The sequence below is a fragment of the Myxococcus eversor genome (assembly GCF_010894455.1).
Classification (GTDB): Bacteria; Myxococcota; Myxococcia; order Myxococcales; family Myxococcaceae; genus Myxococcus; species Myxococcus eversor.
In genome coordinates this window covers 342984-400654 of sequence record NZ_JAAIXY010000003.1, presented here as the reverse complement: position 1 = coordinate 400654, position 57671 = coordinate 342984, and the positions used below count along the sequence as shown (strand labels likewise).

The following is a 57671-nucleotide window of genomic DNA, read 5'->3' as shown; positions in this document are numbered from 1 at the left end:
GCCATCGGAAACCTGGGGGAATGGGGAATCAACCAGCACAGCAGCCCAGGTAACTATGACCTCGCCGTGGGGGTCGGAGCCGTCAACGCGCGGAACGAAGTGGCTTCATTCAGCGATTGGGGAACGGTGTCTCGGCACAATGGGCTACAAAAGCCTGATTTGTGCGCTCCGGGTGAAGGCGTCTGGTCGAGCCTTCCTGGTGGGAGATTCGGCCCCCTGGATGGAAGCTCCATGGCCTGCCCTCTCGTGGCAGGCATCGCGGCCCTGCTCCTGGAGCGAAACCCGGCGCTCAAGCTCAACGCCCAGGCTTTGACGGAGGCGCTGTTCTCGCATGTCGGTGCGCTGCCCAGCGACCGGGCAGGGCGTGGCGGCCTTCGGCTCGTACCGGAGAGCCTCTTGCGACGCAGCGGCGGAAGCACCATAGAATAGAGCTGCCATGGTCCATCCCGAGCTTGTTCATCAATTGGAGAGGGTTCGTGACCCGCAGACCCAGCGCTCGTACGTGCTGCGGTTCAAGGGGGGCGATGCCCTTCCTCGTGTCGATGGACTGACGAGCAAACGAGAGCGCCTGGCTGCCATGGAGACGTACTTCCAGGCACTCAAGGCGCCGCTCCTCGTCCAGTTGGGCAGGGAAGCCGGCGTGTCGGTGGAAGACCTCAAGTCGTCGTCAGAGGCCATCGTCACCGCTTCGGTCGCCAAGTGGCGCGAGCTGGTCCAACAAGGTGGCGTGCTCGAGCGTCAGTCCGTTGTCGAGGTGCTGCCCGACATCCAGGTTCAGGGCCTGGGCTGAGTCCGGGTCGGAGTCTCTCGCTCCGGAGTCCCCCGGGCCCGAGCCTCTGGCCGTCGTGTCGAAGCCGCAGTGTCCGCGTACCCCGTCAGCTCCACGTAACCGCGCCCCTTCACGGGCTGGCCCGCCCGCACGCCGTCCAGGTCCACGCTGCCCTCCCAGTAGCGCACGCTCACCGGCAGCTCCTGGTCCGCCAGCTTCGGCGTCACCGTCAGCTCCAACCCGAGCTTCTCCACGCGCAGCTTCCACTTCGACGGATACACCCCGCCACGCGGACTCTTCCACGTGTCCAGCACCGCCAGCCCCACGTCCTCCCGGCCCAGGTGCACGGATGCGCTGTCCACCGCGCCCACCGGAGGCACCCACGTCCCCGAGCTGAACGGGTCCACCGTCCCGTCCTCGCGACGCAGTTGGTAATACATCAGCTCGCTTCCATCCGAGAGCTGGAGCGAGAACCAATCCCAGCCCACCTGGTCCGCGCCCAACGCACTGGTGCTCCACTCGCGGTCCATCCAGCTCTCACCCGTCACCGCGTACGTCTGTCCTTCCAGTCGCACCGTGCCGCGCGAGGGCATGCGTGTCATTGAGTAGTAATACGACGCATTGCCCGGCTCGGCGCTCTTCTGGCTCAAGCCCCGGTCGCCCTCGAGCACCGGCGGCTTGCCCGGCTCCAACAACAACTCCAGCGTGACTTCATCCGTCTGCGCGCGCAGCCGCACCGGCCACGTCGCCTCACCCACGCTCGCCGCCTCCCAGTCCTCCAGCCACACCTTGAACGGCTTCGCGCTCGCCCCCGCGAGCCCCAAGGCCGCGCGGCTGTAGCGCTCCTCGACGTGGAAGCGCCCCGCCGCCACGTCCGTCACCGTGAAGTGCCCCAGGTACACCTGCCGCGTGCCCCACGCGGAGTCCCGCGTCGGTGCCTCGGGTGCCAGCGCGTTGCGGAACAGCGTGAACTGATATCCGAACGCGCGCCCGTCCGCGGTCTCGAGGTTCCCCGTCCAGTACCACCACTCCGTGCGGAACTCCGGATGCGGGCCGTGGTCCTCGGGGAAGTGGAATGTCCGGGGCTCGAAGGCGCGCGCATAACCCTCCGTGCCGCCATCGCCCCCACCGAGCGCCTTCGCCACCGTCAGCGCTCCGCTCCTCGCGAGCACGGGAGGCTCCGTCTCCCGCGTGACGACGTACGCCGCCACCGCGAGTGCCGCCAGCACCACCGCCGTTCCGATGACGAGCCCTCGGCCGTTGCTCATGGCGTCACTCCTCCCTCAGCGCGAACGCGGGATTGGCACGGGTCATCTTCCACGCCGGGTACAGCCCCGCCAGCGCCGAGGCCACCAACGCCAGCAGCATCGCCTGCCCCAGCGTCTCCGGCATCACCTCGAGCCGCACCGTCCAGCCGAAGGACCGCTGGTTGATGACATGCACCAGGATGTACGCCAGCCCCACGCCCAGCGGCATCGAGAACAACCCCGCCAGCAAACCCAGGAGCCCCGTCTGCAGCGACACCAACCCCCAGAGCTGTCGAGGCGTCAGCCCCATGGCCCGCAGCACCGCGAACTCCCGCGCCCGCTCCAACTGCAATGACATCAACGCGCTGAGCACCCCTACGAAGGCCACGCCGATGGCCAGCAGCCGGAGCACCTGGGTAATCGTGAAGGTGCGGTCGAACACCTCCATCGACGCTTGTCGCAGTGAGCGATTGGCCCGCACCAGCAATGCCTGCTCATCCCCCGCGCGCTCTCGCACCGCGGTCACCAGCGAGTCCACGTCCTGCCCCGGCGACGCGTACAGCGCCACGCCGCTCACGCCCCTGTCCTCGTACCAATGCTCGTACGTGGCGCGAGGCATCAGCATCGTCCCCACGTCGGAGCCGTAATCGAAGTACACGCCGGCCACGCGGAAGGCCTGAAGTCCCCGGTCCGTGGCCAGTCGCACCGTGTCGCCCACGCCCACTCCTCGGTGGAACGCGAAGGGCTCCGAGACGATGAGCGCCTGCGTCGACGCATCCAGTTCGCGCCACACGGCGGCCTCCTCACCCTGCTTGAACTGGTAGGGCCGCGCCGGAGAGCGACTGAAGTCGACGGCGAGCAGGTCCGTGGGCACGCCGTCCACCCGGGCCCGCGTCACGCGCAGGGTGCTGCTGCCGGAGACGCCCGGAAGGGTGCGCAGTCGCTCCACCAGGTCCGGCGCCAGCGTGGAGTCTCCTCGTCGCGCCACCAGCGAGGGTGGGGAGATGAACACATCCGCCAGGAGCGAGGACTCCAGCCACGACAACACCGTGCCTCGGAAGCTGGACACCATCAGGCCCACGCCCACCGTCGTCGCCACCGCGACCATCAGCGCCGCCAGCGCCACCGCCGTGCGACTGAGGCTCGTCCTCACCCCGCGCGCCGCCATGCGTCCCAGCAGCCCGAAGGCGAATCCCAGGGGCACCGCCGCGAAGAGGGACAGCCGCTCCGTCACCCACGGCACCAGCAGCGCGGCGCCAATCAGCACCGAGAAGAGCCCCAGGTACGCCGGCACCAGCGCCTGCGTGGGCCACCCCAACAGCCCCACTCCTCCCGCCAGCACCAGCACCCCGAGCAGCGCCAGCTTCGGCGCGCGTGTGCGCGACACGTCCTCCAGCGCCGAGCGGCGCAGCGTCGTCGCCGGCGCGGAGCGGGCTGCCTCCCACGCGGGCACCAGGGCCGCCAGCACCGTGGCCCCCAGGCCCAACGCCAGTCCCTTGGCCAGCGTGAAGGGCTCCAGCACCAGCCCGCGCACGCTCACCACGAAGTAGAGGTCATTGATGGTCTGGGTGATGAGCCCCACCAGCCCGCGCCCCAGGAGGATGCCGAGCAGCAGCCCCGCCACCGTGCCGACGATGCCGAGCACCAGCGCCTCGCCGAGCACCAGCGCGAACAGCTCGCCCCGGGTGATGCCCACCGCGCGCAGCCGCCCGAGCAGTCCGCGCCGCTGCACCACGGAGAACGTCATCGTGTTGTAGATGAGGAACATCCCCACCACGAGCGCCAGCAGCGACAGCGCGGTGAGGTTGGTGCGGAACGCCTTCGTCATCTGCTCCACCGTGCTGGCCCGTGCCGACGCGCGCACCACCTCCGTCCCCGTGGGCAGGCTCGCGCGCAGTCGCTCCACCTGCGCGTCTCCGTCCGTCAGTCGCAGGTCCACGCGCGTCAGCCGCCCCACGCGCCCGAGCACCTCCTGCGCCGTGGACACGTCCGTCAACACCAGCGCCTCCAGCGCCCGCGCGGTGTCCTCATTCGCGGGGGCCAGCAGCGCCGCCACCCGCAGCGACGTCTCGCGGCCCTCCACGCGCACCGGCAGGAGTCCACCGGCTTCCACACCCAGCGCCCGCGCGGCCCGCGCGCTCAAGAGCACCGTGCCCGGCTGGGTGAGCAGCGCGCCCACGTCGCCCACCGCCTCGTCCCCCGCGTAGTCGCGGAAGGGTGCCTCCGCGAAGGGGTCCACCCCCAGCACCGTCAGCGTGCGCCGGTCGCCCACCGCCGCTTGCACGTAGCCCTCCACCACTGGCGCGGACACGGGCGCATCCGGACGCAGCCGCAAGTCGCGGTACACATCCTCCGCCAGTCCCGAGGTACCGCCCACGAGCTGATGCGTGGCCCTCCCTGTCACCGCATCCGTGGAGCGCTCGAAGGCGCGCAGCGCGCTCCCGCTCGCCAAATCAATCGACACCACCACCGCGACGCCCAGGGCGATGCCCAGCAGGGACAGCGCCGTCAGCCACGGGTGGCGACCCAGGTGGCGCAGGCTGGAGCGCACCAGGAGGTTCGTCACCGGGGCTCCCTTCGCGGCGCTTCGCGTTCAACGAGGCGCCCGCCCGTCATCTCCAACACCCGGTCCGCGCGAGCGACGAGGCCCGGCTCGTGCGTGACGACGAACGCGCACGCGTTGCCTTGCCGCGTGAGGCCCTCCAGCAAGTCCAATACTTGCCGACCCGTGGCCTCATCCAGGTTGCCCGTGGGCTCGTCCGCCAGGAGCAGCGGCGGTGAGTGCGCGAGCGCCCGGGCCACCGCCACGCGCTGCTGCTCGCCACCGGAGAGCCGGTCCGGAAAGCTGTTCGCGCGAGTGGCAAGGCCCACCCGCTCCAGCAGCGCCCGGGCCTTCGCGCTCGCCTCCGCCGCGTCGTGCCCGTTGAGTTCCACGGGCAGCCGCACGTTCTCCTCCACCGTCAACGTGGGCAGCAGGTTGAAGGCCTGGAAGATGAAACCCACGTGCTCGCGGCGCAGCAGCGTGCGCTCCCGCTCGCTCATGGTGCCCAGGCTCCGTCCATCGACGAGCACCTCGCCGCGCGTGGGCAGGTCGATGCCGCTGATGAGGTTGAGCAGCGTGGACTTGCCCGAGCCGCTGCGGCCCAGGAGCACCACGAACTCGCCCCGGCGCAGCGTCAGCCGCACGCCGGAGAGCACCTCGCGCGCGGTGTCGCCCTCGGCATAGGACTTGGTGACGTCACGCAGCTCGACGAGAGGAGGAGTGTCGGACTCAGTCATGTGCGAGCCCTTGATATACGGGGACGGCGCTTTTCGCCGCGTCCCGAGCCCCCGTCACGCGCCCGCCGGTTGTGGCTCCCATTCCCCGAAGTCACGCCACTGCGTGAGGAAGCCCCCTACCTCGCTCGCCAGCAGGGGGCCGTCGGTGTCCCGGGGGATGACGTGGAAGCCGCGTCGCAGCGACACGACGCGCACGCTCGGAGACCCGGTGAGCCGGCGCGCCAGCCACCGTCCTCCCTCCGGGTCCACGACGTGGTCCTGCTCGGCCACCGCCACCAGCACCGGACAGCGCACCCCCGAGACTCGGCGCGCCGCCTCGTCCTGCAAGGTGACCAAATCCCTCAGGCGCGCCACCGGGAAGCCCGCGAGCACCGGCGCCTCGGCCAGGGCCACCGGGTCCGAGATGTCCGTGCCCGTCTTCTCCACCCACGGGCGCGCCCACTCCAACAGCGGCGTGCGCGACAGCTGTCGGATGAGCATCATCCGAGGCCCCCGGAAGCGCACCGCCGGGGCCACGAGCGCCAGCGCCCGCACCGCCTCCGGATGGTCCGCCGCCAGCCCCAGCGCCAGCAGCGCCCCCATGGACAGCCCCGCGACGAAGATGCTCCGGTGGCCTCGCAGTGAGTCCAGGGCGTCCCGGGCCGCCGCCCGCCAGTCGCGCCAGGTGACTCCCAGGAGCGCCTGGGGCGTGGTGCCGTGGCCCGGCAGCAGCGGCGCCACCACATGCATCCCCCGCGCCGCCAGCGCTTCTCCCAGCGGGCGCACATCCCAGGGACTGCCGGTGAAGCCGTGCAGCAGCAGGCACGCGTCGGGGCCCCGTCCCAGCTCGAAGGGCTCCGTCTTCCCAGCGTCCATGGCGAGCAGGGCATCCATCATGAAGACAGGCTGGCCACGCGGAGGCGCAGGCGCTATGCCCCATGCCTCATGGCGGACACTCCGAAGCCCCCGGACATGCAGTTGCAGATTCAAATCGACGAGGACGTCGCCAATGGTCAGTACGCGAACATGGCCCTCGTGAACCATACGGACACGGAATTCACGTTGGATTTCATCTACGTCCAACCGCAGCAGCTCCGGGCCAAGGTGCGCTCGCGCATCATCACCAGCCCCAAGCACATGAAGCGGCTGATGCTGGCCATGCAGGACAACCTCAACCGCTATGAGGCCAAGTACGGCGCCATCGTCCTGCGCGAGGACGACGGCGGCATGCACTGACGTGGGGCCCTGAGGCCCGGCGGCGTGCTCACTCCTCGGTGGGCTCGCTCGGGTCCTTCCTTCCGGTGGCCAGGTACGCCTCCGCGCGGGCCTCCAGGTGGGCGGCGAGCCTGGGCTCCACGCGCGACAGCACCTCCCATTCGATATCCGAGGCGCGGCGCACGACGGGCTTCGTCGGTGACAGGGGCTCCCCCTGGACGGAGGCCGCCGCCGCTCCATCCCCCAGCTTCGCGTCCCGGGTGCCAGCGCCGAGGGAGGGATGCTCGGGAGCGCGCCCGTTGGTGGTGTAGGCCATCCGGTAGGCGCGCAGCACGGCGCGGCCGTCCGACAGCGGATGCACCTGCACGAAGATGCGGGACCAGCTGGCGCCCATGTCCGTGTTGCCCCGGATGCGCCAGGTGGTGTGGATGTAGAGCGGGTCCGCGGTGGGGAGCAGCTCGTACTTCTGCTCAGCGAGCAGGCGTCGCGTCGTCGCCAGCAGGGCGTCCGACGGCAGCGCGTAGATGGCATTGCCGCTGGTGGTCTCCACCAACTGCTGGCGGGTTTCGGGCGTGACGGCGCAGCCGCAGGCTCCCCACAGGAGCCCGACCGTCACCCACGTCGAAAGGCGTGAGCGCATGGCGATGTTCTCGGAATTCCCCGGGGAAGACGGGGGGAGCGCGAGCTTGGGGCCTGGCGCGCGGGGGACACGCCTGGAAACGCACCGTGTGTGCCGCTCATATCGCCGGGCGCGCTGAACGGGTTGGAATCCATCCGGCGGCGGCGCAGACTCGGGACATCGTGCTCCGAATCCTCGTCTCGTTGTTCGTGTTGCTGTGCGCTCGTACCGCCTCTGCCCAGTGCCTGGGTGACGGCGTGCAGTTGTTTCCCACGCCCGGTGCCATCGTCCCCATCAACAGCCGGTTCCTGCTGGAAGGCGTGGGCACGGCCCGGGAGCCCGTCATCGCGCTGGTGGGCAAGAAGCTGCGGCTGGTGGCGAGCGACCACGAGGTGGAGGTGAAGGCGCAGCGCGGCTGGGAGAGCAGCCTGGGACGGGCCACCATCGTCCTCAAGGTGGTGGGCAAGCTGGAGCCGGACACGCGCTACACGCTGCGGCTCGACGAGGTGTTGCCCAACGTCACCTTGCTCAACGGCCGGGGTGGGGTGGTGCTGCCCGAGTGGAACACCGGCAAGGGCGCCGACACCCAGCCGCCGCGCTGGCAGAAGCGCCCCGCCGTGTCGGAGGGCTTCCTGCGCCGCACGGCCCAGGGCACCGCGCGCTTCGTGCGCCTCAACCTGTCGCTGAAGGAGGAGAGCCCCGCGTACCTGGTGGTGAAGCTGGAGCCGCGTCGCCCGGGCCCCAGCGTCCAGCAGTACGTGGTGCCGGTGAGCAACAACACGGCCTTCATCGGCCACGAGGCGTGCAGCGGGACGTTCGCCATGGAGGACGGCCGCAGCTACCGGGCGCGCATCGAGGCGTTCGATGCGGCCGGCCACAACGCGCCCCCCGTTCCGCCTGTGGACTTCGAGGCGCCGGCCGACTACTCCGCGCCGTAGCGCCAATCGCCAGGAGCAGGCATGACGAAGGTGGACGTGGAGAGTCTGAAGGAGCGGATGGCCTCCTTCACCCAGTCGCTGCAGGACGACATCTGCGGCGCGCTGGAGCGACTGGACGGCACGGGGCGCTTTCGCGAGGACGCCTGGACGCGGCCCGGCGGGGGCGGCGGACGCAGCCGCGTGCTGGAGGACGGCGCCGTGCTGGAGAAGGCGGGCGTCAACACGTCGGTGGTCTTCGGTGAATTGGAGGACCAGTTCGCCAAGAAGCTCCAGGGCGAGGGGCGCTCCTTCTGGGCCGGCGGCATCTCCCTCGTCCTGCACCCGCGCAACCCGCACGTGCCCACCGTGCACGCCAACTACCGCTTCATCCACCAGGGCGGCAAGGCGTGGTTCGGCGGTGGCGCGGACCTGACGCCGTACTACCTCTATGAAGAGGACGCGGCGCACTTCCACCGCGTGCACAAGGCCGCGTGCGACACGCACGATTCGACGTACTACCCGCGCTTCAAGGCCGCGTGTGACCAGTACTTCTTCGTGCGCCACCGCGAGGAGACGCGCGGCGTGGGCGGCGTCTTCTTCGAGAACATGGGCGGGGATTTGGAGCGCGAGCTGGACTTCGTGCGCGACTGCGGCCGGGCCTTCCTGGACGCCTACCTGCCCATCGCCGAGCGCCGCAAGGACACGCCCTTCACCGAGGCCCAGCGCTTCTGGCAGGAGGTGCGGCGCGGGCGCTACGTGGAGTTCAACCTCGTCTATGACCGGGGCACCGTCTTCGGCCTGGAGACGCGCGGGCGCACCGAGTCCATCCTCATGTCCCTGCCGCCCCAGACGCGCTGGCGCTATGACCACCACCCCGAGCCCGGAACCTGGGAGGCGCGGCTGGTGGACGTGCTGCGGCAGCCTCGCGACTGGGCCGCCTGGAAGCCGGAGGGCTGAGGACCATGTCCGACGACGCGTCACCGTCCCCGCCGCCTTCGAGCAGCAGCCCTCTCAAGAAGTGGCCCTTCCTCGCCTTGGTGCTGGGCGTCATCGCCGCGGTGCTGGGCGTGCTCTCCCTCCGGCACGCCCGGCGGTCGAGCGAGCGCCCCACCGACACCGAGGCGCGCCTCAACGTGCTGGCGCTCTGTGACGCGGTGCAGGCCTACCGCGACGAGCATGGCGCCTATCAAGTCGCGGGCCCCACGCCCCGGGACGTGCCGCGAGGCGGCGAGGCGGTGCCCTTCCCGGAGAACGACGTCTTCCACCGCCTGGGCTTCGAGCCGGGGGAGAAGGTCCGGTTCCAGTACGAGGTGGTGGTGCAGGAGAGCCCCGTGGGAGAGCCCGAGGTGTCGTGCCTGGCGCGCGGCGACTTCGACGGGGACGGGCTGAACTCCGTCTACCGCGTGCGGCTGGATGCCAACGGGATGACAACCGCCGTCGAGGTGGAGCGCGAAGGCGAGTGACGGGCCGCAACCCACTCCTCGCTCAGGGCGAGAATCTGGGAAATGGGCCACGTCGGCGACATGAGGGGGCCTCGCGATGGCTCCCGGGCGGGCAGGGGCGGGGAGCCTCGGGGCGAGCCTGGCCCTCGCGCATCGTCCAGTGCGGGCCCCAGCCCCCGGACGCCGCCCGCGGGACTGCCCCTCATCGGTGACGGGATGGAGCCGGACGGCCCGGAGCCCACCCGCATCTGGCGCACCCCCGTCTCCGACACACCGCGTGAGAGCAGCGCCACTCCGCGGGGCACGTCGTCACTGGCGGACACTTCGTCCAGTTCCCGAAACAGCCCTCAGGACACTCCCGCGTTAGGCTCCCGGAGTCCTTCGGCGGAGCCGGAGCCCACCGGGGACGTGCTGGAGACGCCCCTTTCCACGCTGGATGACGAGGCCGCGCCCATGTCCTCTTCCTCGCGCATCACTTCCGGCTTCGGCCGGCTGGCCCGGCTCCTCCTCAAATCCCCCTCGGGAGTGCCGCGCTCCCTCCCTCAGGTCCCCGAGGGCGGCGGGCTGGCGGGCCGTGGGAAGGGCGACGCCTTCCGGACCGAGGGCACCATCCCCGGTGGCCATCCCACCTTGGGTGGCCAGGAACGGGCGCCGGTGCGCAGGGTGGCGGAGCTGATTCCTCCCGGGCTCGAGAAGGTGGCGGGCCAGGAGGAGCTGGGCCTGCGCTTCGGCTCGGACGCGGCGCTGCTGGCCCAGCACCTCAAGCCCTCGCAGCTGTCGAGCAGCGAGCGCGCCACCCGGCTGTGGGCCTTCTTCGCCGCCTACGCTGAGACCGCCGTCGCCCAGCCGTCCCAGAAGGAGGGGCAGGAGGCCTTCCGTGACTCGCTCAAGGCCCAGGGCTTCGCGGAGCTGCGCGACGCGCGCACCGGCCAGGACGGCGTGACGCAGGGCCTGTGGGTGCTGAATGCCGGGACGCCCGAGGAGGCCCGCGAGCGGGTGGCCACCGTCCGGCTGGAGCCGCCCCCGGAGGTCCGCCACTCAGAGGCCGCCGTCCGCAAGGAGGGGCTGGCCGAGGGAGGGCTCGCCATGCAGGCCCGGGGACCAGACACGCTCCGGGGCGGCCCCGCGCCGCTGGAGTTCCGGGCGTCCGAGTCCGAGGAGTCCGAAGACCCGCCCCAGGATTCCGACGGCCGGCGCCGTGCCTCGGGCAAGCGGCTGGGGCCGATGATGCTCTGGAACGTGCTGCACCGGTTCCGCTCGGAGCCCGAGGACGGGGCGGTGGCGCAGGGGCAGTGGGACAGGGTGGCCTTCGGGGCCATGTTGGCCCTGGTGGGCATCGCCCTCGTCGTGCTGGCGCTCGTGAGCCTCTAGGCAGAAGGGCCGGGGAGACGACCTCGCGGCGGAAAGTCCTCGGCGTTGGCCGGCTTGTGGTACGTTGCCGCACCCATTGGCAACCGACGACCTTACACTCGTCAAGCGCGTCCGGAGCGGCGACCAGCGCGCCTTCAAACTCCTCGTCGAGCGTTACCAGCGCAAGGTGTACGCGGTCGCGCTCGGCATGCTCAAGGACAAGGAGGAATCGATGGACGTCTCCCAGGAGGCGTTCGTCAAGGTCTACAAGTACCTGGACCACTTCAAGGGTGACTCGTCCTTCTACACCTGGCTCTACCGCATCACCGTGAACATCTGCATCGACGTGCTGCGCAAGCGCGGAGGCGGAGGCGAGGTGGTGGAGTTCGACGAGAACCAGGCCATGGACCTGTCCGAGGCGCGCATCGGCGCGCTGGGCAGTCGCCTGGGCACCAACCCCCAGAAGAGCGCGCTGCGACGCGAGCTGGCGGAGAAGATCCAGGAAGCGCTCGCCACGGTGCCCGAGAAGCACCGCGCCATCCTCCTCCTCCGGGAGATTGAGGGCATGTCCTACGAGGACCTGGCCCGGACGCTCGATATCCCCAAGGGCACGGTGATGAGCCGCCTCTTCCATGCCCGGGCGAAGGTCCAGAAAATCCTGAGTGAATACCTGGAGTTGGACGAAGCGAAGAGCGGAGTGGGCAGCGAATGAAGGGCCCTCGAATATCTGAGGGACCCCCGCGTCACAGCGTTCGCAGCTTCCACCACCGAGCAGGGTGAAGGTTATGGCCGGAAATCCCGCATGTGAGCGTTTCGTCCCCATGCTCTCCCCGTATGTCGACGGGGAGCTGACCCCCGCGGAGCGGGTGAACGTGGAGCGTCATCTCGGCGCGTGCCGCGACTGCACGGGGCGCGCGGCGGACCTGCGGGCCGAATCGGGCCTGCTCCGGGTCGGCCTGGACATGGCGGTGGATGACGTCGACTTCAAGGACTTCGCCCAGAAGGTCATGGCGCGAGTGACGCCGGAGAAGCCGCCCCTCCTGGAGCGGCTGAAGCTGGCGCTGTCTGAAATGTTCCTCTACCAGCGCACGGCGATGGTCTCCTCGCTGGCGACGGCGGCGGTGCTCGTGCTGGTGGGGCTGCCGCTGCTCCTCAGCGACAGGGCCCCGGTGGGTTACGGCGCGGAGCGGATGACGGTGAAGTCCATCCAGCCCTACCAGGACGCCCGCGTGGCGCCGGTGGTGATGGAAACCGATAACGGTGGCACCATCATCTGGCTGGTGGATGAAGAGACGCAGGACGGCTCCCCGTCGGAAGAGGACGAGGAGCTGGAAGAGGACATTGGCGGCGGGCTCCGCGGCAAGGGCAAGGGGCCCAAGCCCCTGGGCAAGCCGAAGACCGACGTGGAGCGCCCCTCGGGAGGTCCCCTGTGAGAAGAAACGTGTCGTCCGGCCGGCTGCTGCTGGCCGTGCTGGGTCTGGGCTTGCTGATGCCGGTGGTGGGCCGGGCCCAGGAGGAGCAGAAGGTCAGCGTCCAGGTGGAGGTGGTGCTCGCCTCCAAGAAGGGCTCGGAGGTGGAGCCCCCGGAACTGGCGAAGATGAAGGAGCAGTTCGAGAAGCAGAACTTCAACTTCACGTCCTTCAAGCGCCTGTCCAACGACAAGCTGGAGGTGGGCGCGAAGACGGCGACCGAGGTGAAGCTGCCCAACGGCAGCAACGCGTCGCTGCTCCTGCTGGGCATGAAGGACGGCACCGCCACGGTGCGCGTGGCCATTCCGCGCCAGCCCACGTTGGACGTGGAGCTGGGCCGTCAGGGCGCCGTCTACCAGAAGGCGGGCAAGTACGTGGGCGGAGAGCTCATCCTGGTGCTCTCCCCGCCCTCGAAGTAGCCCGCCTGGGGCGGGCTTGCCGGGCCTGATGGCTCAGGCGGCCCGGTCCACTTCCAGCGCCACATCGCTGAAGTCGGCCTCGTCCACCTCGAAGGGCTCCTCGACCTCCACCTTCGCGGCGGGGGCGAGCGTGGCGCGTCGCGGCTCCGTCTGGTCGGCGCGCTCGTGCTCCAGGTGGATGCGCAGCCCGTCGAACATGGTGTCGAAGGCCGCGTAGATGCGGTCCACCATGGCCAGTGCGTCATCGCGCACCGCCGGCGCCAGCACCATGGCCTCCAGCTCCTCGGCCAGCTGCTGCTCGAACATGGCGTGCTGCTGTTCGGCCTGCATGTGGTGGTCGGAGAAGTACTTCAGCTTGTCGTCCGCGCCCTGCGCCGCGCTGATGACGGCGGTGCGGCTGAAGAACACGTGACTGGTGGACTCCAGCGCCCACAACAGGACGATGCGCAGCCGGTCATCCACCGAGCGGTACACCTCGCTGATGATGGAGTACGCCGCGTCGCGCGTCTTCGCGTGGGCCTTGCCGTAGAGCGTGCCGATGCTCAGCGAGCCCCCGGTGAGCTGGGCGATGTCGTCCTCGAACCACTGGTCATGCCCGCCTTCCTCCGCATGGTGATGCGTGGCGAGCTCCTTCAGGTGAGCGTCCTGGATGAAGTGCGCGTTGAGGCGCAGCACGTCCTGGAACGTCATCACCCAGAAGGTGAGGCGAGGCGCGAACGCCATCACCTGTTCTATCGGTCGGTCCTGCTTCAGGTCCGCGAAGAAGGGGTGTGCGGCGAACCGCTCCTCGCACACCGCGATGTGTTGGAGCACGGCCTTCATGGATGTCCCTCCCGGATGCATGTCTCCGCGCGGCCCAGGCGGAGTGTCTTTAGACGACGCCCAGGTCCGAGTGGGGGAGCCACGCGGGCCTGGAGGCCTGCGATGTGCGCTACCAACTGATGTTGTACGTACAGGCCCCATCTCCCCGACGGCGGCAACTCTTGGGGTCATGTTCAATACGCACCCAAAGCGAATCCTTGGGACGGAACCTGTCCGTGATTGCCTCCAGGAGCCCGTAGTCCAGGTCGCACGGATAGGGATTGTCGCAGCGCATCCTCGCGTTGCGCTTGTCCACCGGCTCGTAGTGGTAACCCCCGATATTGCCCTTGCCCCGGTGATTCATCTTGTACGCCAGGTCCACCGCGCGCAGCCCTTTCTCCAGGGTGTCGATGTCCGGGGGAAAGTGCGCGCTGTCTGGAATCTTCCGGCCAATCGTTCGCACCGTGCTGGGGCCAATCTTCTCGAACACCAGGCTGAAGGATTTCAACAGCGATGGCATCGGGTACCACGTCTTCGCCTCCAGGGGCGTGATGCCGTTCTCAGCGAGGATTCGCAGCGCCCGGGCCTGGGCCAGCTCCATTCCGTTGACGATGGCGAGGATGGACTGTCCGACGATTTCGACGCCCTGGAAGGCGGCGAAGGTGGGCGGGGCGGGATGGACTGAGGGAGGGGTCTTCAATTCCATACGTGGATGACCTCGCGATGCGGTGCCATGCATTGAAGCCGTTTTCTCAAGTCTTTTCAAATTGACTGATATGTTTAAACTTTTCCGCTGGCGTGAATACGTTTTACATTGGGGGTAGGGCTGACCCATGTCTTGATGTCTCGTGTGAGGTTTCAAACACTCGCGTGGGAGGATTGGGGCGCGGGTGTGCGGATGCGGGTGGGCGTGACAGGTCGTGCGGAGATCGCAGTCCGGACTGAAAAAATGGCAGTCCTGCACAAAGCGCGGAGCCGGTGCGGGCGGCTGATTCCAGTGAAGTCGCGGGGTTGAGCTTCGGCACGTGGGTTGCTTTTGGGCTGGGGGCAGGCGGGCGGCGGCGGCGGTGGCGGGTCGGTGTGGTGGCGCGGTGCATCCCTCATCCTTGGAGAAGAACCATGGCGAAGACTCAGCGGAGTGGTGGGCAGGTCATCCGTCGTAAGGCGCGGCAGGTGAAGGCGACGACGGCTCGGGCGGTGTCGGGCGCTGGGAAGCACGCGCGCCAGGTGCAGGTGACGCTGGGCGACCTCATCGCGGCGGCGTTCGACACCGTGGGCGGCGAGGTGAAGAAGGTGAAGCAGGTGATGTCCTCCACGGACATGACGCTCGCCACCGGCAAGCACATCGTCTTCGTGGGCTGAAGAAGAGCGCGCGGACGGCGCCACGGCGAGTGGCGCTCAGGGTGGGGGCGGCGAGGGGAGCGGACTGCGTGAAACGCATCATCATTCCCGGACGCAACTGCTGGACGGTGGAGGACTCGAGCGACGGTGGCGTGCTGGTGGACGGGCGCGACTACTATCGGGAGCTGTACCGGGCGGCGAAGAAGGCCCGTCGCTACATCGCGATGACGGGTTGGCAGTTCGACAGCGACGTGTCCTTGCTGCGGGGCGAGGACCTGGAAGAAGCGCGCGGCGGCGAAGTACGGCTGCTGCCCATGCTGGATGCGCTGTGCCGGGCCAACCCGGAGCTGCACGTCTACATCCTGGCGTGGGACTTCAGCATGTTGCTCGCCATGGAGCGCGAGTGGATGCAGCACCTGCTGTTCAACTGGACGACGAACGAGCGCGTGAAGTTCCGCTTCGACGCCTCCAGTCCCCTGTATGGGGCGCATCACCAGAAGCTCGTCGTGGTGGACGGCGTGCAGGCCTTCACGGGCGGCATGGATGTCTGTGATTGTCGGTGGGATGACCGCGAGCACCGGCTGGGCTCGACGCTCAGGTGTGACAGCGGCAGAGACCCCCACGGTCCCTACCACGACGTGCAGGCCGTGCTGACGGGCCCGGTGGTGGAGAGACTGACGGAGCTGTTCGAGGCGCGCTGGGCGCACTCGGGCGGGGGTGAGCTGCACCTGCCGAGGGTGGCGCGCGACGACGTGACGTTCTCGTCCAGCGTGCCGGCGCCGCCAGGGCCGGTGGCCATCAGCCGCACGTTCGGCAAGACGCTCGTGCCGCCGCAGGAAGCGGTGCAGGAGGTGCGCGCGCTGTTCCTGGACGCCATCGAGGCGGCTGACCGGTTCATCTACATCGAGAACCAATACTTTTCGTCGCGGGCCATCTTCCAGGCGCTGGTGAAGCGCTTCCGCGCGTCCGGACGTCCACCGATTCAGGTGGTGCTGGTGCTGCCACGGCAGCCGGAGGCCCTGCGAGAGCAACTGGCCATGGGCATCGCCCAGGTGCGGCTGCTGCGCACGTTGGAGAAGGTGGCGAAGGAGACGGGCAACACCTTCCGGGTGTACTGCTCGGCGGGGAGAGACCCGGAGACGGGCGCGGACGTCTACACGTACATCCACTCGAAGGTGATGGTGGTGGACGACCGCTTCCTCACGCTGGGCTCGGCCAACACCACCAACCGCAGCCTCGGCCTGGACTCGGAGCTGAACCTGAGCTGGGAGTCGGAGGAGGAGGGCGACGCGGTGTCGCTCGCCATCCGCCGCGTCCGCCTGTCGCTGGTGGCGGAGCACGCGGGGCTGTCGGGCGTGGAGGAGCTGCTGCCGCTGGCTCGCGCGGAGCCGGCGTGGGTGGACTGGCTGGACGCGGTCGCGAGCGCGGGCCTGCACCGGCTGCGTCCGCACCCCTTGGAGACGGTGTTCGACCAGAGCCCGCTGCTCAAGTCGCTGGAGCCGGAGGAGCTCGTCATCGACCCGGAGGACTCCGTGCTGGACGAGTCCCTCTTCGAGGCGCTGCGCGGCGCGGAGGACGGGCTGTTCGCCTCGGGCATCCGGCTCCTGTCTCGCTGGCTGGTGGGCGCGGCGGAGGAGCGGCCCCATCGCGCGATTCTGCCCGCGGGCCCGGATGACGAGGGCGGTCGCTGCGGCTGAAGGCCGCCCGCGCGCGCGGGGTTGCCCGGAGAGCGGAGGAGCGTGGCGGGGGGGCACCCGTGAGGCGGGTGTGCCGAGGCTCGGCAGTGTCACCCACACCGTGAGGCCCAGTTGCTTCGCGGGAGCACGGGGCCGGGTAGACTCGGGGGACGATGACTGGCGCCCCCCTTCTCGTCCTCTTCGCACTCGTCTCCAACCAGAGCTCCAGCATCTCCGAGGAGGGGCCAGAGCCCTCCGGACAGGACACGCCCGTGTCCGCGGCGCGCCTGGATGAACCCGCGCCTCCAGGCAGTCGCGTGGGCGGCGAGGGCTTCGGTTTCAGCGGCCAGCTCGAGGCCGGTGGCCTGAGTCTCCCCTCCGGAACGCCGGACGGCGGGCAGGATTTGTTCATCCGGGTGTACCCGTCGCTGGGGCTGACGAAGGGAGACTCCTTCGTGCTGCGCCTGGGCGCCAACCTCCGGATGCGCATGGTGGACGAGGAGCCCAAGCAGGCGGACGGCGACTACGGCGCGCGCCTGCGCCGCGAGGACTGGGACGAGCTGAGCGATATCGGCCAGGTGGTGCGCATGCTGCGCATCGGCCAGGAGGGGCAGTCGACGCTCTACCTGCGCGTGGAGCCCTTCGTCGACGAGTCGCTCGGCCGGGGCTACCTGATGGGCCGCTACAGCAACGTGTCGTCGCCGGACTACCACCCGGCGGGTGGCGCGCTGACGATGGTGAAGGGCCCGGTGCGCGCGGAGATTCTGGCCAGCGACGTGCTGGGCGCGCGCATCTTCGCCGGTGAGCTGATGTTGGATTTGGGCCGCGCGGCCAGTGATGACGCGGGCAAGTTCGACCGCTACCTCTTGCGCCTGTCCGCCGCGCACGACGCGGCGAAGGCGGGCGGCGAGACGCCGAACATGACGTTGACCTCGGTGGGCGGCGATGTCGCGCTCTACAAGGGTGAGCGCCTGCGGGCGTGGGCGCTGCTCGCCGGTGGCGCGCGCTTCGCGGAGTCGCACTCGCCGGCCGTCGGTGGCCTGTTGGGCGTGGCGATGGAGGGCCAGTTGGAGAGCGGCACGCAGCTCAGCTTCACGCTGCAAGGGCGCAAGCAGGGCGGGCGCTTCCGCTTCGGCATGTTCGGCCCGGACTACGAACTGGGGCGCTTCTCCGGCACGGGCCTGGCGGAGCAGCCCATCGCCGACGAGGAGCTTCCGGACGGCTTCGCCGGCTACCTGGAGGCGTCCATCGCCAAGGGCAGCGCCGACACGACGCTGCTGTTGGGCAGCCTGGCCGCGCAGTACCACGGCTTCGGCCGCACGGACCTGGATGTGTCAGCGGGCTTCGAGCTGCCCGGAGGCCGCACCCGGGCCCTGGCGCGCGCGGTGCTGACGGCGCTGGGGGACAGGCCGCGCTACTCGCTGGGCGTGGAGGTCCGCCAGCGGTTGATGAACCACCTGTACGCCTGGGGCTCCGGCGGCACGGTGCACTTCCCGCAGGCGGATGGGCAGCTGGTGCGCGGCGTGACGGCGGGCATGGGCGTGGGCGTGGACTTCCAGCGCTGAGCGTTCAGGTCTCCAGCGGCAGGGTGACGCGGAAGGTGGAGCCCTGGCCCACCTCCGTGTCCACCGAGATGTGGCCCCCGTGACGCTCGATGATGTCGCGGCAGATGTAGAGCCCCAGGCCCAGCCCGCCGAAGCCGGAGATGGGCGCGTTGCGCGCGCGGAAGAAGCGCTGGAAGAGGTGCTCGCGCTGGTCCTCGGGGATGCCGATGCCCGCGTCCTTCACGGATATCCGCGCCTGGGCTCCGTCGCGCTCCAGCGTCAGCCGGACGACGCCCCCGTTGGGGCTGTACTTGAACGCGTTCTCCAGCAGGTTCGTCAGCACCTGCGCCAGCCGGCCCCGGTCTCCCTTCACCATGAGCGGCTCCGGCGGCGCTTCGTACTCCAGCGTGTGTTGATGGCCGAGCGGGCGGGTCTCCGCGAGCACCTCGTTGGCGAGCGCCTGCAGCTCCACGGGCTCGCGGCGCAGCTCCAGCCTGCCGGCCTCGATGCGCGTGGCATCCAGCAGGTCGTGGATGAGCACGGACAGCCGCGTCACCTGGGCGAGCGCCTTGTCCACGTGGTGCGGCTTGGGAGTGTGGCCCGCGGCGGACTGCTGCTTCATCATCTGGAGGTGCAGCTTGAGCGGCGTCAGCGGCGTCTTCAGCTCGTGGGCGGCGATGGACAGGAAGTCGTCCCGGACGCGGATGGCCTCCTGCGCTTCCTTCAGCAGCCGCTCCCGCTCCTGGCGCGCGCGGTGCTCCGCCGTCACCTCCACGACGACGGCGCCCAGGCCGACGATGCCACCGCTCGGGGTCCGTACCGGGTAGTAGCTGACGCGCCAGTGCCGCAGCTCGTCGGGCGTGGCGGGCACGTGTCCGGACATCTCCATGTCGCTCAGGGGGATGCCGGTCTTCATGACCTGGAGCATCAGCGGCTCGAAGGTGGAGGCCATATTGGGGTTCATCTCCCGCACCGTCCTGCCCAGCTCCTGGTCGCGCTTGCGCCCGTGCAGGGACGCCAGGGCGTCGTTGATGCGCAGGTAGCGCAGCTCCCGGTTGATGAAGGCGAGCCCCACGGGGGCGTGGTTGAGGAAGGTGTCGAGCAGCGCGAAGGACTCCTCGGCACGCTCCCGCGCGTTCTGCTCCGCGACGAGCAGCCGCTCCCGCTCCACCTTCGCGCGGCGCTCCTCCGTCACGTCGCGGTAGCTCCACACCCGGCCGATGACCGCGTCGCCCATCCGCTGGGGCAGCGACGTGCTCTCGAGCAGGCGGCCGTCGCGCAGTTCGATGGTGTCCACGGTGACGTCCTCCGAGAGGATGAGCTGGTTCTGGATGCGCGTGACGAAGCGCTCCGGGTCCTTCGCCAGCGGCGCCGCGAGTTCGAGCGCCCGTTGCGCGACACGTGACTCCATCACCTCGTCGCTGAGTCCCCACATGAGCTGGAAGCGCTTGTTGTAGGCAATCATCCGCTGGTCCGCGTCCACCACGATGACGCCGTCCGCGATGGAGTCGAACGTCGCGCGCAGCACGGAGTGGGTGTGCTCCAGCCGCTCGCGGGACAGGCGCTGCTCCGTGACGTCCACCATCAGCCCGCGCAGCCGCATTGGCTGGCCCTCCTCCGAGACGGCCGTGACGTGGGCCCGCATCCAGGCGATGCGCCCGTCGACGGCCAGCATGCGGTACTCGAACTCGTGAGGACGCCCCTGCCGCCAGGCGCTCAGGCACGAGGAGAGGACCTCCGACCAGTCATCCGGATGGACGTGCCGCGCCCAGAAGTCCGGCTGGCGCAGCCACTGCTCCGCGGGGATGCCCAGGAGCCGCTCGGCCTGTCGGCTGACGAAGGTGAAGCGGAACTCGGCGTCGGCCTCCCAGACGATGCCGTCGATGCTGTCGATGAAGTCCTCGTAGCGCTTGCGGACGCGTGACAACTCCGCGGTCAGCGCGTCTCGCGCCACCTCCTCGAGCCCCAGCGTCTGGAGCCTCGCGCACGCTCCCAGCAACTCGTCGTCGTCTCCATGCACGGCCAGCACCAGGGCGCGCAGCCGCTGGCTCTCGCCGCTTCCCTCGCCCAGCCCCTGTCCACCCGACAGCGCCGCTTCCAGCGCGCGGGTGAGCCAGGGCATCCGGGCGAGCACCTCGTCCGCCGCTCGCCCTTCGACGTCCCCCTGCTCCCAGCCGGCGGACAGGGTCAGCACCGAGTCCATCCAGACGATGTGATTCGCCGCGTCCACGATGAGCGCGGCGTGGAGGCTCCTGCCCACCTGGAGAAGTCGCTCGAGCGCGGGCACGGGACTCGCCGGAGCGGCGGCGTCCGGCCTTGCCTGCCCCTCCCGCATGTCGCCCTTCGTCACTCGCGCCACCCCCTGCGGCATGGCCGCCCGCTCATTCCCAAACATGGGACTCGTCCCAGTGGCGGGAAAGGGTCGCTTCGCCCCTTGGTGCCTGCTTGACTACGGCTGTAGTCAGGCGTACTTGTTCCGTGACTACAGTTGTCGTCAGGGGATGGTCATGAAGAAGCCGGTGGGTGAGCAGGAGCTGTCGGTGCTGCGGTACGTGGCCGAGCACGGGCCCGCGACGGTGGGCGAGGTGGTGGAGCGCTTCGGTGAGCCCCAGGGGCTGGCGCGTTCCACCATCCTGACGGTGATGGAGCGGCTGCGGCTGAAGGGCTACCTCACGCGGCGCAAGGTGGACGGCGTGTACCAGTACGCCTCGCCGGTGCGGGAGGGAGAGCTGTTGCGGGACGTGGTGGGCGACTTCGTCCAGCGCACGCTTTCCGGCTCGCTGTCTCCGTTCGCCGCGTATCTGTCCGACGCGGACGATGTCTCCGACAAGGACCTCGCGCAGCTCCAGGATGTGGTGGCGCGGCTTCGCTCGAAGAAGCGGAAGGAGTAGCCCATGCGGACCGGATGGCTGATGGAAGTGGCCTCGGGGTTGGCTTCGTGGCCGGAAGGCTTGTGGCGCGCGTCGTGGCAGGGCGCGGTGTGCGCGGCGCTGGTGTGGGGGCTGACGCGCGTGTGGACGCGGATGCCGGCCTCGCTGCGCGCGGGCCTGTGGTGGTTGGTGGCGCTCAAGTTCGTGGTGTCGCTGGGCGGGCCGCGTCCGCTGGCGTTGCCGGTGTTGCCCGCGTCGCTCGCGTTCCTCTCGGGGCAGACGGAGGCGAAGGCGCCCGTGGGCTCCGAGCGCGTCGAGGGTGGCGCGATGGGGACGTCGCTCGGCTCGACGGAGCGGAGTGCCGTCGTGGCGCGGTCCACCGGTGCGGCGCATGTGTCGGTGGGCGAGCGTGACACGCACGTGGGGAATCTCGGGATGGTGGGCGGTGAGGTCCACTTCGCGCCGGTGGGGCAGGGCGCGCGGGTGGCGCGTGAAGAGCCCTCGGGGCAGGCCACACGGAGGTCGAGCGCCGAGCCTCCGGGACAGGTCACCCGGGTGTCGGGTGCCGAGGCCTCGGGGCAGGGTGTCGGAGCCGTGAACGGCTCGCTCCTGTCCGGGATGCGTGAGCTGGCGGTGGGCTGGAAGCAGGTCCTGGTGTTGTCGCTCCTGGCGGCGTGGGTGATGGGCGTGGCGTGGCAGGTGCGGTCGCAGGCGCGGAGCTGGGCCTTGATGCGGCGGTTGCGGCGGAGTGCGCGCCCGCTGGTGCACCCGGTGCTGGAGGCCGAGGTCCTCGAGTTGTCGGAGAGCGCGGGACTGCGGCGGGCTCCTTCGTTGCTCGTGTCGGACGTCGTCGCGAGTCCGTTGGCGACGGGGCTGTGGTCTCCGGTGGTGGTGCTGCCGGCGAAGGCGGTGCAGCGGCTTCCCGTGGAGGGGCTGCGCATGGCGCTGGCGCACGAGGTGGCGCACCTGAAGCGCGGTGACTTGTGGCTCGGCTGGGTGCCGGCGCTGGCGGAGGCGCTGCTCTTCTTCCATCCGCTCGCTCGTCGTGCGGCGCGGGAATACGCGCTGGCCCGCGAGGAGGCGTGTGACGCGGAGGCGCTGCGGCTGACGGGCGCGGAGCCCGCGGATTACGGCGAGCTGCTGCTCGCCTTCGGAGTCACCCGTTCTCATGGGACCGCCGCCGCGCTCGGTGCGTCCGCTCACGTTCACGCGTTGCACAGGAGGTTGAGCATGCTGGAGCACGTCGACATCGGTTCCTCCCGTTCTCGTCGTTGGTTGAAGGTGACGGTCTCCGCGCTGGGGCTCGTGGCCCTGGTTCCCTTCCAGGTCGTCGCGCGACAGGAGGCGGCGCCCGAGCAGGAGGCGGAGCCGAAGCAGGAGCGCGCGTCGAGCACGACTCCCGCGTCGGCGCCCATCGCGGAGCCACGTCCTGTCAGCCCGACATCGCCCGACAATGCCCCGTCAACGACGGTGACCTCCAGGAAGCGGGGCACGGTGCGCACCGGGACGATGGACGCGGCGACGCCCGCGACGCCGATGCCCGTGACTCGACCGAGTCCCGTCGCACCGGTGGCGCCGATGGCTCCCGTGGGTGAGCGCCCTGTCGCGCCGAAGCCGCCGCTGCCTCCCGTCGTGATGGCTCCTGTCGCGCCGAGGCCCATGCTGGCCATGGCCCCAGTCGCGCCACGCCTGGCGGTGAGCGGTGTGCTCGCTGTTCCTCCGACGCCGCCCACGCCCCCGGCGCCTCTCGATGACGACGACGACTCCGGCTACGTGCTGCTGTCAGGCGACAAGGCCACGATGAACGGCAGCACGGTGGACCTGAAGCTCGCGAAGATGTTCAAGGACAAGAACGGCGGCGAGCTGCTCTACGTCCGTCGCAAGGGTGAGGCGTTCATCATCCGTGACGCGGCCACACTGAAGGCGATGAAGGACGCCATGGAGCCCATCCGGGTGAAGAGCCTGGAGCAGGGCGCCATGGGCTCGCGCATGGGGGTGCTGGGGCAGGAGCAGGGCAAGCTGGGACTGAAGCAGGGCAAGCTGGGCGTGCAGCAGAGCGAGCTGGGGTTGCAGCACGCCGAGCTGGCCCACAAGCGCGCCGGGTTGCATCTGGAGTCCAATCGCCTGGACTCGCTCCCCGAGGCCGAGCGCGAGCGTCGTCAGGCGGAGCTGGACAAGCAGGAGGCCGCGCTCGACAAGGAGATCGACGCCCTCGACGCGAAGCAGGAGGAGCTGTCGAAGCAGCAGGAGGAGCTGAGCCGCGAGCAGGAGAAGCTCGGCAAGCGACAGGAGGAGATGGGGCGCGAGATGGAGAAGGTCCACAAGCTCCACGAGTCCGACATTCGCGACTCGGAGCGGAAGATCCAATCCGTCATCGACGAGGCACTGCGCAAGGGTCTGGGCCAGCCGTTGCCCACCTGATGACGGTCCGCGTGGGGACTCGTGTCGCGCGGGCTGGCGCTCCTCTAGCTTGAGGAGCCCGTCCTCTGCCGGAGGTCCCCATGAGCCTCGCCGCCGCCCCTCGCAGCACTCCCGTCGGTACGCTGGAGACCGTCATCCAGCGGGTGAAGCAGGGCTCGCGAGCGTGGGTGAAGCTCGGGATTCCCGAGCGGCTCTCGCTGCTGGAGGAGCTCAGTCGCGGCTACATGGCCATCGCCGAGCCGAGCGTGCGCGCGGCCTGTGAGGCGAAGGGAATCGACCCCAATGGTCCGCTGGCCGGAGAAGAGTGGCTGGCGGGCCCCATGGTGGTGGTGCGCAACCTGCGCCTGCTGGCCGCGTCACTGCGAGACATCCAACGTCACGGTGTCCCGCGCATCCCCGCGTCCCGGCTGCGCACGCTGGAGGACGGAAGGCTCGCGGCGCGCATCTACCCGATGAACGCGCTCGAGGGGATGCTGTTGCCCCGCACCGAAGGGGAGGTCCACTTCCTCCCCGGAGTCACCGCGGACAATCTCCGCGAGCACCAGGCGTCCTTCTACCGCAAGCCGCATGACGGACGGCTGTGCGCGGTGCTCGGTGCGGGCAACGTCAACTCGATTCCTCCCGCGGACTGTCTCTACAAGCTCTTCGTCGAAGGCGCCGCGTGCGTCCTCAAGATGAACCCGGTGAACGCCTACCTGGGGCCCATGCTGGAGCGGGCCTTCGCGGCGCTGGCGCGGCGGGACGTCTTCGCCGTGGTGTACGGCGGCGCGGACGAAGGCGCGGCGCTGGTGGGGCACCCGGCGGTGGATGAGGTCCACATCACCGGCAGCGATAAAACCCATGACGCCCTGGTGTGGGGGCCGCCCGGCCCGGAGTCGGACGCGCGCCGCGCGCGCAATGAGCCCTTGCTGCGCAAGCCGTTCACCAGCGAGTTGGGGAACATCTCGCCGGTGGTGGTGGTGCCAGGGCCGTACACGGAAGGGGAGCTGCGCTTCCAGGCGGACAGCATCGCCGGCATGGTGTCCAACAACGCGTCCTTCAACTGCAACGCGGCCAAGCTGCTGGTGCAGCCGAAGGACTGGAGGCCGCGCGCGCACCTGGTGGATGTGGTGGAGGCCAGCCTGGGCAAGGCCACCGTGCGACGCGCGTACTACCCGGGCGCGGACCAGCGCTGGCGCCAGTTCACCGAGGGACGTCCGCGCTTGCGGCAGGTGGGCCACGCGGGCGTGGGCGAGCTGCCCTTCGCGCTGATTCCAGACGTGGACCCGAGCCACGCCGAGGACCGGGTCTTCCGTCACGAGCCCTGGTGCACGGTGCTCTCGGAGACGGGGCTGCCCGGTGGAGACGACCCGGTGGCCTTCCTTTCGAGCGCGGTGTCGTTCCTCAACGACAAGGTGTGGGGCACGTTGAACGTCACCCTCGTCATCCACCCGCGCTCGCTGAAGGACACGGCCGTGGCCGCCGCGCTGGAGAAGGCCATCCGCGAGCTGCGTTACGGCACCGTGGCGGTGAACACGTGGCCCGCGGCGGGCTATGCGCTCGTCTCGTTGCCCTGGGGTGGGCATCCGTCCTCGACGGCCCGGGACATCCAGAGTGGCCTGGGCTGGGTGCACAACAGCCTGATGCTGGAGCAGGTGGAGAAGTCCGTCCTGCGGGCGCCGCTGACGAGCCTGCCCGTCCCGCCCTGGGTCCCGGGGCACCGGAGCGTGGGTGACCTGGGGCGGCGGCTGGTCCAGTTCGAGCGGTCCCCGTCCTGGCTCAAGATGCCGGGTATCGCGGCGGCGGCGCTGCGTCGCTGAGTGTCGTGGATTCGCTCTCCCAGCAGGGGCTCGGGGGGGCCTGTCCCCGGGCTGCCGAGGCTCATGAGCCCGTGATAAACCCGGGGCATGTCATCGACGCATGCTCGGGAAGGCGGACGGTTTCTCCAGGTGGGGCAGCCGCAGGAGGCGGTGAAGAGTTTCCAGAAGGGGCTCGCCATCGACCCGGCCGACGTGGACTGTCTGCTGGGGCTGGTCCGGACGTACCTGAGCACGGGCGCCGCCGGCGACGCGGAGGCCGCGGCGTTGCGGCTCTTGAATGCGAAGCCGGACCATGCGGAGGGGCAGGCGCACCTCGCCATGCTGAGGGCGCAGGCGGGCAACGCGGATGCGCTGGAGGCGCTCAAGGCGTTGGCCGCGGCGCCCACGTCGGGCTACTTCGAGCGCTTCAACCTGGGTGGCCTGCTGCTGGACCGGGGTGACTTGAATGGCGCGAGGGCCGCGTACGAGTCCGCGCTCCAGGTGTCGCCCGACAGCGCGCACACGCACTTCGAGCTGGGGCGCATCCATCTCCAGCAGGGCACGCCGAGCGCGGCGGTGACGCACTTCCAGAAGGCGGCCGAGGGCGCGGCGCAGGAGGCGATGCCGCTGCTGATGTTGATGCGCGCGCACGCGGCGCAGGGCTCGTTGGGGCTGGGCATCCAGGCGGGTACGCAGGCGTTGGACAAGGCGCAGGGTGGCCTGCGTCGCGCGGTGCTGGAGGACCTGTTCAAGCTGTACCTGTCGGCGGGAAGTCCCGAGGGTGCGAAGCGCTCCGCGCTGGAGTTGCGGCAGGTGGAGCCGAACCACGTGAACTACGTGTACATGCACGGCCTGGCGGTGATGAGCGCGGGCAGCTTCGCGGAGGCGAAGGCGCTGTTCGAGGAGGCGCTGCGATTGGCGCCCCGGAGCTGGCAGACGTTGCATGCGCTGGCGCAGATGCATGGAGCGCTGGGTGAGCGCGCGGAGTCACGTCGGAGGCTGGAGGAGACGGTGGCGCTGGTGCCCACCGAGCTGGGGCCGGTGAATGACCTGGCGCTGCTCCTGATGCAGGACGACGAGCATGCTCGCGCGAAGCCCATCCTGGAGCTGGCGCTGGCCGCGCATCCAGAGGATGCGACGACGCACCTGAACATGTCCGTGGCCCTGTTCCTGACGGACCGCGCCGCGTGCATCCACCACGCACAGCGCGCGCAGGCGCTGGGAGAAGGCGTCGTCCGCGAGCAGGCCGAGCGGCTGTTGAAGACGCTGACCGAGGGTTGAGAGCTACACCGGTGTGAACTTCACGCCGGTGGTCTTGATGCGCTCCAGGGCCTGCTTGATTTCCTCGGAGACGATGAGGGCCAGGTCCCAGCCCGCCGTGCGGAAGACCTTGGCATCGCCGACCTTCGTGACGTCGATGCGAAGGTCGTTCACCGCGAAGTATTGGCCGACCTTCTGAGGCATCCCGTCCCCTGGTTCCCAGAACTGGACCTTGGACGCCTGTTCGTCGATGCAGTGGATGAGCCGGGTGGCGACCAGGATGAGGTATTGGTCCGGATGGCCCTTGATGCTGACGGGCACGGTCTGCACATCGTCGGGAGCCAGCTCGGAGACGAGGGTTGCCACCTTGACGTGGACGATGGGCGCGAGGCCCACGCCCGCCAGGGAGAAATCCAGCGCTTTGCCCTGCTCGTCGATGGGGATGCTCAGCGGACCTTCAACGCGGACAGTCCGCCCGCCCCTGAACATCCAAGGGTCTTCCACCTCTTGTCCGCGAGAGTCCTCGGCATCTCCCAGGTACCAGTTCCCGGCCTGGACATCCTCGGCCATCCTGAAGAAGCGACTCGGCATGGGTGTTTCCAACCGCTACCTTCCTTGCGTCACGAGCTTGTTGAGGTCCGTGCCTCGGGTGGAGACTTCCTTGGCCAGCTTCTGGAGTGCGCGTGTCAGGGCCTCACGGCATTCCTCCACCTTGCGACAGTTCGCGGTGGCACCGTTCAATTGGTCGAAGACGCGCTCGTGATACGCCTGGGGATGAGGCCCTTTGTGTCCCTCGAGGGGGACGATGTTCTCGGAGTCCTTCAGCTCCATCCCCGCCTTCCTGAAGATTTTCCTGAAGCGTGGCGTCCAGGGGCCGCCGCGTACGGTGGAGGGGCCGGAGTCGTCTTCCGTGAAAGGCTTGTGGACAAGAGAGGTCCCAGAGCCTGTATCCAGGCGGACGACCCGGCTCGTCGAACAGCCAGCACCGACGAGGAGGAGCCCCAGCCAGAGGGCCCATTGCGCGCGCATCATGCTCTCCGGTTCCCTGTGGATTTCCTGCCCGATGCCTCGGCGGTTACCGGCCGAACAGTCCCCAGCGTTTGGGCGGCTTGCCGCCCTGTGCGCGCGACAGGCGCTCTCCGAGGATGCGGCTCATCTCCAGCGCCACGCCCGGGTTGGCCATGACGACGCTGCGGAAGTCCTCGCGGCCCACCGCCGCCAGCTCGCAGGCCGTGGCAGTCACCGCCGTGGCCGTGCGCGGCTCGCCCGTCAGCAGCGCCAACTCCCCGAAGAAGCCTCCTGGCTTCACCGTGGCCACGGCCTGTCCCCCCGTGTCCTTGAGCTGCACCTCGCCCGCGAGCACCACGTAGAAGCTCTCTCCCGCGTCGCCCTGCCGGAACAGCTCCGTGCCCGCCGGACGCTGGAGGTGCTCCGCGCCGCGCGCCACCGCCTCCAGCTCCCCCGGATTCAACGGCGCCAGGAAGTCCACCTTGCGCAACGTCGCCGCCAGCGCCGCCGCGCCCGTCGTACCCACCGGCTCCGCCGTGAGGAACGTCACCGCGTCCGCGAGCTGCGCCCGCCGCGCGACGAGGATGATGGTGTGCCCCGCCTTCAGCACCGTGCTCCCATCCGGCAGCGCCGCCCGGCCCTGCGGGTCCACCATGCCGATGAAGATGCACTCGCGCGGGAAGCCCTCCATCGCCCGCACCTGCGCCACCGTCTGCCCCGCGACGCGCGCACGCAACGGCAACGCCAGCTCGAACAGCACCGTGTCGCCATCGCCCAGCGGCAACGAGCCGGCCACCTGCGGGAAGTCGATGGCCGTGGTCATCTTCGCCACCACCACCTCCGCCTCCGCCACCAGCTCCTTCACGCCCGCCAACCGGTAGGCCTCGCGGTAGCTCGTGTCGAGCATGCGCACCATGATGCGCGCGGGAGACATGCTGCGCACCAGCATGGCGAACGCCAGGTTCTCCGGGTCCCTCGCCAGCACGCCCGCCGCCACGTCCGCCGAGGCCACGCCCGCGGCTTCCAGCACTTGAGGACTCGTCGCGTCCCCGCACACCGCCACCACGCCCACCTCCTCGAAGAGGCGCGTGCAGATGCTTGAGTCCCGCTCGATGACCGTCACGCTGTGTTGCTCGGCCACCAGCCGGGACGCGAGCACACTTCCCACCCGTCCCCCTCCCGCGATGACGATTTTCACGACGCCTTCCTCCCGGGCTCCGCCACCGGCTCGTCGCCGTGCGCTCCGTGCAACACCTTCTCCAACATCAGCGTCCGTTCATCCAACTGCGCCAGCATGTGCTCCGCCGTCGTCTCGGGGATGAGCCCGCTCCTGCGCGCCACCTGCAACGCCGTGCGCTCCGCGTCGATGAGCCGCCGTCGCAGGGCGATGAGGTCCCGTGCCCCCTGCGCGAGATGATGGTCATTGAGCCGCCGCAGCTCGCGCTCCGCCCGCGCGATGCTCACCTGATACTCGCTGCGCAGGTGGTCATACGCGGCCCGAGGCACCATCCCCTGCTCGTGCAGCGACGCCAGTTCCTGGTGCGCCGCGCGACTGGCGATGAGCCGGCCGCGCTGCTCGGACATGGCCAGCGCCACCTCGTCCTGCTGGAACAGGCCCAGCCACTTCAGCGCGTGGGTGAGCACCAACCCCTGACCCACCAGCGACACCAGCGTCACGCCGAAGGCGATGGCCACCAGCTTCTCGCGACCCGGCGTCGTCTCCGGAAGACCCAGCGCGAGTCCGATGGAGAGCGCGCCCTTGATGTTGCCCACGATGAACACGTGCTGCCAGCGCGGTGGAACGGCCTCCGCCGGCCGGATGAGCCGCAGCAGCAAGAAGGGCCCGTAGATGGCCACCGCGCGCCCGCCCAGCACGCAGGCCACGGCGATGGCCGTCTCCGGCAGGTAGCCGCTGAGCGTCTCCGGCCTGGTGGTGAGCCCCACCGCCAGGAAGAGGAAGGTGTTCACCCCGAACGTGGCGTACTCCCAGAAGGAGTGGATGGCCACCCGACTCTGCGGGGACACGTCCTTGCGCAGCCCGACACCGACGGCCAGTCCCGCGACGACGGCGGAGATGGCACCCGACAGGTGAATCTGCTCGGCGACCACGAACGAGGCCAGGGCCACGGCCGTCGTCACCATGATTTCGGCCAGCGGGTCCTCGGTGCGGCGGATGACGAAGGCGCCCAGCATGCCCACCGCGAGCCCCACCACCGCGCCACCCGCCGACGCGAGCAACACCCGCGCGGCCAGCATCGGCAGGGACGGCGCCGCCGCTCCCGCCACCACGCTGGCGATGGCCGCGTAGGCCACCAGCGCCGTGCCGTCGTTGAAGAGGCTCTCGCCCTGGATGATGCCGGACAAGCGCGGCGGCACCGGGGCGCGACGGAACGCATAGAGGATGGAGACGGTGTCCGTCACGGCCAGGAGCGCGCCCAACAGCAGCGCGGGCCAGAGGGCCAGGTCCACCAGGTAGTGCAGCGCGGTGCCCGTGGCGCCAATGGCCAGCACCATCCCGAGCGTGGACAGTATGAGGATGGGCAGGGCATTGGCGCGGATGCCATTGAGGTCCGCGGTGATGCCTCCCTCGAACAGCAGCGCCGGCAGGCAGACGAGGAACACCACCTCCGGGTTGAGGGGTGGCACGCCGGGGAGCAGGTTGCCCACCGAGATGAGCAGGCCTCCCACCACGAGCGCCACGTTGTAGGGCAGGTTCGCCCGCTTGGCTGCGATGGCCAGGACGATGGCCGCCACCATCAGTCCAATGACGAGAGGCATCTCCAAGTGCACGGCGCGCAGTCTTCCAGAACGGAAGAGCGAGGTCACGACCCCCTCGCGCGAACCGTCATGTCGCCCGTGGGCTCGGCTAGCGTCTCACGCGGAGGATGAGGTCCTTCTTCGGCCCGCAGTCCCCGCGCCCGTCGCAGTTGCTGGTGGTGACGTACAGGTGGCCGTCCGGACCCATGCTCACCTCGCGCAGCCGGCCGTACGTGTCGCGCAGGTACACCTCGTGGCGGGCGACGCGGGCCGGGTTGTCCGAGGCGAACTCCACGCGGTGCAGGTGGCGTGAGCCCAACGTCCCCACCAGCAGCGAGCCCTTCCACTCGGGGATGGCGGTGCCGGTGTAGAGGGCGGCGCCTCCCGGAGGCATCGCGTCCGCGAACGTGAGCGAGGGCGTCACCCAGCCCTCGTGAATCTCGCACGAGTAGATGCCGGGCCAGCCCAGGTTGCTCCCGGGGCGCGCGAGGCTCACCTCGTCGTGTCCTCGACGCATCGTCTCGCCGCTCGGGCCGTGGTCCGTGACGTACAGCGTGGTGGCATCCTTCCAGTCCCAACCCTGGAGGTTTCGGATGCCGGTGAGGAACGCGGGGGAGTGGGGGAAGGGGTTGTCCTGGGGGATTTGTCCTTCGGGGGTGAGGCGCAGGAGCTTGCCGGCGGGGTCATTGGCGTCCTGCGAGCGGTCCGGCTTCCGGGCGTCACCGGTGCCCGCGTAGAGCATGCCGTCGGGGCCGAAGCGCAGGCGTCCGCCGTCGTGGTAGGTGGCGGAGGGGATGCCGCCGAAGACGACGCGGTCGAACGTCGCGGTGGTGTGGTCCTCGGAGAGGGTCCACCGCTCCACGCGGTTCTCATCCTGGCCGTTCGCGTCGGTGGTGACGTAGACGTAGAACCAGCGGTTCGTCGCGAAGTCCGGGTGGGCGGCGATGCCGAGCAGTCCACCCTCCGCGGCGTGGGTGATGCGCACGGTGGCGACGGGCTGGGCCTGGAGGACGCCTGCCTTGAGCAGCCTCACGCGGCCGGGTCGCTCGGTGACGAGCGCGTCGCCACCGGGCAGCCAGGCGATGCCCCAGGGGACTTCAAGGCCCTCGGCGACGACGTCCACGGTGATGGGCACTGCGCCGTCCGGCCCCCAGTCGTCCGCGACGCGCACGCAGTCCTGGGGGGAGGCGGTGCCCTGGGACTGGCTCTTGCGGCAGGCGGAGGCCGACACGGCGAGCACCACGACGGCGGAGGCGAGCAGGCGAGAGGCGCGCATGGGGCGATTAATGACCGCCCATGGGGGAGCGCGCCAGCGTGACGGACGGTGGACGTGAGGGCGGGGACGCTCGGGGAGGAGTCCCTCGTCGGGAGGGTGGGCAGGCGGGCGGGCCGAGCCCCGAGGAGCGCCTTTGTCGTCAGGAGGCGCGTGGGCACCTTCAGCGCACGGGACAACCCGCCCATTCGCAACAAGGAGACGTCCTATGGCGCGCATCGCGTTCATCCTGGCAGACGACTTCGAGGATTCTGAGTTCCGCATTCCGTATGACCTCGTGAAGCAAGCGGGGCACGAGGCGGTCGTCATCGGCGTGGAGGATGGCAAGCCCGTGAAGGGCAAGAAGGGCAAGGAGGTCATCACCCCGGACAAGGCCGTGCGGAACGTGTCGTCCCGGGACTTCGATGCGCTGGTGATACCCGGGGGCTACTCGCCGGACCACCTGCGGATGGACATCGACATGGTGGGCTTCGTGCGGGACTTCTACCGTGCCGACAAGCCGCTGGCGGCCGTATGCCATGCACCGTGGATGTTGGTGGAGGCGGACGTCCTGGACGGCAGGACTGTCACGTCCTGGCCCTCCGTCCGCACGGACCTCATCAACGCGGGGGCGCGCTGGGTGGACCGCGAGGTGGTGGAGGACGGCAACCTCATCACCTCGCGCAACCCGGGGGACCTGCCGGCCTTCAGCGCCGCGCTGCTGCGGCAGGTGGACCAGGGCATCGCCCCTCGCATGGAGCCGTCGCGTGGGCGTGAGGTCGCTTCAGAGCAGCCGTCCAGCGTGCACTGACTGAGTCACAGGCCACGAGCGGACGAGGTGTGTCGGCTCGTGGCCTGTTGTTTCGGGGGCGGCACGTCCTCAGACGGGCTGCTGGTTCACGAAGGCCAGGAGGGTGGCCGCGCATTGTCCGCAGTGCTCCCGGAAGGGTGCGCTGAGTGCGGGCTCGCGTGTGAGCTTCTCCCAGTATGTCAGGGCGAGACGTGCGGCGTCGGACCAGACGTCCACGGTGCTCGCGGTGGGAGGGCGTGGCGTGAAGGTCCGCTCGACGAGGTTCGTTCCCACGGGAGCGAACACCATGGGCAGCATGTCGTAGACCGGCGCGAGTCGGAACCGCTTTGGCCCTTCTACAAAGAGAGTTCGGGCGCGCCCACCATGTATTCGAGCCAGTGTCGACCGCCCGCGAGGAGGCGGAGCACGCCGTACCGGTGGACCGCGCCTGCATCATCGATGCGGTGGACGTTCAGCCGTGTGCCGAGCGAGGGAAGCTCTCGGGTCCGCGCGTAGCGGGTCGCGGGGCCCTCGCCCATGCGACACACGCGGTCACCCGCCGCCAGCAAGAGGCGCGTCACCGAGGGGCGCGAGACCTTGAGCTGTGTCGCGAGCTCGCTCGCTCGGGTCACATCTCGACGGCCGAGGGTCGCGAGGAGCTGTTCCACCGTGGCCATGAAGTGGGGTCCGCCCTGCCTCCTGATTCAATCCATGAACAGATTCCTGATTCGATTCGTGAACTGATTCGGAAGTATGGCCGGGGGAGAGGGTCCATGCATCTGCCCGGACTCATTGGGGAAAATGAAACGGGCCGCCCCGCGTGAGAGCGGAGTCGGCCCGGTGGGCACAGCGGGATGAACAGTTACCGTCAGTGGTCGCCGTAGCGCTTCTCGCCGGCTTCCACGCGGACGGCCAGGCGGTTGCCTCGGGGCGGCAGCGGGCAGGTGGCGAAGCGCGTGAACGCGCAGGGCGGGTTGTAGGAGCGGTTGAAGTCGAGCACCACCTGCCCGTCCTTCGGCATGTCCGAGTACAGGAAGCGGCCCGCGCCATACGTCGCGTCGTGGTTCGTCTCGTCCGCGAAGATGATGAAGAGCTGGTTGGAGCCCTCCTCCTCCACCGGCGTCAGGCGGTACTCCTTGCCGGCCACCGTGAAGACGAGCGTGCCCGGCGCCTTCATCTCCTCCGTGGTGCCCAGCACGTTGGGCACCTGGAGTGTGCGCGGAGTCGCCGAGGGCTCGAAGCGCGCGGTGACCTTCCACGTGGGGCTCGCTGGATAGGTCTCGATGCCGTGGAACTCCTTGCGCGCCTGCGCCTGCGAGTCCTTCACGCGCACGCCCAGCTTGTCGCCCCGGAGGATGACCTGGAAGTTGAGGCTGCCGAGCTTCACCACATCCGGCGAGCCCTTCTCGTCCGTCTTCAGCTCGCCCCCGGTGAAGGGCTCGTTGTTGTTGCGCGTGAACTGCACGCCCGGCGCGGGCTGGAAGCTGACGGTGTTGCCCTTGCGCGTGAAGGTGCCGAGCTTCGCGGGCGTACCGGCCGGGAAGTCCAACTCACTCTCGGGCGCGGAGCCGGCGGTCTGCTCGCCTTCCTTGAGCCAGAAGAGGCCGACGAGCGTCAACCAGCCCTCCTCGGACTGGAGTCGCTGGAGGCGCTGCTCATGCCAGGCGCGAGTGGAGGCGGTGAGGTCTTCGGGCGTCGTGGGAGTGGACACGGTCTTGGCGGGGGCAGCGGGTTTCGGGGGCGGGGCCTTCTGCGGGGCCGGCGCGGCCTGGAGGGCGAGGGACAGGGCCAGGGCAAGGGGCGTCATGTCGGGTGCCTCGGTGAGAGGGGGCTTCCAGCGGTGGCCCCCTGTCTAACAGGGTGGGGTGCGCGGCGCAGGGTTGCAGGCGACCGGGCTCCGTGCGAAGCCGGACACCCGCCGTGGAACTCGACCTGAAGCCGGCACCTCCGCCGGGTGCCTTCCGCAAGCTCGCCATGGGGGCCTGGCGCTCGCCGAGTGACGCGAGCGCCTATGCGTCCCTGGAAGTGCGCATGGAGAAGGCCGTCGCGTTCCTGGAGGCGTGGCGGGCTCGCACCGGACAGCGGCTCACGGTGACGCACCTGGTGGCCAAGGCCTCCGCGGATGCGCTGCGCCTGCATCCCGAGGCCAACGTGCTCCTGCGCTGGGGCGTGCCCGCGCTGCGCGTGGACGTGGGCGTGTGCGTGCTCGTGGTGCAGCCCGAGGAATCGGGCCGGGCGGACCTGACGACGGCCACGGTGCCTCGCGCGGACACGTTGTCCCTGGGCGAGTTCGCTCGGGCGATGGAGGCCGTCGTGGCCCAGGTGCGCTCGCGCAAGGACGCGGTCATCGAGCGGGGCAAGCGGCGTTCGTATCGCATCCCCGGGATGTTCATGGGGCTGGCGCTGCGGCTTCTGTCCTTCGTCTGGTTCACCTTGAACATCGACCTGCGCTGGGTGGGGATGCCCAGGGACCCGTTCGGTTCGGTGGTGGTGACGAGCCTGGGCTCGCTCGGGTTGGAGCGAGGCTTCGTGGCGACGGTGCCGTACACGCGGGTGCCGTTGATTCTCGCGCCGGGTGCGGTGCGGGCCGTGCCGGTGGTGGAGGCGGGCGAACTGGTGCCCGGGCGGATGATGACGCTGACGTGCACGTGGGATGCGCGGGCGCTCGACGTGGAGGTGGTGGCGAAGGTGCTGCTGCACGTGGGCGCGGCGCTGGAGGCCCCGGAGGAGACGTGGGGGGCTGCGAGCAGCGGGCGGGTGGGGTAGAACGGGAGCGTCGCCACCGCTGGAGGTCCCGTCATGCCCGTGGATACCAATCGTCGCGTTGCCTCTGCCCGTCCCGTGGGGCGCGCGCTCGGAGGGCAGGACCGCTACGAGAAGGAAGCGCTCGAGGGGCCAGCGGAAGGTCCACTGGCGATGACTCGGCGCCAGCGACTGGCGGGCGGGCCCGATCGCGCGGAAGGGGAGAGCCCCTTCGCGGCGAAGATGCGAAAGCTCACGGAGAGCAAGTCGAAGGACGAGGAGCGCTGAGGTCCACGGTGGAGCGGGCACGTCGATGAAGGTCTATCTGGACGACGAGCGCCCCACGCCGGAGGGCTGGGTGGCGGTGCGGTGGCCGGAGGAGGCCATCGCGTTGCTCGAAGGTGGGCAGGTCGTCGAGCTCAGCCTGGACCATGACCTCGGGGACGATGAGCACGGCACGGGCTACGACGTGCTGCTGTGGCTCGAGGAGGCGGTGGCCACGCGAGGCTTCGTTCCTCCTCGAGTCCGGGTGCACTCGGCGAACAGCTCCGCGCGCCACAAGATGGAGCTGGCGATGGAGCGAATCGAACGGTTCGCGCGAGAGCGATGACGGCTCAGCGCGGGCGCGGACTGGGGCGTGGGCTCGGGCTCGGAGCGACCTGGATTCGGGTCGCGTCGGTGCTGCCGTCGGCGATGAGGCTGAACGCGGCCTGGACGGCGGTGCCCTGGGGCAGGCTGTCGAGGGAGATGCGCTGGCCGTCGCGGACCACCTGGGTGTTCTGTCCCACGCGCAGGTTGTAGAGGTCACCGGTCTCCGAGTCTCGGACCACGACGCGTCCCTTGGAGGTCGAGGCCACCTGCCCGCTCATGACGACGGTGGCGACCACGGTCTTCTCGGGGTTCGCCCCCGTGTCCCTTGCGGGCGCCGAGGATGCGCTCTGGCCCGAGGCAGCCTGGCCTGAGCCGCCCGTGCCCTCTGCTTGCTGATCCGGATGTCCGCCGCGCAAGGCGTTGACCTGTCGCTGGAGTCGCAGGACATCGGAGCGAAGCATCGCGACTTCACGAGTCAGTTGCCGAGGACTCAGGTCCTTTCCCGAGGAGGCTGCCTCCGCGCTGCCACCATGCGCGTCACCTGCCGAGTCGGTGGGTTCGGTGCCCTGCGGCGTGGAGGGCGCCCTGCCGCTGGGGACGTTGCTGCCCGAGCCCTGGTTCTGGGTGGGAGTGTTGTTCGTGTTGCCGGAGCCACCGGTGCCCTGAGTGCCGCTGACGTCGGAGCTGTTGTCCGTGGCGGGAGTCTGCGTCGTGCTCGTGTCGTTTGAGCCAGAGCCGCCGGTGCCCGGTGTGCCGCTGATGTCCGAGCTGTCGGGCACGAACGAGGTTCCGGCCGCGGGTGGGGTGTAGCGTGGATCGGCGCCGGAGCCGCCGGTGCCCGAGTAATCCGTGTTCGGCGTCCCGAGATTGTCTTCGGCGCCCGTGTCGCCCTGTGGGACGGGCGAGTAGTCCCCTGCCTCATACGTGCCCGGGGGCCGCATGTCGGCATCGCCCGAGACACCTCTGCCTTGCTGATTCTCGGGCAGCGGGGCCGTCCCTTGGGCGGACGTCCCACCGCTCGAACCACTGCCCGCTGTCTGCGCGAGGGCAACGGGAGTCATCAAGAAGCTGAACGTCAGTGCCGCTGAGAAGAGCGCTCGTCGCATGGTGGGGTCCTTTCCTCGTGCTCAAGGTTGAGGCTGAGGGCCCTGGCGACAAGCGAGCCTCGCGGAAGCTCGCATGCTCGCGTTTCTCATCCGTGCTGCTTGTTCGTACTGCGTACCTGCGAGCAGGGAGGGAGTTGGTTGGACGGTGAGCGCCGAGGACTCGGCCGGGCGTTGATGGAGAAAGCTGTGCATCGGGTGAGTCAGAAGCTGTACCGCGCGCCGAGCCGCATCTGTCGCGGAGGCTGATGCTCCAGGGCCACGGTGGGACCTTCACTGCTCGGTGTCATCCGGGTCGCCGCCTGGATGTTGAAGAGATTGAAGACATCAAGGTCGAAGGACACCGCCTCGCCACGGCCGAATTGATAGCCCACCCCAAGCCGCGCATCGACGACATGCACCCACGGCGTGGACGCCCGCTGTCCTGCCTCGAGCGTTCCCGATGCGGCGACATAGGCCAGCCCCAGTTGCGCCCACATGTTCGGAGTCAGCCTCTGCCATCTTCCCCCGAAGGCCTTGAGGACGTGGGTGCGTCGTGCCACGGCGGACGTTCCTCGCAGCATGTGGTTCAGCGGGTCCTCAGGACCGCCGCCAAAGCGCGACCACGTGTAGCTGGCTTGCCCCATCCACTCGCTAGCGGTCGTTCGTACCAGCTCCAACGTCACCGCGTCATGCGTCTGCTCCAGCCTGGGCAGGTCAGCGCCCAACCCCTTCCCGGGATTGACGAGCCGCCATGCATCTCCGCCGGGGTTGCCCACGAGCCCAAGTCTCGTATCCAGCTCCCTGCGGGCATAGGTCACGCTCAGGACCGTTTCGCTCAGCACCTTCATGGCGGCACCGAGCGTGGCCTCGCTGGTCGACGCGGGTGACAGACTGGGGTCCACCTCCACCTCTCGAACCTGTTCACCCGATGCATCGGGAAGGAGCAGTCCGAGCAACACGAGCCCGCGATACTTGCCGTAGTGCGCGAAGAGGCGCATCTCGCCACGCCCGAAGGGGTCCACCACCACGCCCAATCGAGGCGAGAGCGCGTGGCTGACGGTACGTACCTCCCCATGTGAGGGTACGAGCCGCTGCATGTCGTAACGAAGTCCGATGTCGACGGTCAGGATGTAGGAGTACGTCCAGGAGTCCTGGACGAAGCCTCCCACTACGTCGCGGTGCGTCCGGGTCGCGATGCTCGGGGGGACTGTCTGGAGGCCACGCGGGGTCAGGCGGCGCGCGCTGGGGACTCTCTGCTCCGCATCGTGGACCAGCCACTCCGCATCGAGCCCCACCTTGAGCTTGTGCTGCAACGCGGGGATTCCCAGGGCGCCATATTTCAGATGGTGGGCCCACCCGCGAACCTGGAATTGATTCGTCTCGTGCTCCTCGCCTCCACACCGGGTGTAGAGCGCCAATAGCGTGGAGCCGCAGGCGAGGCCCTCCGTGGTCGTTTCCGTGTCCCCCGAGGGAGTGGGGCGCTGGGAGAAGTGTTGTCGAAGCCAGCGCGCATCGATATCGAGCAACAGCGCCTTGTCGAACAACGCCCCGCTGTGCCCGAGTCCGATCAGCACGGTGTCTCGCTCCAGCGTGCGCGGTGCGAAAGCAGCCGTTCCCTCATGCAATCGCTGGGTGGCGGGCATCGTGATGAACGTCAGCGTCGTGTAGTGGTCCGAGTTGAACAGATAGGTCAGGCGGCCCAAGGCCTGGACCTCTCGTTGGTCCGAGTGGATGGTGAGGGAGTCTTCTTCGGAGATGGCTGCCCCTGAGCGAGTGCTCTCTGCTCGCTGAACCGAGGGAATCAACCCAAGGGAGAACCAGAGCTGGTCCTTCAGGATGGGGCCAGAGAGGACCGCACCCAGCTCCCCCATGTTTTCGAGCGTCTCATGGGGGCCGTCGTCTTGGAGCGCCCGACTCCCGTCGAGCAAGCCGGTGGCCCAGTGGGCGAAGACGGACCCGTGGAACTCGTTGCCACCGGATTTGCTATCCCCCGCATCGATGATGGCTCCCGTGGCTCGGCCGTATTGGGGAAGGCGTCCACGGAACCGCAACTCGCCCCAGTTGTACTCAAGCAGCTCCAGACTCAGGGGTACGGCATTGCGCCCGAACACGCCGTCCTGGGTGGAGAGGCCGTCCAGCACATATCCGTTCTCCGAGGGACTCGCGCCGAGGAGCGTGAGCCCCTGGTCCGTGTCGACTGCTTCCGAACGCAAGGACTGAAGCCTGTCGATTGATCGCATCGCGCTGCCCGGGATGGGCCGTGCGATGGGGAGAAGGTCGATGCTGAGATGGTCGAAGGGCTCGGAGACCCCCGTACTTTCGTAGTCCACGGAGGGGAGCTTGCCGCAACGGAACTCAAGCATCTCACCCAAGGGCGCGGGGAGGAGTTCGACATTCACGCGCAAGGCACGCGCTTCTCGCAGGCGGACGGAGTCCCTCGTCAACGGGAGGAACTGTTCCTTCTCGAAGCGCAGCTCGTACACGCCCGGGGAAAGAGGCTCGAACCGGTAGGTACCATCCAGTTCCGTGACGACAGTGAACTCACCCCGAAGCTCGGACGCGGTAGCGATCACCACGACATCCCCGACGGGCTGCCGACTCTGGGCATCAATCACCGTGCCGAAGATGGTGCCCGTGGGCTCCGCCCAGGCCATGGGCGCCTGGCACGTCCCCACGAGGACTCCGAGCAGCCTCGCGACGTGAAACACGGTCAGGTTCCGCATCCCCCAGAACCTTCCACGGGGCCCGAGCGTCTTTCGTCATGATTCCCTCACGAAGCAGGCAGGCACCCGTGATGATTCCGTGCTGTGCTGCGAACACCCTCGGGGTGGGTGGCTCGGAAGCGGGCCAGGCGCTATGCGTGTGGGGCGAGGGCCGGGGCAGCACTGTCACGAGGACTCACCTTGAGTGGACGCGAGAGCGCGGTGACCACGGGAAGGAAGGGCGCACGCGCGTCCGCCAGGAACACCCGCGCGCGCAGCCTCCGGCCCTGGCCCCTCACCCTCGCCACCGCCGTCTCGCTGGGCCTCCTGCTCTACGTCGCCAGCACCAGCCTGCCGTACCTCGTGTCCTCTCCGACGACGGACCCGAACTTCGGCGCCCTCAACCACTGTCTCTCCAAGGCCCACCCGGAAGGCCGGCTCGGCTGGGCCGTCTCCCCGGATGCCTCGCGCGCCGCCGTCTACGGCCCCCACTCCGTCGCCGTCTGCGGCCCCGGTGACTCCGTCATCCGCAGGGACCTCACCGGCACCCTCGCGCTCGCCTTCGACGGCGACAACCGACTGTGGCTCTCCGTCGGAGGCCGCCTGTTGCGCGAGGACGGCGCGGCCCTTCGCCCCATGGGCGACTTCGCGCCCGTGGCCCTCGCCGGCCACTCCCACGGCATGCTGGCGCTGGATGACTCCGGACAGCTCGTCTCCGTGTCCCCCGGCGGCACGGTGCTCGCGCAGACAGTCGTCTCCGGGGGCGCAAGCCGGCTCTCCGTGGGCGCGGGCGGCATCCTGGCCGCCGTGCTCTCCGAGGGCGTGCTCCGGGTCTTCGACGCTCGCACCCTCACCCCCGTCGAACTGACTTCTCCCTGCGCCGTGGAGACTGTGTGGTGGCTGGACGCACCCGAGCGGTTGTTGATCGGCTGTGCACCGTCCGGGGCGCCGTCCTTCACGGTCGACGTCCGCACGGGCGTTCAGGAGAAGGCGCCGGCCTCTCGGAGTCTGGCCCCTGCTCGCCGACTCTCCGGTCGGCCGCTCTATGTGCAGGGCTGTGACGGTTTTCCCTGCACGGCGCCGCCGCCCTGACATGTTGCACAAAGGCTCCGGGTCCCGTGGTTTCCACACGGGGCGTCCGGAATGTCCTTCCGTGAAGTCCAGTAGCCGACAAATTGCCCCGCCAGGGTGGGCTTTGAATCGACAAGCCCGCGAACTCACAGGAGATTCGAGCCCCGGCCCGTCCGTCGTGAAACACAGCTCACGGCGTTCATCCCGATCAGAAGGGTTCTCCTCGTGGACGACACCAAGGTTCCCAGCTCCACCAACGGCAAGAAGCGCGCCTCGACGCGCAAGCCTCGGAGCGAAGCGGCTTCCAGCCCGCAGCGCCCCGGCGAAAGCCTCGCCGCCAATCGCGTGGAAGCCCCGCGTACCCGAGCGAGCGAAGCGCGCCCTGGTGACACTGCGAGCAGGCAGGCAGCCGAGGCCTCGCGCGGCCGGGGGGGCGGCGCCAGGGCGCCCGGCGGCGGCGGGCGCATCCGAGGGGATGACCCGATGCAGACGCTGCTGGCCGCGCTGCGAGCCGTGCAGGGCGGAGACTTCTCCGTGCGCCTGCCGGACTTCTCCAGCCTGCCGGTGATGGATGACATCTCCCGCGTCTTCAACGCGGTGGTGTCGCTCAACTCCTCCATGACGCACGAGATGGTGCGCGTGTCTCGCGTCGTCGGCCGCGAGGGCCGCATGGGCGAGCGCGTATCACTGGGCGACGTGCGCGGCGACTGGGCGACGGGGATGAACTCCATCAACGCGCTCATCGGCGACCTGGTGCAGCCGACGACGGAAGTCGCCCGCGTGCTGGTGGCCGTGGCCGAAGGCGACCTGACGCAGAAGATGGCCCTCGAAATCGACGGCCAGCCGGTGAAGGGCGAGTTCCTTCGCATCGGCACCACCGTGAACGCGATGTTGGATCAGCTCAACTCGTTCGCCGCCGAGGTGACGCGCGTCGCGCGCGAGGTCGGCAGCGACGGCAAGCTGGGCGGTCAGGCCGAGGTGAAGGGCGTGTCCGGCGTCTGGAAGGACCTCACGGACAACGTGAACCTGATGGCCAACAACCTCACGGCCCAGGTGCGTAACATCGCCGAGGTGTCCACCGCCGTCGCCAACGGCGACCTGTCCAAGAAAATCACGGTGGATGCGCGCGGCGAGGTGCTCGAGCTCAAGAGCACCATCAACACCATGGTGGACCAGCTCAACGGCTTCGCCTCCGAAGTGACGCGCGTCGCGCGTGAAGTGGGTACGGAAGGAAAGCTGGGCGGTCAGGCCGCGGTGCCCGGCGTCTCCGGCACGTGGAAGGACCTCACCGACAACGTGAACTTCATGGCGTCCAACCTGACCACTCAGGTGCGCGGCATCGTGAAGGTGGTGACGGCCGTCGCCAACGGCGACCTCACCCAGAAGCTGATGGTGCCGTCGCAGGGCGAAATCGCCGCGCTGGGCGCGACGCTCAACAACATGACGGACACGCTCAACGTCTTCGCCCAGCAGGTGACGAGCGTGGCGCGCACGGTGGGTGTCGAGGGCAAGCTGGGCGCCCAGGCCCAGGTGCCCGGCGCCGCCGGCACGTGGAAGGACCTCACCGACAACGTCAACCTGATGGCCAACAACCTCACGGCCCAGGTGCGAAACATCGCCGACGTGACGACGGCCGTCGCCAAGGGCGACCTGTCCAAGAAAATCACGGTGGACGTGAAGGGCGAGGTGATGGAGCTGAAGGACACCATCAACACGATGGTGGACCAGCTCCGCGCCTTCGCCTCCGAAGTGACGCGCGTCGCGCGCGAGGTAGGCACTGACGGCAAGCTGGGCGGTCAGGCCGACGTGAAGGGCGTCGCCGGCGTGTGGAAGGACCTCACCGACAACGTCAACAGCATGGCCTCCAACCTCACCACCCAGGTGCGCAACATCGCCCTGGTGACGACGTCGGTGGCCAATGGTGACCTGTCCAAGAAGATCACGGTCGACGCGCGCGGCGAGATTCTGGAGCTGAAGAACACCATCAACACGATGGTGGACCAGCTCAACTCGTTCGCGTCGGAGGTGACGCGCGTCGCGCGCGAGGTCGGCACGCACGGCAAGCTGGGCGGCCAGGCCGAGGTGAAGGGCGTCTCCGGTACGTGGAAGGACCTCACGGACAACGTGAACGTGATGGCCGTCAACCTCACCACCCAGGTGCGAGGCATCGCCAAGGTGGTGACGGCGGTCGCCAACGGAGATTTGACGCAGCGGCTGAAGATGGAGGCCAAGGGCGAGGTCGCCGAGCTGGCCGACACCATCAACGCGATGACTCAGACGCTGTCCATCTTCGCGCAGCAGGTGACGGACGTCGCTCGCACGGTGGGCGTGGAAGGCAAGCTGGGCGCCCAGGCCGTGGTGCCGGGCGTCGCGGGCACGTGGAAGGACCTCACCAACAACGTGAACCTGCTCGCGAACAACCTCACCGACCAGGTCCGCAACATCGCCGAAGTCACCACGGCTGTCGCGAATGGTGACCTGTCGAAGAAAATCACCGTCGACGCCAAGGGCGAGGTGCTGGAGCTCAAGAGCACCATCAACACGATGGTGGACCAGCTCCGAGGCTTCGCATCGGAAGTGACTCGCGTCGCCAAGGAAGTCGGCACCGAGGGGAAGCTGGGAGGGCAAGCCGAAGTGCGCGGGGTGTCCGGCGTCTGGAAGGACCTCACGGACAACGTGAACTTCATGGCCTCCAACCTCACCAGCCAGGTGCGCGGCATCGTCCGCGTGGTGACGGCGGTCGCCAACGGAGACCTCACCCAGAAGCTCATCATGGACGCGAAGGGCGAAATCGCCGCCCTCGCGGAGACCATCAACGCGATGACGCAGACGCTGTCCATCTTCGCCCAGCAGGTGACGGACGTCGCCCGCACGGTGGGCGTGGAAGGCAAGCTGGGCGCCCAGGCGGAGGTGCCTGGCGTCGCGGGCACGTGGAAGGACCTCACCAACAACGTGAACCTGCTGGCCAACAACCTCACGGCCCAGGTGCGAAACATCGCCGAGGTGACGACGGCCGTCGCGAATGGCGACCTGTCGAAGAAAATCACCGTCGACGCCAAGGGCGAGGTGTTGGAGCTCAAGAGCACCATCAACACGATGGTGGACCAGCTCCGCGCGTTCGCCGCCGAAGTGACTCGCGTCGCCAAGGAAGTCGGCACCGAGGGCAAGCTGGGCGGTCAGGCTGACGTGAAGGGCGTGTCCGGCGTCTGGAAGGACCTCACCGACAACGTGAACGTCCTCGCCGGAAACCTCACGGACCAGGTGCGAAACATCGCCAAGGTGACGACGGCCGTCGCGAATGGCGACTTGTCGCAGAAAATCACCGTCTCCGTGAAGGGCGAGGTGCTGGAGCTCAAGAACACCATCAACACGATGGTGGACCAGCTCCGAGGCTTCGCGTCGGAAGTGACTCGCGTCGCCAAGGAGGTCGGCACCGAGGGCAAGCTGGGCGGTCAGGCCGCGGTGCCCGGGGTCGCGGGCGTCTGGAAGGAGCTCACCGACAACGTGAACGTCCTCGCCGGCAACCTGACGGACCAGGTGCGAAACATCGCCAAGGTCACGACGGCCGTCGCGAACGGCGACCTGTCGCAGAAAATCTCCGTCGAGGCGCGGGGCGAAATCCTGGAGCTCAAGAGCACCATCAACACGATGGTGGACCAGCTCCGCGCGTTCGCCGCCGAAGTGACTCGCGTCGCCAAGGAAGTGGGAACGGACGGCAAGCTGGGGGGGCAAGCCGCGGTGCCCGGCGTCGCCGGCACGTGGAAGGACCTCACCGACAACGTGAACAGCATGGCCTCCAACCTCACCGCGCAGGTGCGAAACATCGCGCTGGTGACGACGGCCGTCGCCAACGGTGACCTCTCCAAGAAAATCACCGTCGACGCGAAGGGCGAGATTCTGGAGCTGAAGGACACCATCAACATCATGGTGGACCAGCTCAACTCGTTCGCCTCGGAGGTGACGCGCGTCGCTCGCGAGGTCGGCACGGAAGGCAAGCTGGGTGGACAGGCGGAGGTGCGCGGGGTGTCCGGCGTCTGGAAGGACCTGACGGACAACGTGAACTTCATGGCCCGCAACCTGACGACTCAGGTGCGCGGCATCGTCAAGGTCGTGACGGCCGTCGCCAACGGCGACCTCAAGCAGAAGCTGGTGGTGGACGCGAAGGGCGAAGTGGCCGCGCTCGCGGAGACCATCAACAACATGACGGACACGCTGGGCACGTTCGCCGAGCAGGTGTCCACGGTGGCCCGCGAAGTCGGTGTCGAGGGGAAGCTGGGTGGACAGGCCCGCGTGCCCGGTGTGGCCGGCACGTGGAAGGACCTCACGGACAACGTGAACTTCATGGCCTCCAACCTCACCACCCAGGTGCGCGGAATCGTTCGCGTGGTGACGGCGGTCGCCAACGGAGACCTCACCCAGAAGCTCATCGTCGACGCGAAGGGCGAGGTCGCCGCGCTCGCGGACACCATCAACAACATGACGGACACGCTGGGCACGTTCGCCGAGCAGGTGTCCACGGTGGCCCGCGAAGTCGGTATCGAAGGAAAGCTGGGCGGTCAGGCCCGCGTGCCCGGTGCGCGCGGCACGTGGCGGCAGCTCACCGACAACGTGAACCAGCTCGCCGGCACGCTGACGAGCCAGCTGCGCGCCATCTCCGACGTGGCCACCGCGGTGACGAAGGGTGACCTCACCCGGAGCATCACCGTCGTCGCCGAGGGCGAGGTCGCCGCGCTGAAGGACAACATCAACCAGATGATCGTCAACCTGCGTGAGACCACGCAGAAGAACCAGGAGCAGGACTGGCTCAAGACGAACCTGGCGAAGTTCAGCGGCATGATGCAGGGCCAGAAGAGCCTGGACGCCGTCAGCCGCCTCATCATGAGCGAGCTGACGCCGCTGGTCTCCGCCCACCACGGCGCCTTCTTCCTGATGGACACCGACTCCGGCACGCCGGTGCTCAAGCTGACGAGCACCTACGCGTACCGGGAGCGCAAGCACATCGCCAACCGGTTCCGGCTGGGCGAGGGACTCGTCGGGCAGACGGCCCTGGAGCGGAAGACGATTCTGCTCACCCACGTGCCGCCGGACTACATCACCATCTCCTCCGGCCTGGGCGAGTCCGCCCCCCTCAACATCATCGTCCTGCCCGTGCTGTTCGAGGGTGAGGTGAAGGCCGTCATCGAGCTGGCCTCGTTCCACACCTTCAGCGCCATCCATCAAATCTTCCTGGACCAGCTCACCGAGAGCATCGGCGTGGTCCTGAACATGATCATGGCGAACATGCGCACCGAGCAGCTCCTGCAGCAGTCGCAGGGCCTGACTCAGGAGCTTCAGAGCCAGTCGCGCGAGTTGACGCAGCAGCAGGACGCGCTCAAGCGCAGCAACAGCGAGCTGGAGGACAAGGCGAAGCTGCTCGAGGAGCAGAACCGCCGCGTCGAGGAGAAGAACAACGAGGTCGAGCGCGCCCGCGTCAGCCTGGAGGAGAAGGCCGAGCAGCTCACCGTCATCTCCAAGTACAAGAGCGAGTTCCTGGCCAACATGAGCCACGAGCTGCGCACGCCGCTCAACAGCCTGCTCATCCTGGCCAAGCTGCTGTCCGACAACAAGGACGGCAACCTCAGCACCAAGCAGGTGGAGTACGCGAACACCATCTACGCCTCCGGTGGTGATTTGCTCAGCCTCATCAACGAAATCCTCGACCTGTCCAAGGTGGAGGCCGGGAAGATGCAGGTGGAGCCCAGGGACATCGTCCTGTCGGAGCTCAACCAGTTCATCGACCGGAGCTTCCGTCCCGTCGCGGACCAGAAGAACCTGGCCTTCACCGTGGAGGTGGCGCAGGGCGCCCCCCGCCACATCCGCACCGACCCGCAGCGGCTGCAGCAGGTGCTCAAGAACCTGCTCTCCAACGCCTTCAAGTTCACCGACGAAGGCAACGTGAAGATGACGGTGAAGCTGGCCGAGCCGGGCACGCGCCTGGACCACGAGGTGCTCAAGCGCTCGCGCTTCGTGCTCGCCTTCGTGGTGACGGACACGGGCATCGGCATCGCCAAGGACAAGCAGCGCCTCATCTTCGAGGCGTTCCAGCAGGCGGACGGCTCCACCGCGCGCAAGTACGGCGGCACCGGCCTGGGCCTGTCCATCAGCCGCGAAATCGCCAAGCTGCTGGGCGGCGAAATCCACGTCCAGAGCGAGCCGCGCAAGGGCAGCACCTTCACGCTGTACCTGCCGCCCGAGTACGTGGGCCCGGAAGACGACGGCATGCCGGTGATGCCGGCGCCGCTGGAGCCCCTGACTCGCGTGTCCCCGCTGTCACCGGAGGGCCTGCTTCCGTTGACCCCGCCGCCGGTGCCGGCGCCGCTGACGGCCGCGGAGAGCGCCCATGTGCTGGACGCGGCGCTGCCGCCTCCCCAGGTGGACTCGCTCTTGCCGCCGCTCGCGGTGGAGGACGACCGGGACCACATCCGCGAGGGTGACCGCGTCCTGCTCATCATCGAGGACGACCTGAAGTTCGCCCGCATCATGGTGCAACTGGCGCGGGAGAAGGGCTTCAAGGCCCTGGTCGCCACGCGCGGTGACACCGGCCTGTCCATGGCCAACGAGTTCCAGCCGCACGCGGTGACGCTCGACATCCAGTTGCCCGTGGTGGACGGCTGGAGCGTGCTCGACAGGCTCAAGCGCAACCCGCGCACGCGCCACATCCCGGTGCACATCATCAGTGTCATGGACAAGCACCTGGGCAACGCCCAGGGCGCGTTCGGCTACCTCACCAAGCCCGTCAGCAAGGAGGGCCTGGAGCGGGTGTTCAACCAACTGGCGAAGTTCCTGGAGCGCAAGGAGCGCCGCCTGCTGCTGGTGGAGGACGACGACGTCCAGCGCAACAGCCTGGTCAGCCTGCTCGCCGAGGGCGGCGACGTCGTCGTCACGGCGGTGGCTACGGGCCAGGAGGTCCTCCAGAAGCTGGAGGAGGGTGAGTACGACTGCCTCGTCATCGACCTGCTCCTGCCGGACATGGACGGCATCAAGCTGGTGGAGGAGGTGAAGACGCAGCAGCGCTTCAGGGATTTGCCCATCGTCATCTACACGGGCAAGGAGCTGACGCCGAAGGACGACGCGCGCCTGCGCCGCTACACCGGCAGCGTCATCCTCAAGAGCGGAACGAAGAGTCCCGAACAGTTGCTCAGCGACACCGCGCTGTTCTTGCACCGGCTGGACCAGAACCTGCCGGCGCGCGCGCGGGCGGCCCTGGCGCAGCGCAGCGAGCAGGAGACGGAGCTGACGGGAAAGAAGGTGCTCGTCGTCGACGACGACATGCGCAACATCTTCGCCCTCACCAGCGTGCTGGAGAACCACGGCCTGCAGGTGGTCTTCGCGGAGAACGGGCGGGCGGCCATCGAGACGCTGGAGCAGCACCGCGACGTGGATATCGTCCTGATGGACGTGATGATGCCGGAGATGGACGGGTACGAGACCATGCGGGCCATCCGCAAGGACGTGAAGTACGCCAGCCTGCCCATCATCGCCGTCACCGCGAAGGCCCTGAAGGATGACCGGGAGAAGTGCATGGCCGCGGGGGCCAGTGATTACCTGCCAAAGCCGGTGGATACGGACAAGCTCCTGGAGCTCATCCGTCTCTGGGTGTCGGCTTGAGAGGTCGAATGATGGCTAGCGCACGACTCGTTACCGCCAGGCTTGGGGACAGCGGAGGTCGCGCCTAGCCTGTCCCGCCAGTGAACGGTGGGGCATACCTTGCTCCTATTTCAATGATGCCTAGCGAACACATCTCCGAACGCCCCCAGGACGGCGGAAGCCGTCCCCGGGCGAGCATCTTGATGGTGGACGACCACCCGTCCAACCTGCTGGCGCTGGAGGCCATCCTCGAGCCGTTGGGGCAGGAGCTTGTCAAAGCGACCAGCGGCGAGGAGGCTCTGAAGTTCCTCTTGCAGCGCGACTTCGCCGTCATCCTGATGGACGTGCAGATGCCGGGCCTGGACGGTTTCCAGACGGCCACGCTCATCAAGCAGCGTGAGCGCACGCGCACCATTCCCATCATCTTCCTCACCGCGCTCAGCCGCGACGCGGCCCACATCTTCAAGGGCTACGCGCACGGCGCGGTGGACTACCTGCTCAAGCCCTTCGACCCGGAAATCCTCCGCTCGAAGGTCAGCGTCTTCGTGGATTTGTTCCTCAAGGAACAACAAATCCAGCGGCAGGCGGCGCTGTTGCGGCAGCGCGAGCGCGAGGCGGTGGAGCGGCAGGGTGAGCTGCGCTACCGGCGGCTCACGGAGTCGTTGCCGGAGGTCATGTGGGCGGCGCGGGCGGACGGCTCGTTCACGTATGCCAACAGGGCGGGGCGCGACTACACGGGCATCCACGAGGAGCAGCCGCTGTCGTTGACCACGTTCCTGGAGTTCGTGCACCCGGTGGACCGGGAGGAGATGCGCCTGGCGTGGGAGACGGCCATCCGCTCCAGCCAGCGGGTGGAGCGCGAGTTCCGGCTGCGGCGTTTCGACGGCGTGTATCGCTGGCATCTGGCGCGCGCGGTGCCGGAGCGGGACGAGTCCGGGCACGTGCAGGGCTGGATCGCGGTGGCCACGGACATCGACGACAAGCGGCGGGCGGAGGAGGCGCTGGGGCGCTTCAAGATGACGTTGGACGCGACGCTGGACTGCGTCCTGATGTTTTCGCCGGACTCGCTGACGCTCACGTACGCCAACGCGGGTGCGGCCAAGCAACTGGCGAGCAGCACGGACGAGCTGGTGGGGTTGTCGGTGTTGGAGGTGGAGAGCGCGTTCGACGAGGCGGGGTTCCGCAAGCTGCTGGCGCCGCTGGTGAGCGGGACGTTGCCCAGCCAGACGTACTCCACGACGCACCGGCGCCGGGATGGCACCGAGGTGCCGGTGGAGGTGGTGCTCCAGTTCGTGGCGGCGGCGGAGGGCCCCGGGCGGTTCATCTCCGTGGCGCGCGACATCACCGAGCGTCAGCGCGCGGAGACGGCGCTGCGGTTGGCGAGCGAGGCGAAGGACGCGTTCCTCGCGGCGGCGAGCCATGAGCTGCGGACGCCGCTGGCGGCGGCCAAGGGGCACGCGCACCTGGCGCTCTTGAAGCTGGGGGGCGAGACGGAGGCGGGGCCGGGCAAGTCGCTGAAAATCATCAACCGGCAAATCGACCGGATGGCGAAGCTGGTGGAGGACCTGCTGGACATCAGCCGGCTGCAGGCGGGGCGGCTGTCGTTGGAGCTGGAGAAGTTCGACTTGAGCCAGCTGGTGCAGGAGACGCGGGACCGCATGGCGGTGTTGTCGCAGGGGCACGAAATCCAGGTGGAGACGCCGGAGCGCCTGGAGGGGACGTGGGACCGGGGGCGGTTGGACCAGGTGCTGACGAACCTCTTGTCCAACGCCATCCGCTACTCACCGGAGGGTGGGGCGGTGCTGGTGCGGCTGGTGCGCGAGGGGACGGAAGGCGTGCACCTGTCCGTGAAGGACAGCGGCGTGGGGATTCCCAAGGAGAAGCAGGCGCTCATCTTCGAGCGCTTCGGACGCGCGCACGGCAGCAAGTACGGCGGCCTGGGGTTGGGGCTCACCATCAGCCAGGGCATCGTCGAGCAGCACGGCGGTCGCATCTGGGTGGAGTCCCAGGGCGTGCCGGGCCAGGGGTCCACGTTCAACGTGTGGCTGCCCCGTGAGACGGAGTCCCCGGGCGGCGTCGTGCACCACGAGCACGGGACGCGCACGGCGAGCTGAAGTTCGGGGGGGCGCAGGTGGTGCCGGGCTTGTCAGCGTGGCGCTGTAGGCTTGCGCGATGCATGCTGGCCTTTGGCTGCTTTGCGCCGCCCTCTTCGTCGCGGGCTGTTCTGGAGTCGAGCCCGTCACTCGCAGGGGCACGTTCCAGCAGCGCTTCGCACGATACGGTGAGGCGACGCATCATTCCCCAGGACCGCGGAGTGATGCGTTCGATGAGTTGCTTCGAGGCGCGGGGGTAGAGGACCGCGACCTACGAGCCTCATCGGGTGACTCGCTCACCCCTGCTCACGCAGCGCGACTGTTGGAAGCGCTGATGGACAGGGACGTGACACTCGGACAGTTCCCGGCCCGTGTCGCCGTGGGGTTCATGCTGCGCGAGGTGCTGGAATCTGGCGAGGTGTCGCCCGCCGAGCTGGTGCGACGTGTGGGTCGATTCACTCAGTTGGCGGTGCTCCGCCCTGATGGTTGCCTCGCGTGGGTGCGCAGCGGGCAGACCCAGCAGCGCGTGGGGCGCGTGGAGTGGAAGGACGGGACCTTCCGTGCGGGCCAGTTCGAACTGGGCGTCTTCTACTCGGGCAAGGGCGGTGTCTTCCGAGAGCTGAACGCGCTGCTGGAGGAGACAGGGGGAGGCGCCTTCGCGGACGTCCACGACGATGCGGACTACTTGAGCCGCACGCTGGACGGTGCCGAAGAGGCGTTCGTCGGGTTGGCGATGGCGGTGGGACAGGTCTTCTCCACGTCCCCGACAGACAACCTGGCGGCGTTGAAGCAGATGCCGGCTGCCGTGGCGGCACTCCTGGCCTCATCACCCGAATACATGGAGCGCTTCCGGTACATGACGCGAGGCGAGCAGGTACAGGCCGTCTCCAAGCTGGTGACGAACCTCATCGCCACCTGGGGTACGGCGTCTGCCGCGACCCGCACTCTGCAAGGCGCGACGTTCGCCACGGCCGAGGTGCCGGTGCTGTCGCTGTCCGGTCAGGGCGCGCTCGTCATGGGGCGTGTCACGGTGCCGGTGGGACGTGCGGCGGCAGTGCTGAGTGGCGGGCCTGGAGCAGCCATCATCCTTCAGCGAGCGAGCACGGGAACGAAGGGGTCTTCGCCGTCGAAGGGACCCGGACAGTGGGGACCCGCCAAAGAATCCATGTCCCCCCGTGCGCGGCGCTATCAGGAACAAATCACGGGCCATTCCGCCGACGAGGCATACTGGGTCGGAGGCGTAGGCAGGGACAGCGGAGGCGTGAAGTTCGACGGCTTCGAGAAGGGTGCGCTGCAGGAAGCAAAGGGGCCGGGTTATGCGAACAAGTTTCTCGACAACCTCAAACCGAGAATCTGGTTCGAGAATTCGGGAGCAAAGGCCCTCGTCGAACAGGCGCAGCGACAGTTGGCAAAGGCTCCATCTGGTGTGCCGATTAAATGGTTCATAGCCGAAGAGAAAACGGCCGAGGCCATCCGCGTACTGTTTCAGCGAGAAAGGGTTCTCGGGATAGAGGTGCTCTATGTTCCGCCTCTGTAGATGGGTGCGTCACTCATGACTGAGGGCAACGATGAGGCGGAGTCGTACTTTGCTGGGGCTTACTGGGGAGCACGCAAGGAGACGCCGGAGGAGTGTGCCAGGCGGCTCGAAGCGTTCTTCAGCCTTCTTGGGCGCGTCGACCCATCATTCATCCACTGGTATCGGCAAGGTAAGTCTCGCAAGGACGCTCTGAAGCATCCCATCGAGCCAACGCTCGCGGAGTTGGAGAAGCTCCTTCGCAAAGGCAAGGACCGCATTGTCGAAGAACTCGGATTCCGGTTCAGCGCATGGAACGGTGCGAGTGACGACTACGACGGCAGTGCCTTCAAGGTGACGTGCGGGGGGTATTCTCCGCGAGTGGGCAATGCTTGCGTGCTCGACCTGCCCAGCCGAGGGCCCAATGCGGATCGGGTGCTGACCACGGACGTGCTTCGTCGCCTCGTTAGAGGTTTGGCGCTGGCTTGGGCGCCAGATTTCGCGGTGGCGATTTCGTCCGCTCACCTCCAGCTGCTCAGAGGGAATGACCCCGCCGAGATATGGCCAGGCTGGGTCCTCTACCTTGCTCGGCATCCAGGCTCGGTGCCCCCCCTTCCCGCGCCCGTGCGAATCGAGCCGGTCGAGGACAAGGGCACCCTCATCATCCTCTCACCCGAGCGCTTCACGGTCAGCAGCCCGGCGCATGTGGCGTTGGCCGAGACGGTGCGCGAGCGGTTGGACCGAGCAGGGCTGTTGAAGCCTCTCTCGGTGTGAACGGCGTTACAAGTTGAAGCCCACGTTGCCCACGGAGATGCTGGGTCCGAAGATGAAGGACCAGCGGCTGGACGGAATGACGGAGCCGTCGGAGCGGCGGGTGATGTCGTCCCGGAACTCCCTCGCCACCCACGCCTGCGCTCCCACCGCCGCTCCCGGTCCAATGGGCACGCGCAAGCTGAGCCCCATCACCACCGCCAGCGTCGGTGGGAACTCGATGTCGCCGGACTGGGGAATCAACCCCATCCCCATCAATCCCATCTCGATGCCCACCAGCCGCTCCTGCCCCTCGCTGTTCAGGAGCGCCAGGCGCGTCACCACGCCGAAGTTCAAGATGAGCTGCCCGCTGGGCTCCGTCGCGCGGTAGAGACCCGCCGGAATCGTCGCCGTCGTGTACAGCCGGAAGTGCCCGCCACTCACGATGGCCGTCCACTGCGCCGAGGGCAGCCCCGAGCGCTCCGACGTGCTCAGCGCATAGCGCGACTCGTCCGCCACCAACGACACCTGCACGAGAATCCGGTCGAACTGGGACAGCAGGCCCGGCACCGGAATCGTCCGCGCCTCGCCCTGGGGCCGCAGCAGCATCCGCTGCTCCACCCGGCTCTCCCCCCGCGCCGCGCCGTCCGCCTTGGTGACGTCGATGCGCAGCACGATTTCCTGCGTGCCCTGCTCGGGCTTCAACCGCTCGCGGTGGATGATGACCCGACACGAGTTGCGCATCTCATAGGCGATGCGGTGCGGACGGCTGGGCTCCAGCACCAGGTCCTTGCCCTCCTTGTCCGCGCACACCAGCTCCACCACGCTTTCGATTCGGATGGGCACGCTGGCCTCGCGCACCGAGCGCTGCACCCGCTCGTTGACGACGAACAGGTCCGTCGTCGCCAGGTCCCCCGGCAGCGTGGACACCTGATAGCCGAAGCGCAGCGACACGAAGCCGCCCGCGGTGGGCTCGCCCTGCACAAAGGTCGTCCCGTCCCTGGAGATGATGCTGTAGGCCCCGGCCACCGGACGCGGAACGAAACGTCCCTGCTCTCCGCTGGAGGCCACAATCAGCTCCGCCGGCCGGTTGATGGGGATGAAGTCGATGGCTCCCTCGTCCGGCAACTCCAGCGACGCGCGCGGCACCGGCAACGGCTGCGTCTTCGTCGTGTCCGACGCCACCACGGAGCCCTCCACCCGCGAGGTCTGCGCGATGACCGTCACCTGCTGCTCCGACGTGCCGCCCGTGCGCAGCAGCACATAGACGCCGTCCTGCCCCTTCACCACGCGCTCCACGCGCGCCCGCTGGTCGTTCATCGACCACAAGAGCTTGCGCGGGTCGTGCTGACACGAGGTGTCCAGCCGCACCACCATCGCCGCGTTCTCCGCGTCGCGCAGCACCGTGCCCTCCACGGCCGTGAGCGGACACGCCAGCACCGGCAACGTCTCCAGCAGCACCTGCTCCAGCACTTCTCCCCGCGCGAAGTAGATGCGCGGCGCCAGGCGCAGGCGCAGCGTCACGCTCACGTCCACCCCAGGCACGTTGCGCAGCGACACCGAGCCCTCGTTCACCTCGCAGCGCACCGGCCCGCAGTCCACCGACGCCAGCGCCTCCGAATGGCTCAACGCCACCGAGCCCGGGCCTCGCGACACATCCACGCCTCCCGACTGGATGAGCGGCTGCGTCAGCACCACGCGGCCCGGACGCAGGCGGAAGGTCTCCGGAGCCACCACGTTGCCCGCCGCGTCGTACGTCGTGACGTCCGGCCCATGTCGTCCGTGGGGCGGCGTCCAGTAGAGCGCGGTGTCCGTGGGCAGCCCGCGCGCCACGGGCACCGTGCAGCTCGCGGGCCCTCGCTCCGTGGAGGGCGCCAGGCACCGGTCCTGTCCTTCGATGAGCTGGGGCTGGGACTCGCCCCGGGGCGTCCCGCTCCAGGCGATGCCCACGTGGTCCAGCCCCGTGCCGCGCAGCTCCACGCGGCCTTCGTCCGGGAAGAAGTTCGTGCCCGCCGCGTCCACCCGGGGAAAGGCTCCGGTGGCGATGACGGTGACGCGCTCCTCGGTCGTCTCGCACTGCGCCGCGGAGGCCGCGACCTTCAGCTCCTGGATGCGAGCGTCGTCCTGGTCCACCCGCTGTGGGGGCTTCAGGGTGCGGCCGTCCGTCGCCAGCGTCCAGCCCGCGCGCAGCGGCCCGCAGACGACACCCTTCGCGACGACGGGCACGCCGGCACCGCCCTCGGGCACCTGGACGATGGGGGCGGCGACGGCCAGGCCACCCACCAGCAGCCATGTGAGACAGAGCGCGCGGACGAATTCCATCCCCCCGTTAAACAGCGAGGAAGGGCACCAGCGTCAAGCACCGTGTGCCCTTGCTCGCTCGGGTTGACACGCGAGGTGCGGTCCCCCGAGCACGCAGGGTCCGCGAGCGGAAGGCCCGAGACGAACCCCGGGCGCGTTCCTCGTCGTACGTCCGCGCGGGGCCTCGTGAAGGGCTTCAGCGCTTCTTGCGTGTCAGCAGCACGACGGCGCCGAGAATCGCGGCCATGGCGACCCAGGATTGGGCGCTCATCGACTCGCCCGCGAACACAACTCCCAGCAGCACCGCCACCACCGGATTGACGTACGCGTAGCTGGTGGCCACGGAGGGGCTCGTGTGGCGCATCAGGTAGCCATACGCGGTGTAGCCCACCAGCGAGCCGAAGGTGACCAGGTACGCGAAGGCCGCGAGCGCTCGCGCATCCGGCATGGCCGTCAGTTGCTCGCCGCGCAGGAACCCGAAGGCCAGCATCAGCGCGCCCCCGCACAGCATCTGCGCCGCGGGCGCCATCATCCCCTGGGGCATGGGCATGCGGCGCGCGAGCACGGAGCCCAACGCCCAGCTCATCGGCGACATCAACAGGGCCAGCGTGGCCCACCCGCCGCCGCCCAGCTTGCCCCCGAGGTTGAGCAGGACGATGCCGCCAAACCCCACCGCCAGCCCCCAGCGCTCCAGCTTCCCGGGCCAGTGGCCGAACAGTCCTCCGAACAGCGCCGACCACATGGGCAGGCTGCCCACCACCAGCGCCGCGACACCGGAGGGCACCCACTGCTGCGCGAAGACGAGCGCCCCGTTGCCCACACCCAACAGCAGCAACCCCACCACCGCGCTCGCGCCCCATTGCCGCGCGCCAGGCACCGGCGCGCCCTTGAGCCACATCGCTCCGAAGAGCAGCGTTCCTGCCAGCAGGAAACGCGTCCCCGAGGCCAGGAACGGCGGCATGCCACCCTGGAGTACCCAGCGGATGGCCAGATAGGTGGAGCCCCAAACGAGGTACAGCGTCACCAGGCACAGCAGGATGCGACCGCGCTGGGTGCCCGCCTGGAGCGCGTCACCGACGACAGGGGATGCGACGGGGGGGAGGGCGGGAGTGGACGGCGTGGGGAGGGACGAAGCGGCGGACGATGCGGACACGGTGGCGCGGCTTGTAGCGGCCGCCCGTCCCATGGGCCATGTGCGCATTGCCGTACCCCACAGTCGACGGAACCGTCGGGCGGTACAGTGCGAGCGCACGTCAGGTGGGGGGCGGGAGTGCCTGCTCGGCCCCCTGGTGGGTGGGGGCCAGAGTGGGGACCACCCTTCGTCCGCTCGGTCTCCTGCGCACGTGGATTGAACCCCCGGACGCGCTTTCCTACACTTGGGTCTCGTGGAGCGCTCGCGGCGCGGTGGCTGGCCGCATGCTTCAGAGTGAGAGCCCCTGGATGTCCGAAGAGCTGGGTGAACGCGAGAAGGAAGTCCTCCGGGCGGTGGTGCAGGAGTACATCTCCACGGGCGGGCCGGTGGGGAGTCAGCAGCTCGCCCGCCGCCCTGGGTTCGAGGTCTCCTCGGCCACGATGCGCAACGTGCTGGCGGACCTGGAGGAGCTGGGGTTCCTGGAGAAGCCTCACACGTCGGCCGGCCGGGTTCCCACTGATGCGGGTTACCGCTTCTACGTGGACACGCTCGTCAAGCTGAAGGACCCCACGCCGAGAGACCGTGAGCTCATCCACGCGGGCCTCTTCCATGACGCGAACCTGGAGGAGGTGCTGGGAGATGCCAGTCGACTCCTCCACTCGCTGACGCGACACGCGGGCGTCGTCGTCACGCCCCGTCCCGAGTCGGCGGTGTTCCGTCGCATCGAGTTCGTCCGCCTGCGCGAGGACCGCGTGCTCGCCATCCTGGTGGGGCAGAGCGGGCAGGTGCACAACAAGGCCATCACCGTCGACTTCCCCATCACCTCGGACGAGCTGATGCGGGCGAGCAACTACCTGTCGGAGCTGTTGCATGAGGTGCCGCTGGAGGAGGCGCGTGAGCGCATCCGCTCGGAGATGGACCAGGAGCAGGCGCTCTACAACGCGATGACGGCGAAGGCGCTCAAGCTGGGCGCGGCGGCCACGGACCTGCCGACGACGGAGCGCGTGCTCATCCAGGGGACGAACTCCTTCCTGGAGCAGCCGGAGTTCGCGGACGTGGAGCGCATGCGCGCGCTCTTCAAGACGCTGGACGAGAAGCACCGGCTGTTGTCGCTGCTGGACCAGGTGCAGCGCGCCAACGAGATGCAGATCTTCATCGGCGCGGAGAGCGATTTCTCCGCCGCGGGTGACGTGTCCGTCATCGCCAGCCCCTACGGCAACCAGGAGCAGGTGCTCGGCACGGTGGGCGTCATCGGACCGACGCGCATGGACTACCGCCGCGTGATTCCGCTGGTGAACTTCACCGCGCAGGTGCTCTCGCGCGTGCTGGAGAAGGTGTAGCCCGCGTCACTCCGCGCGGAGGAGCTCGCCTCACTCCGCGCGAGTGGCCTGGAGCTCGCGCTCGCCGCCGCCGCGCCTGACCTGGAGCCGCACCGCTGTGCCGGGCGCGCCTCGGGTGCGTGCCTCCGCTTCCATCCTGTCGCGCACCACGAGGCCATCCACCGCGAGCAGCCGGTCGCCCACCGCGACACCCGCGCGCGCGGCGGGCCCGTCCGGCGTCAGCCACGCCACGGCCACCTGTCCTCGCTCCTCGCTGAAGCCCGCGCCCACCGTGCCCGGAGACGCGCGGCGCGGGGACACCGTCACGTCACCCAGGTCCGAGGCCTCCGCCTCCGTCACCTTCACGGAGTGCGTCTCCACGCGCCCCTCGGGCGGCATCAACCGCACCGTGTGCGGACCGGGCCTGACGTCGTCCAATTGGAAGCGGCCGTCCGCGCCGGTGACGGTGTCGGGCTTCGCGGACACGGCGCGGTCCAGGAACACCGCCACGCCCGCGGCGGGGCCACCCCCTCGGCTCCACAC

General features: G+C 68.9%; 47 protein-coding genes and 2 pseudogenes (2 of these 49 cut by a window edge). 27 read left to right on the top strand and 22 right to left on the bottom strand.

Annotated features, from left to right (window positions below):
* Positions 1 to 429 carry the final stretch of a S8 family peptidase gene (locus G4D83_RS08480; protein ID WP_163864167.1) on the top strand. The gene continues 2604 nt to the left of window position 1, outside the view, so the window shows 429 of its 3033 coding nt (coding positions 2605–3033); its start codon lies beyond the left edge, outside the window; it ends in the stop codon at positions 427 to 429.
* Positions 430 to 436: 7 nt separating this feature from the next.
* Complete coding sequence (locus tag G4D83_RS45490) at positions 437 to 790, top strand: hypothetical protein (protein WP_205522591.1); 354 nt, start codon at positions 437 to 439, stop codon at positions 788 to 790.
* On the opposite strand, the gene G4D83_RS08470 is transcribed toward G4D83_RS45490, so the two are convergent.
* The 4 genes from G4D83_RS08470 to G4D83_RS08455 are packed head-to-tail and all read right to left on the bottom strand — an operon-like array spanning position 775 to position 6150.
* Entirely contained in the window at positions 775 to 2037 is a 1263-nt protein-coding gene (locus tag G4D83_RS08470) for a lipocalin-like domain-containing protein (RefSeq protein ID WP_163864165.1), read from the bottom strand. The genes G4D83_RS45490 and G4D83_RS08470 overlap by 16 nt on opposite strands.
* Positions 2038 to 2041: 4 nt before the next feature.
* Entirely contained in the window at positions 2042 to 4582 is a 2541-nt protein-coding gene (locus G4D83_RS08465; protein WP_163864164.1) for an FtsX-like permease family protein, read from the bottom strand.
* On the bottom strand, positions 4579 to 5295 hold the full coding sequence (locus G4D83_RS08460) for an ABC transporter ATP-binding protein (protein ID WP_163864163.1): 717 nt from the start codon (positions 5293 to 5295) through the stop codon (positions 4579 to 4581). The genes G4D83_RS08465 and G4D83_RS08460 overlap by 4 nt, the downstream gene beginning before the upstream one ends.
* Before the next feature lie 54 nt (positions 5296 to 5349).
* Positions 5350 to 6150 carry an alpha/beta hydrolase gene (locus G4D83_RS08455; protein ID WP_163864162.1) on the bottom strand — a complete coding sequence of 267 codons (801 nt, stop codon included), beginning with the start codon at positions 6148 to 6150 and terminating at the stop codon, positions 5350 to 5352.
* 69 nt (positions 6151 to 6219) lie between these two features.
* Between G4D83_RS08455 and G4D83_RS08450 the strand changes: the two genes are divergently transcribed.
* Positions 6220 to 6510 (top strand): DUF3467 domain-containing protein, encoded by a 291-nt coding sequence (locus G4D83_RS08450; protein ID WP_141641313.1) that lies wholly within the window; start codon positions 6220 to 6222, stop codon positions 6508 to 6510.
* Positions 6511 to 6538: 28 nt separating this feature from the next.
* Here the strand turns inward: G4D83_RS08450 and G4D83_RS08445 are convergent, their stop codons facing one another.
* Complete coding sequence (locus G4D83_RS08445) at positions 6539 to 7129, bottom strand: hypothetical protein (protein ID WP_163864161.1); 591 nt, start codon at positions 7127 to 7129, stop codon at positions 6539 to 6541.
* 158 nt (positions 7130 to 7287) lie between these two features.
* On the opposite strand from G4D83_RS08445, the gene G4D83_RS08440 reads away from it, so the two are divergent.
* The 7 genes from G4D83_RS08440 to G4D83_RS08410 all read left to right on the top strand — a co-directional run bounded on the left by G4D83_RS08440 (position 7288) and on the right by G4D83_RS08410 (position 12705).
* The gene (locus G4D83_RS08440; RefSeq protein ID WP_163864365.1) at positions 7288 to 8046 is read left to right on the top strand and encodes a hypothetical protein; all 759 of its coding nucleotides are present in this window, start codon (positions 7288 to 7290) and stop codon (positions 8044 to 8046) included.
* Between the two features lie 21 nt (positions 8047 to 8067).
* Complete coding sequence (gene hemF / locus G4D83_RS08435; RefSeq protein WP_163864160.1) at positions 8068 to 8982, top strand: oxygen-dependent coproporphyrinogen oxidase; 915 nt, start codon at positions 8068 to 8070, stop codon at positions 8980 to 8982.
* A 5-nt stretch (positions 8983 to 8987) separates the two neighbouring features.
* Positions 8988 to 9488: a hypothetical protein gene (locus G4D83_RS08430; protein ID WP_240356216.1), complete on the top strand. Its 501-nt coding sequence runs from the start codon at positions 8988 to 8990 to the stop codon at positions 9486 to 9488.
* 387 nt (positions 9489 to 9875) lie between these two features.
* Positions 9876 to 10838, top strand: a complete 963-nt coding sequence (locus G4D83_RS08425) for an Immediate early protein ICP0 (RefSeq protein ID WP_163864159.1) — start codon at positions 9876 to 9878, stop codon at positions 10836 to 10838.
* Between the two features lie 76 nt (positions 10839 to 10914).
* On the top strand, positions 10915 to 11529 hold the full coding sequence (locus tag G4D83_RS08420) for an RNA polymerase sigma factor (RefSeq protein ID WP_163864158.1): 615 nt from the start codon (positions 10915 to 10917) through the stop codon (positions 11527 to 11529).
* A 73-nt stretch (positions 11530 to 11602) separates the two neighbouring features.
* Positions 11603 to 12250, top strand: a complete 648-nt coding sequence (locus tag G4D83_RS08415; RefSeq protein ID WP_163864157.1) for an anti-sigma factor family protein — start codon at positions 11603 to 11605, stop codon at positions 12248 to 12250.
* Positions 12247 to 12705, top strand: coding sequence for a hypothetical protein (locus G4D83_RS08410; protein ID WP_163864156.1), 459 nt, complete (start codon positions 12247 to 12249; stop codon positions 12703 to 12705). Before G4D83_RS08415 ends, G4D83_RS08410 begins: the two co-directional genes overlap by 4 nt.
* 33 nt (positions 12706 to 12738) lie before the next feature.
* Here the strand turns inward: G4D83_RS08410 and G4D83_RS08405 are convergent, their stop codons facing one another.
* Positions 12739 to 13527 (bottom strand): hypothetical protein, encoded by a 789-nt coding sequence (locus G4D83_RS08405; RefSeq protein WP_163864155.1) that lies wholly within the window; start codon positions 13525 to 13527, stop codon positions 12739 to 12741.
* A 109-nt stretch (positions 13528 to 13636) separates the two neighbouring features.
* Complete coding sequence (locus G4D83_RS08400; protein ID WP_163864154.1) at positions 13637 to 14212, bottom strand: hypothetical protein; 576 nt, start codon at positions 14210 to 14212, stop codon at positions 13637 to 13639.
* A gap of 413 nt (positions 14213 to 14625) precedes the next feature.
* Between G4D83_RS08400 and G4D83_RS08395 the strand changes: the two genes are divergently transcribed.
* The 3 genes from G4D83_RS08395 (at position 14626) to G4D83_RS08385 (ending at position 18088) form a co-directional block, all read left to right on the top strand.
* Complete coding sequence (locus G4D83_RS08395; RefSeq protein ID WP_163864153.1) at positions 14626 to 14868, top strand: chaperonin; 243 nt, start codon at positions 14626 to 14628, stop codon at positions 14866 to 14868.
* 68 nt (positions 14869 to 14936) lie between these two features.
* Positions 14937 to 16544, top strand: coding sequence for a phospholipase D-like domain-containing protein (locus G4D83_RS08390; RefSeq protein ID WP_163864152.1), 1608 nt, complete (start codon positions 14937 to 14939; stop codon positions 16542 to 16544).
* Positions 16545 to 16696: 152 nt separating this feature from the next.
* Complete coding sequence (locus G4D83_RS08385) at positions 16697 to 18088, top strand: hypothetical protein (RefSeq protein ID WP_163864151.1); 1392 nt, start codon at positions 16697 to 16699, stop codon at positions 18086 to 18088.
* 4 nt (positions 18089 to 18092) lie between these two features.
* Here G4D83_RS08385 and G4D83_RS47195 read toward each other — a convergent pair whose 3' ends face one another.
* On the bottom strand, positions 18093 to 19238 hold the full coding sequence (locus G4D83_RS47195) for a sensor histidine kinase (RefSeq protein WP_420826627.1): 1146 nt from the start codon (positions 19236 to 19238) through the stop codon (positions 18093 to 18095).
* 12 nt (positions 19239 to 19250) lie between these two features.
* Positions 19251 to 20189, bottom strand: a pseudogene (locus G4D83_RS47190) (PAS domain-containing protein); the annotation flags it as partial.
* A gap of 385 nt (positions 20190 to 20574) precedes the next feature.
* On the opposite strand from G4D83_RS47190, the gene G4D83_RS08375 reads away from it, so the two are divergent.
* The 4 genes from G4D83_RS08375 (at position 20575) to G4D83_RS08360 (ending at position 26417) form a co-directional block, all read left to right on the top strand.
* Positions 20575 to 20958 (top strand): BlaI/MecI/CopY family transcriptional regulator, encoded by a 384-nt coding sequence (locus tag G4D83_RS08375; protein WP_163864150.1) that lies wholly within the window; start codon positions 20575 to 20577, stop codon positions 20956 to 20958.
* Between the two features lie 3 nt (positions 20959 to 20961).
* On the top strand, positions 20962 to 23358 hold the full coding sequence (locus G4D83_RS08370) for a M56 family metallopeptidase (RefSeq protein ID WP_163864149.1): 2397 nt from the start codon (positions 20962 to 20964) through the stop codon (positions 23356 to 23358).
* Between the two features lie 80 nt (positions 23359 to 23438).
* Positions 23439 to 25157 (top strand): aldehyde dehydrogenase family protein, encoded by a 1719-nt coding sequence (locus tag G4D83_RS08365; protein ID WP_163864148.1) that lies wholly within the window; start codon positions 23439 to 23441, stop codon positions 25155 to 25157.
* Positions 25158 to 25244: 87 nt separating this feature from the next.
* Positions 25245 to 26417: a tetratricopeptide repeat protein gene (locus G4D83_RS08360; RefSeq protein WP_163864147.1), complete on the top strand. Its 1173-nt coding sequence runs from the start codon at positions 25245 to 25247 to the stop codon at positions 26415 to 26417.
* Between the two features lie 3 nt (positions 26418 to 26420).
* Here G4D83_RS08360 and G4D83_RS08355 read toward each other — a convergent pair whose 3' ends face one another.
* The 5 genes and pseudogenes from G4D83_RS08355 to G4D83_RS08335 all read right to left on the bottom strand — a co-directional run bounded on the left by G4D83_RS08355 (position 26421) and on the right by G4D83_RS08335 (position 31437).
* Entirely contained in the window at positions 26421 to 26987 is a 567-nt protein-coding gene (locus G4D83_RS08355; RefSeq protein ID WP_163864146.1) for an imm11 family protein, read from the bottom strand.
* A 15-nt stretch (positions 26988 to 27002) separates the two neighbouring features.
* Positions 27003 to 27287 (bottom strand): annotated as a pseudogene (locus G4D83_RS08350) (AHH domain-containing protein); the annotation flags it as partial.
* 184 nt (positions 27288 to 27471) lie between these two features.
* On the bottom strand, positions 27472 to 28602 hold the full coding sequence (locus G4D83_RS08345) for an NAD-binding protein (RefSeq protein ID WP_163864144.1): 1131 nt from the start codon (positions 28600 to 28602) through the stop codon (positions 27472 to 27474).
* Positions 28599 to 30194 (bottom strand): cation:proton antiporter, encoded by a 1596-nt coding sequence (locus G4D83_RS08340; RefSeq protein ID WP_240356214.1) that lies wholly within the window; start codon positions 30192 to 30194, stop codon positions 28599 to 28601. The genes G4D83_RS08345 and G4D83_RS08340 overlap by 4 nt, the downstream gene beginning before the upstream one ends.
* Before the next feature lie 76 nt (positions 30195 to 30270).
* Positions 30271 to 31437, bottom strand: coding sequence for a PQQ-dependent sugar dehydrogenase (locus G4D83_RS08335; RefSeq protein WP_163864143.1), 1167 nt, complete (start codon positions 31435 to 31437; stop codon positions 30271 to 30273).
* A gap of 205 nt (positions 31438 to 31642) precedes the next feature.
* On the opposite strand from G4D83_RS08335, the gene G4D83_RS08330 reads away from it, so the two are divergent.
* A complete protein-coding gene (locus G4D83_RS08330) occupies positions 31643 to 32224 on the top strand; it encodes a type 1 glutamine amidotransferase domain-containing protein (RefSeq protein ID WP_163864142.1) in 582 nt (193 codons plus the stop codon).
* 69 nt (positions 32225 to 32293) lie between these two features.
* On the opposite strand, the gene G4D83_RS45965 is transcribed toward G4D83_RS08330, so the two are convergent.
* From G4D83_RS45965 to G4D83_RS08320, 3 genes are all read right to left on the bottom strand, one after another.
* Entirely contained in the window at positions 32294 to 32512 is a 219-nt protein-coding gene (locus G4D83_RS45965) for a hypothetical protein (protein ID WP_240356213.1), read from the bottom strand.
* 47 nt (positions 32513 to 32559) lie between these two features.
* Positions 32560 to 32880, bottom strand: a complete 321-nt coding sequence (locus G4D83_RS45960) for a hypothetical protein (protein ID WP_240356212.1) — start codon at positions 32878 to 32880, stop codon at positions 32560 to 32562.
* 191 nt (positions 32881 to 33071) lie between these two features.
* On the bottom strand, positions 33072 to 34010 hold the full coding sequence (locus G4D83_RS08320; RefSeq protein ID WP_163864141.1) for a DUF1684 domain-containing protein: 939 nt from the start codon (positions 34008 to 34010) through the stop codon (positions 33072 to 33074).
* A gap of 113 nt (positions 34011 to 34123) precedes the next feature.
* On the opposite strand from G4D83_RS08320, the gene G4D83_RS08315 reads away from it, so the two are divergent.
* Genes G4D83_RS08315 through G4D83_RS08305 form a run of 3 tightly spaced genes read left to right on the top strand, consistent with a single transcriptional unit; the run spans position 34124 to position 35555 of the window.
* Positions 34124 to 34969 carry a 2-oxo acid dehydrogenase subunit E2 gene (locus tag G4D83_RS08315; protein ID WP_163864140.1) on the top strand — a complete coding sequence of 282 codons (846 nt, stop codon included), beginning with the start codon at positions 34124 to 34126 and terminating at the stop codon, positions 34967 to 34969.
* A gap of 33 nt (positions 34970 to 35002) precedes the next feature.
* Complete coding sequence (locus G4D83_RS08310; protein WP_163864139.1) at positions 35003 to 35233, top strand: hypothetical protein; 231 nt, start codon at positions 35003 to 35005, stop codon at positions 35231 to 35233.
* Between the two features lie 25 nt (positions 35234 to 35258).
* On the top strand, positions 35259 to 35555 hold the full coding sequence (locus tag G4D83_RS08305) for a cyclic-phosphate processing receiver domain-containing protein (protein WP_163864138.1): 297 nt from the start codon (positions 35259 to 35261) through the stop codon (positions 35553 to 35555).
* A 4-nt stretch (positions 35556 to 35559) separates the two neighbouring features.
* On the opposite strand, the gene G4D83_RS45955 is transcribed toward G4D83_RS08305, so the two are convergent.
* A complete protein-coding gene (locus tag G4D83_RS45955) occupies positions 35560 to 36642 on the bottom strand; it encodes a hypothetical protein (RefSeq protein ID WP_240356211.1) in 1083 nt (360 codons plus the stop codon).
* Between the two features lie 200 nt (positions 36643 to 36842).
* On the bottom strand, positions 36843 to 39344 hold the full coding sequence (locus G4D83_RS08295; RefSeq protein ID WP_163864137.1) for a TonB-dependent receptor: 2502 nt from the start codon (positions 39342 to 39344) through the stop codon (positions 36843 to 36845).
* A gap of 180 nt (positions 39345 to 39524) precedes the next feature.
* On the opposite strand from G4D83_RS08295, the gene G4D83_RS08290 reads away from it, so the two are divergent.
* The 5 genes from G4D83_RS08290 (at position 39525) to G4D83_RS08270 (ending at position 52400) form a co-directional block, all read left to right on the top strand.
* Positions 39525 to 40415: a hypothetical protein gene (locus tag G4D83_RS08290; protein ID WP_163864136.1), complete on the top strand. Its 891-nt coding sequence runs from the start codon at positions 39525 to 39527 to the stop codon at positions 40413 to 40415.
* 462 nt (positions 40416 to 40877) lie between these two features.
* A complete protein-coding gene (locus G4D83_RS08285; protein WP_240356210.1) occupies positions 40878 to 48041 on the top strand; it encodes a HAMP domain-containing protein in 7164 nt (2387 codons plus the stop codon).
* A 182-nt stretch (positions 48042 to 48223) separates the two neighbouring features.
* The gene (locus G4D83_RS08280; protein ID WP_420826624.1) at positions 48224 to 50134 is read left to right on the top strand and encodes a hybrid sensor histidine kinase/response regulator; all 1911 of its coding nucleotides are present in this window, start codon (positions 48224 to 48226) and stop codon (positions 50132 to 50134) included.
* Positions 50135 to 50501: 367 nt separating this feature from the next.
* Positions 50502 to 51650, top strand: coding sequence for a Tox-REase-5 domain-containing protein (locus G4D83_RS08275; RefSeq protein ID WP_240356209.1), 1149 nt, complete (start codon positions 50502 to 50504; stop codon positions 51648 to 51650).
* 15 nt (positions 51651 to 51665) lie between these two features.
* Positions 51666 to 52400: an immunity 52 family protein gene (locus G4D83_RS08270; RefSeq protein WP_163864132.1), complete on the top strand. Its 735-nt coding sequence runs from the start codon at positions 51666 to 51668 to the stop codon at positions 52398 to 52400.
* A gap of 6 nt (positions 52401 to 52406) precedes the next feature.
* Here the strand turns inward: G4D83_RS08270 and G4D83_RS08265 are convergent, their stop codons facing one another.
* The gene (locus G4D83_RS08265) at positions 52407 to 54698 is read right to left on the bottom strand and encodes a hypothetical protein (RefSeq protein WP_176436921.1); all 2292 of its coding nucleotides are present in this window, start codon (positions 54696 to 54698) and stop codon (positions 52407 to 52409) included.
* A 175-nt stretch (positions 54699 to 54873) separates the two neighbouring features.
* The gene (yedA, locus tag G4D83_RS08260; protein ID WP_240356208.1) at positions 54874 to 55830 is read right to left on the bottom strand and encodes a drug/metabolite exporter YedA; all 957 of its coding nucleotides are present in this window, start codon (positions 55828 to 55830) and stop codon (positions 54874 to 54876) included.
* A gap of 287 nt (positions 55831 to 56117) precedes the next feature.
* On the opposite strand from yedA, the gene hrcA reads away from it, so the two are divergent.
* The gene (gene hrcA / locus G4D83_RS08255; protein WP_141646294.1) at positions 56118 to 57149 is read left to right on the top strand and encodes a heat-inducible transcriptional repressor HrcA; all 1032 of its coding nucleotides are present in this window, start codon (positions 56118 to 56120) and stop codon (positions 57147 to 57149) included.
* A 30-nt stretch (positions 57150 to 57179) separates the two neighbouring features.
* Here the strand turns inward: hrcA and G4D83_RS08250 are convergent, their stop codons facing one another.
* On the bottom strand, positions 57180 to 57671 hold the 3' end of the coding sequence (locus G4D83_RS08250; protein ID WP_163864130.1) for a carboxypeptidase regulatory-like domain-containing protein. 2388 nt of this gene lie beyond the right edge of the window; only the last 492 of its 2880 coding nucleotides appear in the window; its start codon lies off the right edge, out of view — the gene reads right to left on this strand; it ends in the stop codon at positions 57180 to 57182.

Excerpts from the sequence above, each read along its gene's own strand:
- G4D83_RS08355 (WP_163864146.1), bottom strand. The coding sequence starts at position 26,987 with ATGCCGAGTCGCTTCTTCAGGATGGCCGAGGATGTCCAGGCCGGGAAC.
- G4D83_RS45965 (WP_240356213.1), bottom strand. The coding sequence starts at position 32,512 with ATGGTGTTCGCTCCCGTGGGAACGAACCTCGTCGAGCGGACCTTCACG.
- G4D83_RS45960 (WP_240356212.1), bottom strand. The coding sequence starts at position 32,880 with ATGGCCACGGTGGAACAGCTCCTCGCGACCCTCGGCCGTCGAGATGTG.
- G4D83_RS08360 (WP_163864147.1), top strand. The coding sequence starts at position 25,245 with ATGTCATCGACGCATGCTCGGGAAGGCGGACGGTTTCTCCAGGTGGGG.
- G4D83_RS08320 (WP_163864141.1), bottom strand. The coding sequence starts at position 34,010 with ATGACGCCCCTTGCCCTGGCCCTGTCCCTCGCCCTCCAGGCCGCGCCG.
- G4D83_RS08330 (WP_163864142.1), top strand. The coding sequence starts at position 31,643 with ATGGCGCGCATCGCGTTCATCCTGGCAGACGACTTCGAGGATTCTGAG.
- hrcA (WP_141646294.1), top strand. The coding sequence starts at position 56,118 with ATGTCCGAAGAGCTGGGTGAACGCGAGAAGGAAGTCCTCCGGGCGGTG.
- G4D83_RS08415 (WP_163864157.1), top strand. The coding sequence starts at position 11,603 with ATGGCCGGAAATCCCGCATGTGAGCGTTTCGTCCCCATGCTCTCCCCG.
- G4D83_RS08470 (WP_163864165.1), bottom strand. The coding sequence starts at position 2,037 with ATGAGCAACGGCCGAGGGCTCGTCATCGGAACGGCGGTGGTGCTGGCG.
- G4D83_RS08295 (WP_163864137.1), bottom strand. The coding sequence starts at position 39,344 with ATGCGGAACCTGACCGTGTTTCACGTCGCGAGGCTGCTCGGAGTCCTC.
- G4D83_RS08275 (WP_240356209.1), top strand. The coding sequence starts at position 50,502 with ATGCTGCGCGAGGTGCTGGAATCTGGCGAGGTGTCGCCCGCCGAGCTG.
- G4D83_RS08445 (WP_163864161.1), bottom strand. The coding sequence starts at position 7,129 with ATGCGCTCACGCCTTTCGACGTGGGTGACGGTCGGGCTCCTGTGGGGA.
- G4D83_RS08460 (WP_163864163.1), bottom strand. The coding sequence starts at position 5,295 with ATGACTGAGTCCGACACTCCTCCTCTCGTCGAGCTGCGTGACGTCACC.
- G4D83_RS08405 (WP_163864155.1), bottom strand. The coding sequence starts at position 13,527 with ATGAAGGCCGTGCTCCAACACATCGCGGTGTGCGAGGAGCGGTTCGCC.
- G4D83_RS08285 (WP_240356210.1), top strand. The coding sequence starts at position 40,878 with ATGCAGACGCTGCTGGCCGCGCTGCGAGCCGTGCAGGGCGGAGACTTC.
- G4D83_RS08365 (WP_163864148.1), top strand. The coding sequence starts at position 23,439 with ATGAGCCTCGCCGCCGCCCCTCGCAGCACTCCCGTCGGTACGCTGGAG.
- G4D83_RS08400 (WP_163864154.1), bottom strand. The coding sequence starts at position 14,212 with ATGGAATTGAAGACCCCTCCCTCAGTCCATCCCGCCCCGCCCACCTTC.
- G4D83_RS08335 (WP_163864143.1), bottom strand. The coding sequence starts at position 31,437 with ATGCGCGCCTCTCGCCTGCTCGCCTCCGCCGTCGTGGTGCTCGCCGTG.
- G4D83_RS45490 (WP_205522591.1), top strand. The coding sequence starts at position 437 with ATGGTCCATCCCGAGCTTGTTCATCAATTGGAGAGGGTTCGTGACCCG.
- G4D83_RS08270 (WP_163864132.1), top strand. The coding sequence starts at position 51,666 with ATGACTGAGGGCAACGATGAGGCGGAGTCGTACTTTGCTGGGGCTTAC.
- G4D83_RS08265 (WP_176436921.1), bottom strand. The coding sequence starts at position 54,698 with ATGGAATTCGTCCGCGCGCTCTGTCTCACATGGCTGCTGGTGGGTGGC.
- G4D83_RS08455 (WP_163864162.1), bottom strand. The coding sequence starts at position 6,150 with ATGGACGCTGGGAAGACGGAGCCCTTCGAGCTGGGACGGGGCCCCGAC.
- G4D83_RS08450 (WP_141641313.1), top strand. The coding sequence starts at position 6,220 with ATGGCGGACACTCCGAAGCCCCCGGACATGCAGTTGCAGATTCAAATC.
- G4D83_RS08430 (WP_240356216.1), top strand. The coding sequence starts at position 8,988 with ATGTCCGACGACGCGTCACCGTCCCCGCCGCCTTCGAGCAGCAGCCCT.
- G4D83_RS08370 (WP_163864149.1), top strand. The coding sequence starts at position 20,962 with ATGCGGACCGGATGGCTGATGGAAGTGGCCTCGGGGTTGGCTTCGTGG.
- G4D83_RS08305 (WP_163864138.1), top strand. The coding sequence starts at position 35,259 with ATGAAGGTCTATCTGGACGACGAGCGCCCCACGCCGGAGGGCTGGGTG.
- G4D83_RS08375 (WP_163864150.1), top strand. The coding sequence starts at position 20,575 with ATGAAGAAGCCGGTGGGTGAGCAGGAGCTGTCGGTGCTGCGGTACGTG.
- G4D83_RS08395 (WP_163864153.1), top strand. The coding sequence starts at position 14,626 with ATGGCGAAGACTCAGCGGAGTGGTGGGCAGGTCATCCGTCGTAAGGCG.
- G4D83_RS08310 (WP_163864139.1), top strand. The coding sequence starts at position 35,003 with ATGCCCGTGGATACCAATCGTCGCGTTGCCTCTGCCCGTCCCGTGGGG.
- G4D83_RS08280 (WP_420826624.1), top strand. The coding sequence starts at position 48,224 with ATGGTGGACGACCACCCGTCCAACCTGCTGGCGCTGGAGGCCATCCTC.
- G4D83_RS45955 (WP_240356211.1), bottom strand. The coding sequence starts at position 36,642 with ATGCGACGAGCGCTCTTCTCAGCGGCACTGACGTTCAGCTTCTTGATG.
- hemF (WP_163864160.1), top strand. The coding sequence starts at position 8,068 with ATGACGAAGGTGGACGTGGAGAGTCTGAAGGAGCGGATGGCCTCCTTC.
- G4D83_RS08385 (WP_163864151.1), top strand. The coding sequence starts at position 16,697 with ATGACTGGCGCCCCCCTTCTCGTCCTCTTCGCACTCGTCTCCAACCAG.